This is a genomic window from Corynebacterium breve (genome assembly GCF_030252165.1).
GTDB classification, from domain to species: domain Bacteria; phylum Actinomycetota; class Actinomycetes; order Mycobacteriales; family Mycobacteriaceae; genus Corynebacterium; species Corynebacterium breve.
Genome location: NZ_CP126969.1, coordinates 1,144,523 through 1,202,193, shown reverse-complemented (window position 1 = coordinate 1,202,193; position 57,671 = coordinate 1,144,523). Strand labels below are relative to the sequence as shown.

52 protein-coding genes, 1 tRNA gene and 2 pseudogenes (2 of these 55 running past the window's edge) are annotated in these 57,671 nt (G+C 56.8%); 35 read left to right on the top strand and 20 right to left on the bottom strand.

The window, feature by feature from the left end:
• The 17 genes and pseudogenes from def to secG all read left to right on the top strand — a co-directional run.
• A protein-coding gene (gene def / locus QP027_RS05885; protein WP_284826760.1) for a peptide deformylase crosses the window boundary here: on the top strand, nt 1–362 show its 3' portion. It extends 151 nt beyond the left edge of the window; only the last 362 of its 513 coding nucleotides appear in the window; its start codon lies off the left edge, out of view; its stop codon occupies nt 360–362.
• Nucleotides 362–1,294, top strand: coding sequence for a methionyl-tRNA formyltransferase (gene fmt, locus QP027_RS05880; RefSeq protein ID WP_284826758.1), 933 nt, complete (start codon nt 362–364; stop codon nt 1,292–1,294). Before def ends, fmt begins: the two co-directional genes overlap by 1 nt.
• Nucleotides 1,291–2,706 (top strand): RsmB/NOP family class I SAM-dependent RNA methyltransferase, encoded by a 1,416-nt coding sequence (locus QP027_RS05875; protein ID WP_284826756.1) that lies wholly within the window; start codon nt 1,291–1,293, stop codon nt 2,704–2,706. Before fmt ends, QP027_RS05875 begins: the two co-directional genes overlap by 4 nt.
• A gap of 5 nt (nt 2,707–2,711) precedes the next feature.
• Nucleotides 2,712–3,368: a ribulose-phosphate 3-epimerase gene (gene rpe, locus QP027_RS05870; RefSeq protein ID WP_284826754.1), complete on the top strand. Its 657-nt coding sequence runs from the start codon at nt 2,712–2,714 to the stop codon at nt 3,366–3,368.
• Nucleotides 3,368–4,342: a bifunctional diaminohydroxyphosphoribosylaminopyrimidine deaminase/5-amino-6-(5-phosphoribosylamino)uracil reductase RibD gene (gene ribD, locus QP027_RS05865; protein WP_284826946.1), complete on the top strand. Its 975-nt coding sequence runs from the start codon at nt 3,368–3,370 to the stop codon at nt 4,340–4,342. The genes rpe and ribD overlap by 1 nt, the downstream gene beginning before the upstream one ends.
• A complete protein-coding gene (locus QP027_RS05860) occupies nt 4,324–4,911 on the top strand; it encodes a riboflavin synthase (RefSeq protein WP_284826753.1) in 588 nt (195 codons plus the stop codon). The genes ribD and QP027_RS05860 overlap by 19 nt, the downstream gene beginning before the upstream one ends.
• Before the next feature lie 11 nt (nt 4,912–4,922).
• Nucleotides 4,923–6,176 (top strand): bifunctional 3,4-dihydroxy-2-butanone-4-phosphate synthase/GTP cyclohydrolase II, encoded by a 1,254-nt coding sequence (locus tag QP027_RS05855; protein ID WP_284826751.1) that lies wholly within the window; start codon nt 4,923–4,925, stop codon nt 6,174–6,176.
• Between the two features lie 11 nt (nt 6,177–6,187).
• Nucleotides 6,188–6,673, top strand: a complete 486-nt coding sequence (gene ribH, locus QP027_RS05850; protein WP_284826750.1) for a 6,7-dimethyl-8-ribityllumazine synthase — start codon at nt 6,188–6,190, stop codon at nt 6,671–6,673.
• A 43-nt stretch (nt 6,674–6,716) separates the two neighbouring features.
• Nucleotides 6,717–7,259, top strand: a complete 543-nt coding sequence (locus tag QP027_RS05845) for a PH domain-containing protein (protein ID WP_284826748.1) — start codon at nt 6,717–6,719, stop codon at nt 7,257–7,259.
• Between the two features lie 2 nt (nt 7,260–7,261).
• Nucleotides 7,262–9,334, top strand: coding sequence for an excinuclease ABC subunit UvrC (uvrC, locus tag QP027_RS05840; RefSeq protein ID WP_284826747.1), 2,073 nt, complete (start codon nt 7,262–7,264; stop codon nt 9,332–9,334).
• A gap of 56 nt (nt 9,335–9,390) precedes the next feature.
• Entirely contained in the window at nt 9,391–10,278 is an 888-nt protein-coding gene (gene rapZ / locus QP027_RS05835; RefSeq protein WP_284826745.1) for an RNase adapter RapZ, read from the top strand.
• Nucleotides 10,279–10,338: 60 nt separating this feature from the next.
• Complete coding sequence (locus QP027_RS05830; RefSeq protein WP_284826743.1) at nt 10,339–11,313, top strand: gluconeogenesis factor YvcK family protein; 975 nt, start codon at nt 10,339–10,341, stop codon at nt 11,311–11,313.
• Between the two features lie 51 nt (nt 11,314–11,364).
• Entirely contained in the window at nt 11,365–12,348 is a 984-nt protein-coding gene (whiA, locus tag QP027_RS05825; RefSeq protein ID WP_284826741.1) for a DNA-binding protein WhiA, read from the top strand.
• Nucleotides 12,349–12,682: 334 nt separating this feature from the next.
• Nucleotides 12,683–13,692, top strand: a pseudogene (gene gap / locus QP027_RS05820) (type I glyceraldehyde-3-phosphate dehydrogenase).
• Nucleotides 13,693–13,823: 131 nt separating this feature from the next.
• Nucleotides 13,824–15,041, top strand: coding sequence for a phosphoglycerate kinase (locus QP027_RS05815; protein WP_284826740.1), 1,218 nt, complete (start codon nt 13,824–13,826; stop codon nt 15,039–15,041).
• 49 nt (nt 15,042–15,090) lie between these two features.
• The gene (gene tpiA / locus QP027_RS05810; RefSeq protein WP_284826739.1) at nt 15,091–15,873 is read left to right on the top strand and encodes a triose-phosphate isomerase; all 783 of its coding nucleotides are present in this window, start codon (nt 15,091–15,093) and stop codon (nt 15,871–15,873) included.
• Between the two features lie 165 nt (nt 15,874–16,038).
• Nucleotides 16,039–16,272, top strand: coding sequence for a preprotein translocase subunit SecG (secG, locus tag QP027_RS05805; protein WP_284826737.1), 234 nt, complete (start codon nt 16,039–16,041; stop codon nt 16,270–16,272).
• A gap of 64 nt (nt 16,273–16,336) precedes the next feature.
• Here the strand turns inward: secG and pgl are convergent, their stop codons facing one another.
• The 5 genes from pgl to tkt all read right to left on the bottom strand — a co-directional run bounded on the left by pgl (nt 16,337) and on the right by tkt (nt 22,909).
• Nucleotides 16,337–17,062, bottom strand: coding sequence for a 6-phosphogluconolactonase (gene pgl / locus QP027_RS05800; RefSeq protein WP_284826736.1), 726 nt, complete (start codon nt 17,060–17,062; stop codon nt 16,337–16,339).
• A 13-nt stretch (nt 17,063–17,075) separates the two neighbouring features.
• Nucleotides 17,076–18,014, bottom strand: coding sequence for a glucose-6-phosphate dehydrogenase assembly protein OpcA (locus QP027_RS05795; protein WP_284826734.1), 939 nt, complete (start codon nt 18,012–18,014; stop codon nt 17,076–17,078).
• Nucleotides 18,015–18,055: 41 nt separating this feature from the next.
• Complete coding sequence (gene zwf, locus QP027_RS05790; RefSeq protein ID WP_284826732.1) at nt 18,056–19,594, bottom strand: glucose-6-phosphate dehydrogenase; 1,539 nt, start codon at nt 19,592–19,594, stop codon at nt 18,056–18,058.
• 111 nt (nt 19,595–19,705) lie between these two features.
• A complete protein-coding gene (tal, locus tag QP027_RS05785) occupies nt 19,706–20,785 on the bottom strand; it encodes a transaldolase (RefSeq protein ID WP_284826731.1) in 1,080 nt (359 codons plus the stop codon).
• Between the two features lie 39 nt (nt 20,786–20,824).
• Nucleotides 20,825–22,909, bottom strand: a complete 2,085-nt coding sequence (gene tkt, locus QP027_RS05780) for a transketolase (RefSeq protein WP_284826730.1) — start codon at nt 22,907–22,909, stop codon at nt 20,825–20,827.
• Nucleotides 22,910–23,236: 327 nt separating this feature from the next.
• Between tkt and QP027_RS05775 the strand changes: the two genes are divergently transcribed.
• Entirely contained in the window at nt 23,237–24,238 is a 1,002-nt protein-coding gene (locus QP027_RS05775; RefSeq protein WP_284826727.1) for a heme o synthase, read from the top strand.
• A 3-nt stretch (nt 24,239–24,241) separates the two neighbouring features.
• Here the strand turns inward: QP027_RS05775 and QP027_RS05770 are convergent, their stop codons facing one another.
• From QP027_RS05770 to mptB, 5 genes are read right to left on the bottom strand one after another with little or no spacing between them, the layout of a single operon-like run.
• Nucleotides 24,242–25,207, bottom strand: a complete 966-nt coding sequence (locus tag QP027_RS05770; RefSeq protein WP_284826726.1) for a quinone oxidoreductase family protein — start codon at nt 25,205–25,207, stop codon at nt 24,242–24,244.
• 29 nt (nt 25,208–25,236) lie between these two features.
• Nucleotides 25,237–26,220, bottom strand: a complete 984-nt coding sequence (locus QP027_RS05765; protein ID WP_284826724.1) for a COX15/CtaA family protein — start codon at nt 26,218–26,220, stop codon at nt 25,237–25,239.
• Nucleotides 26,221–26,276: 56 nt separating this feature from the next.
• Nucleotides 26,277–27,044, bottom strand: a complete 768-nt coding sequence (locus QP027_RS05760; protein WP_284826722.1) for an ABC transporter permease — start codon at nt 27,042–27,044, stop codon at nt 26,277–26,279.
• Between the two features lie 4 nt (nt 27,045–27,048).
• Complete coding sequence (locus QP027_RS05755) at nt 27,049–27,975, bottom strand: ABC transporter ATP-binding protein (protein ID WP_284826720.1); 927 nt, start codon at nt 27,973–27,975, stop codon at nt 27,049–27,051.
• Between the two features lie 5 nt (nt 27,976–27,980).
• Nucleotides 27,981–29,636, bottom strand: coding sequence for a polyprenol phosphomannose-dependent alpha 1,6 mannosyltransferase MptB (gene mptB / locus QP027_RS05750; RefSeq protein ID WP_284826718.1), 1,656 nt, complete (start codon nt 29,634–29,636; stop codon nt 27,981–27,983).
• Between the two features lie 152 nt (nt 29,637–29,788).
• On the opposite strand from mptB, the gene QP027_RS05745 reads away from it, so the two are divergent.
• The 9 genes from QP027_RS05745 to QP027_RS05705 all read left to right on the top strand — a co-directional run bounded on the left by QP027_RS05745 (nt 29,789) and on the right by QP027_RS05705 (nt 38,820).
• Nucleotides 29,789–30,490, top strand: coding sequence for a helix-turn-helix transcriptional regulator (locus tag QP027_RS05745; protein WP_284826716.1), 702 nt, complete (start codon nt 29,789–29,791; stop codon nt 30,488–30,490).
• Complete coding sequence (sufB, locus tag QP027_RS05740) at nt 30,487–31,932, top strand: Fe-S cluster assembly protein SufB (protein WP_284826715.1); 1,446 nt, start codon at nt 30,487–30,489, stop codon at nt 31,930–31,932. Before QP027_RS05745 ends, sufB begins: the two co-directional genes overlap by 4 nt.
• Before the next feature lie 6 nt (nt 31,933–31,938).
• Nucleotides 31,939–33,105 (top strand): Fe-S cluster assembly protein SufD, encoded by a 1,167-nt coding sequence (gene sufD, locus QP027_RS05735; RefSeq protein WP_284826713.1) that lies wholly within the window; start codon nt 31,939–31,941, stop codon nt 33,103–33,105.
• Nucleotides 33,106–33,149: 44 nt separating this feature from the next.
• Nucleotides 33,150–33,908 carry a Fe-S cluster assembly ATPase SufC gene (gene sufC / locus QP027_RS05730; protein WP_284826712.1) on the top strand — a complete coding sequence of 253 codons (759 nt, stop codon included), beginning with the start codon at nt 33,150–33,152 and terminating at the stop codon, nt 33,906–33,908.
• A 2-nt stretch (nt 33,909–33,910) separates the two neighbouring features.
• On the top strand, nt 33,911–35,185 hold the full coding sequence (locus tag QP027_RS05725; RefSeq protein ID WP_284826711.1) for a cysteine desulfurase: 1,275 nt from the start codon (nt 33,911–33,913) through the stop codon (nt 35,183–35,185).
• 18 nt (nt 35,186–35,203) lie between these two features.
• Nucleotides 35,204–35,641: a Fe-S cluster assembly sulfur transfer protein SufU gene (gene sufU, locus QP027_RS05720; RefSeq protein WP_284826944.1), complete on the top strand. Its 438-nt coding sequence runs from the start codon at nt 35,204–35,206 to the stop codon at nt 35,639–35,641.
• Complete coding sequence (locus QP027_RS05715; RefSeq protein WP_284826710.1) at nt 35,641–36,045, top strand: metal-sulfur cluster assembly factor; 405 nt, start codon at nt 35,641–35,643, stop codon at nt 36,043–36,045. Before sufU ends, QP027_RS05715 begins: the two co-directional genes overlap by 1 nt.
• A 508-nt stretch (nt 36,046–36,553) precedes the next feature.
• A complete protein-coding gene (locus QP027_RS05710; RefSeq protein WP_284826709.1) occupies nt 36,554–38,182 on the top strand; it encodes an ABC-F family ATP-binding cassette domain-containing protein in 1,629 nt (542 codons plus the stop codon).
• Complete coding sequence (locus tag QP027_RS05705; protein ID WP_284826707.1) at nt 38,143–38,820, top strand: YczE/YyaS/YitT family protein; 678 nt, start codon at nt 38,143–38,145, stop codon at nt 38,818–38,820. Before QP027_RS05710 ends, QP027_RS05705 begins: the two co-directional genes overlap by 40 nt.
• Here QP027_RS05705 and QP027_RS05700 read toward each other — a convergent pair.
• The 3 genes and pseudogenes from QP027_RS05700 to QP027_RS05690 all read right to left on the bottom strand — a co-directional run bounded on the left by QP027_RS05700 (nt 38,789) and on the right by QP027_RS05690 (nt 43,216).
• A pseudogene (locus QP027_RS05700) lies at nt 38,789–41,487 on the bottom strand (HAD-IC family P-type ATPase). The gene QP027_RS05705 and the pseudogene QP027_RS05700 overlap by 32 nt on opposite strands.
• Before the next feature lie 80 nt (nt 41,488–41,567).
• A complete protein-coding gene (locus QP027_RS05695) occupies nt 41,568–42,932 on the bottom strand; it encodes a PFL family protein (RefSeq protein ID WP_284826705.1) in 1,365 nt (454 codons plus the stop codon).
• 14 nt (nt 42,933–42,946) lie between these two features.
• The gene (locus QP027_RS05690; RefSeq protein ID WP_284826703.1) at nt 42,947–43,216 is read right to left on the bottom strand and encodes an ACT domain-containing protein; all 270 of its coding nucleotides are present in this window, start codon (nt 43,214–43,216) and stop codon (nt 42,947–42,949) included.
• Nucleotides 43,217–43,340: 124 nt separating this feature from the next.
• Here QP027_RS05690 and QP027_RS05685 point away from each other — a divergent pair, with 124 nt between their 5' ends.
• Complete coding sequence (locus QP027_RS05685) at nt 43,341–44,012, top strand: NAD(P)H-binding protein (RefSeq protein ID WP_284826702.1); 672 nt, start codon at nt 43,341–43,343, stop codon at nt 44,010–44,012.
• Here QP027_RS05685 and QP027_RS05680 read toward each other — a convergent pair.
• The 3 genes from QP027_RS05680 to acnA all read right to left on the bottom strand — a co-directional run bounded on the left by QP027_RS05680 (nt 44,009) and on the right by acnA (nt 48,198).
• Nucleotides 44,009–44,731 carry a glutamine amidotransferase gene (locus QP027_RS05680; RefSeq protein ID WP_284826699.1) on the bottom strand — a complete coding sequence of 241 codons (723 nt, stop codon included), beginning with the start codon at nt 44,729–44,731 and terminating at the stop codon, nt 44,009–44,011. The genes QP027_RS05685 and QP027_RS05680 overlap by 4 nt on opposite strands.
• A 25-nt stretch (nt 44,732–44,756) precedes the next feature.
• Nucleotides 44,757–45,332, bottom strand: coding sequence for a TetR/AcrR family transcriptional regulator (locus QP027_RS05675; protein WP_284826698.1), 576 nt, complete (start codon nt 45,330–45,332; stop codon nt 44,757–44,759).
• Between the two features lie 88 nt (nt 45,333–45,420).
• A complete protein-coding gene (gene acnA / locus QP027_RS05670; protein ID WP_284826697.1) occupies nt 45,421–48,198 on the bottom strand; it encodes an aconitate hydratase AcnA in 2,778 nt (925 codons plus the stop codon).
• Nucleotides 48,199–48,504: 306 nt separating this feature from the next.
• Here acnA and QP027_RS05665 point away from each other — a divergent pair, with 306 nt between their 5' ends.
• The 3 genes from QP027_RS05665 to QP027_RS05655 all read left to right on the top strand — a co-directional run bounded on the left by QP027_RS05665 (nt 48,505) and on the right by QP027_RS05655 (nt 52,333).
• The gene (locus QP027_RS05665; RefSeq protein WP_284826695.1) at nt 48,505–48,975 is read left to right on the top strand and encodes an Rv1476 family membrane protein; all 471 of its coding nucleotides are present in this window, start codon (nt 48,505–48,507) and stop codon (nt 48,973–48,975) included.
• Nucleotides 48,976–49,423: 448 nt separating this feature from the next.
• Nucleotides 49,424–51,238 (top strand): DIP1281 family NlpC/P60 protein, encoded by a 1,815-nt coding sequence (locus tag QP027_RS05660; RefSeq protein WP_284826693.1) that lies wholly within the window; start codon nt 49,424–49,426, stop codon nt 51,236–51,238.
• A 63-nt stretch (nt 51,239–51,301) separates the two neighbouring features.
• Nucleotides 51,302–52,333 (top strand): ferrochelatase, encoded by a 1,032-nt coding sequence (locus QP027_RS05655; RefSeq protein ID WP_284826692.1) that lies wholly within the window; start codon nt 51,302–51,304, stop codon nt 52,331–52,333.
• On the opposite strand, the gene QP027_RS05650 is transcribed toward QP027_RS05655, so the two are convergent.
• Entirely contained in the window at nt 52,315–53,058 is a 744-nt protein-coding gene (locus QP027_RS05650) for an Rv1486c family protein (RefSeq protein WP_284826691.1), read from the bottom strand. The two genes, QP027_RS05655 and QP027_RS05650, sit on opposite strands and share 19 nt — an antisense overlap.
• Nucleotides 53,059–53,091: 33 nt before the next feature.
• On the opposite strand from QP027_RS05650, the gene QP027_RS05645 reads away from it, so the two are divergent.
• Genes QP027_RS05645 through QP027_RS05635 form a run of 3 tightly spaced genes read left to right on the top strand, consistent with a single transcriptional unit; the run spans nt 53,092 to nt 55,560 of the window.
• Nucleotides 53,092–53,931: a DUF3097 domain-containing protein gene (locus tag QP027_RS05645; RefSeq protein WP_284826689.1), complete on the top strand. Its 840-nt coding sequence runs from the start codon at nt 53,092–53,094 to the stop codon at nt 53,929–53,931.
• 10 nt (nt 53,932–53,941) lie between these two features.
• Nucleotides 53,942–54,370: an NfeD family protein gene (locus QP027_RS05640; RefSeq protein WP_284826687.1), complete on the top strand. Its 429-nt coding sequence runs from the start codon at nt 53,942–53,944 to the stop codon at nt 54,368–54,370.
• Nucleotides 54,371–54,372: 2 nt separating this feature from the next.
• On the top strand, nt 54,373–55,560 hold the full coding sequence (locus QP027_RS05635) for an SPFH domain-containing protein (protein WP_284826685.1): 1,188 nt from the start codon (nt 54,373–54,375) through the stop codon (nt 55,558–55,560).
• Here QP027_RS05635 and QP027_RS05630 read toward each other — a convergent pair.
• Complete coding sequence (locus tag QP027_RS05630; protein WP_284826683.1) at nt 55,532–56,089, bottom strand: MarR family transcriptional regulator; 558 nt, start codon at nt 56,087–56,089, stop codon at nt 55,532–55,534. The two genes, QP027_RS05635 and QP027_RS05630, sit on opposite strands and share 29 nt — an antisense overlap.
• A complete protein-coding gene (locus QP027_RS05625; RefSeq protein WP_284826682.1) occupies nt 56,086–56,748 on the bottom strand; it encodes a TVP38/TMEM64 family protein in 663 nt (220 codons plus the stop codon). Before QP027_RS05625 ends, QP027_RS05630 begins: the two co-directional genes overlap by 4 nt.
• A gap of 97 nt (nt 56,749–56,845) precedes the next feature.
• On the opposite strand from QP027_RS05625, the gene QP027_RS05620 reads away from it, so the two are divergent.
• On the top strand, nt 56,846–57,271 hold the full coding sequence (locus QP027_RS05620; protein WP_284826680.1) for a cupin domain-containing protein: 426 nt from the start codon (nt 56,846–56,848) through the stop codon (nt 57,269–57,271).
• Nucleotides 57,272–57,590: 319 nt separating this feature from the next.
• Here the strand turns inward: QP027_RS05620 and QP027_RS05615 are convergent.
• A tRNA-Leu gene (locus tag QP027_RS05615) sits at nt 57,591–57,671 on the bottom strand (it continues 5 nt past the right edge of the window).

Below are 57,671 nucleotides of genomic sequence, written 5' to 3'. Positions count from 1 at the left end.
AGATCGGACTGACCAAACGAGTTTTTGTTTATGATTGCTCCATGATCGAGTCCGGTTTGCGTGGACACATCATTAATCCCGTGTGGGAACCGATTGGTGATGAAACACAATTGGGGTCGGAGGGATGCTTGTCGATTCCCGACATCTCCGCTGACACTGAGCGTTTCTACTCTGTAGTCGTTCGCGGACAGGACGCGCAGGGTCGCCCGATCGCAATGCAGGCATCCGGGCTTTTGGCCCGCTGTATTCAGCACGAGACCGATCACCTTGATGGAGTGCTGTTCTTGAAGCGTTTGTCGCCCGAATTGCGCAAAGAAGCGATGAGCACGATCCGTGCCGCTGAATGGTTTAAGGAGAACTAATGCGTCTTGTTTTTGCGGGTACCCCTGAGCCCGCCGTCGCTGCGTTGGAAAAGCTGCTGGCTTCAAAACACGAAGTCGTAGCTGTAATTACCCGTCCCGATGCTCGTCGTGGCCGGGGGCGCACGCTCCACCCATCGCCTGTGCGCGCGCTTGCCGACGAACACGGGATTGAAGTGCTCACGCCCACGACCTTAAAGGCAGGTACCGAGGATGGCGACGCGGTGCGAGCTAGGCTCACCGAGCTTGCGCCGGAAGCGATACCAGTAGTTGCATATGGCAACTTGATTCCGAAGGATTTGTTGGAGGCAGCACCTCACGGCTGGGTGAATCTGCACTTTTCTCTGCTTCCTGCCTGGCGCGGAGCCGCACCGGTGCAAGCGGCGATTCGAGCCGGCGACGACATCACCGGAGCAACAACGTTTCGCATCGATGAGGGCTTGGATACAGGTGTGATTCTTGGAACGATGACCGAGGCGATCCGTCCAACTGATACGGCGGATGATCTTCTTACCCGTTTGGCGTATTCCGGCGCAGATTTGCTGGTAGCAACGATGGATCTGTTGGAAAGTGGCCAAGCAGATCCTCAACCACAACAGGGTGACCCAACGTATGCACCCAAGATTACAACCGAGGATGCTCGGATCAACTGGAACGAACCCGCGTTTGCCTTGGATCGTCATATCCGTGCGCACACTCCAGGCCCTGGTGCATGGACAACACTCGATGGTGAGCGCTTCAAAGTTGGACCCATTTCCGTCGAAGAGACCGAAGATCTGTCACCGGGAAACGTCAAGATCGCCAAAAACGCAGTGTATGTCGGAACGGGGTCCAAAGACATTTGTCTCGGGCGGGTACAGCCCCCGGGTAAGAAGATGATGGGCGCGGCCGACTGGGCTCGCGGTATCCAAGAAAAGGAAGTGGTGTTCGAATGAGTGGCGGATTCCGATCGCGTTCGGCTGGTCGTCGTCAAGCGGAGCCTGCGAAGAAGCGTCCGCAGAAGCCGCAGGTGAAAAGCGAACCATCTACCGTGGACCCAGCGCGAGTAGCCGCGTTCGACGTGTTGCAACGTGTAACTAATGACAACGCGTACGCGAATCTGACGCTGCCAAAGTTGCTGCGTGAGCGCAAGATTTCCGGGCGTGATGCTGCGTTTGCCACCGAAATCACCTACGGCACATTGCGAAACCTAGGTGTGCTTGATGCGGTGATCGGGGAGTGCTCGTCGCGCCCGCTTGACCAGATCGCCCCACCGGTACTTGATGCTTTGCGTCTCGGCGCGTATCAGATCTTGTATACGCGAGTGGAACCTCATGCTGCGGTAGATACCTCGGTGCGCTTGGTCAAGGAATCGGGCAATGAAAAAGCGTCGGGGTTTGCCAACGGAATCCTGCGCACCATCACGCGCACACCGTCCGAGCAGTGGATGGAACAGCTGACTCCTCAGGATGAACTGGAAGCAATCGCATTTCGCACGGCTCACCCGCAATGGATTGCTCAATCGTTTGAGAAAGTCCTGGGGCGAGATGACCTTGAAGCTGCGTTGCTCGCAGATTCCCAGCGGCCGATCGTTCACCTTGTTGCGCGACCAGGCGAGATGTCCGCGGAGGAGCTGGCAGCCATCACGGGTGGGGAAAAAGGGAAGTACTCGCCGTACGCCGTATACCTCGAAGAGGGCGATCCAGGTGAGCTTGATCCGGTGCGCGAAGGCCTCGCCGCCGTGCAAGATGAGGGAAGCCAGTTGATTGCGCGGGCTATCGCCGAGGTGCCTGTGGCCGATGACCAGGGTCGCTGGTTGGACTTGTGCGCAGGCCCCGGTGGCAAGGCCGCGCTGATGGGCTCATTGGCGCGCATCGACCAGGCACGGGTCGATGCAGTGGAAATCAGTGACCACCGTGCCGAGCTGATTCGCAAGACGGTTCGCGATCTGCCCGTGACGATCCACGTGGCCGATGGACGCAATCCCGGGCTGGAACCGGGCTATGACCGAGTGCTCGTCGACGCGCCGTGCTCTGGGCTGGGTGCTTTGCGACGACGCCCCGAGGCGCGCTGGCGCAAGCAGGAATCTGATATCGCCGAATTGAATACGCTGCAGGAAGAACTCCTGCGCAGCGCTTTGAACTTGGTCAAGCCCGGTGGAGTGGTGGTGTACTCGACCTGCTCGCCGGATTTGCGAGAGACGCGTGGGATAGTCGACAAGGTTCTCGGAGAAGGTGTTGAAGAACTCGAGGCCAGTCAGTTCGTCGGTGGCATGACTGGCACCGGAGACAATCTGAGCGTCCAGATGTGGCCACACCGCCACGGCACTGATGCCATGTTCTTCGCTGTATTACGGAAGGTAGGATAAAAATCATGCCTGCCCCTTATATTGCACCATCAATTCTTGCCGCTGATTACGCCAACTTGGGCGACGATGTGGAGAAGGTCGCCAACGCCGACTGGATCCACGTTGACATCATGGACGGCCACTTTGTCCCTAACCTGTCCTTTGGCCCGGATGTCACCGCCGCAGTCGATGGCGTGACCGATCAGGAGCTCGACGTGCACATCATGATCGAGGAGCCGGAAAAATGGATCGACGCCTACATCAAGGCCGGCGCTGACACGATCATTTTCCACGTTGAGGCCACCGACGACCATGTTGCACTGGCCAAGGAGTTGCGTGAAAAGGGCTGCAAAGCTGGTTTCGCAATCAAGCCTGGCACCCCAGTCGAGCCTTATCTTGCTGATCTTGAGCATTTTGACGAGGTCATTGTCATGAGTGTCGAGCCAGGTTTCGGCGGGCAGAAATTCATGCCCGAGATGCTGGACAAGGTACGCACACTGCGCAAAGCAATTGACGAAAAGGGCCTGCACACCATCATCGAAATTGACGGTGGCATTAACGAAGACACCATCACTCAAGCCGCTGAGGCTGGAGTTGATGCGTTTGTTGCAGGTTCCGCAGTGTTTGGTGCCGCTGACCCCGCTGCAGCCGTGGAAAAGCTGCGGGAGCTTGCTTCCAAGTGATCCACCACGCCCTGGAGGCTGGCGATCGCGTCCGTGGCACCACCAGCCCCAACCCGCCAGTGGGGTGTGCGATCGTCGATGACTCCGGCGTGCTGATTTCCACCGGCGGGACTTCGCCAGCCGGTGGGCCGCACGCGGAAGTAAACGCCTTGTCTGCAGCGGGTGACAAAGCGCGAGGTGCAACGGCCATTGTGACTCTGGAGCCATGCAACCACACGGGCCGCACCGGCCCTTGCAGTCATGTCTTGCTTGAGGCGGGAATCACCAAGGTTGTCTACCTCACGCGTGACACCAACCCTAACGCTGTTGGCGGCGCAGACTATCTCGCCGATCACGGAGTTGAAGTTGACTACCACCCAGTGCGAGTAGAGGCGCTGCAACCCTGGTTGCGCACGCTGTCCACCGGCCGACCGCACGTAACAGTGAAGTTCGCCGCCAGTATCGACGGATTTACCGCGGCTGCTGATGGCACTAGCCAATGGATCACGGGCAAGGCTGCCCGCGAACATGTGCACAAAGATCGTTTGCGCCGCGACGCGATCATCGTAGGAACCGGCACCGCGCTTGCCGACGACCCTTCCCTAACCGCCCGCCACGCCGAGGGAATCCCTGCAGAGCGTCAACCGCGGCGGGTGGTCGTCGGCAAGCGTGCGGTTCGCGAGGGCAACTTAACGCGATTAGGTTTTGAACAATACTCTTCGCCCGAGGAGGCGCTGAAAGTTCTCTGGGACACCGGGGCGCGGGACGTGCTGGTTGAAGGCGGCGCGTCATTAGCCACGAGTTTCATACAGCGTGGTCTAGTCGACCGAGTGCAGGCGTACCTCGCGCCCATGCTGATGGGAGCCGGTCGAGGAGTCCTGACCCAGGCGCTTGCGCCCACTTTGAGTGGACTAGAAAGAATGAAAACAGAAAAGATCACCCAGCTAGGTGACGATGTGCTTGTGGAGATGGTGAGATGTTTACCGGACTTGTAGAAGAAATCGGCGTCGTTGAAAAGACCGACAATATTGGCGATTCGGTGAGAATCGCAATCAATGCACCGAAAGTAACCAGTGATGCACAACCGGGCGATTCGATTGCAGTCGACGGTGTCTGTCTGACCGTTGTAGACAACGAAGCTGGCACGTTCACCGCCGACGTCATGCAGGAAACACTCGACCGGTCCCGGCTCGGGACGTACCAGAGCGGTAGCCGTGTCAACTTAGAGCGTGCGATGCAGGCCGGTGCTCGGTTCGGTGGGCACATCGTCCAGGGGCACGTTGATGGGGTGGCGCAGCTTATCTCACGTGAGGCATCGGAAAACTGGGAAGTGTTCCGGTTCTCGCTGCCGGCCGATCTAGTCACATACGTCGTCGAGAAGGGCTCTATTACGGTTAACGGCACCTCATTGACCGTTTCGGCTGTTGGGGCAGACTACTTCGAGGTCTCTTTGATCCCCACGACGCTCGCCGAGACAACGGCTGCAGAACTATCCCAGGGTGATGCAGTCAACATCGAGGTAGACATCGTGGCCAAATACGTTGAGAAAATGGTCAAGGGGTAAGGTTAACCGGCATGACTGACCAGCAAAGTATCCGATTGGATAGCGTTGAGGATGCGATTGCAGCCATTGGCCGCGGCGAAGCTGTCGTCGTGGTCGATGATGAGGGCCGCGAGAACGAAGGCGACTTGATCTTCGCCGCTGAGAAAGTGACCCCGGAACTCGTTTCCTTCATGGTTCGCTACACCTCCGGCTATATCTGCGTCGCCCTGTCTGACGAAACCGCAGACAAACTCAATCTTCCGCCAATGGTCGCGCACAATGAAGACGCGCGCTCCACGGCGTACACGATCACCGTGGACGCAAACACCGGTACTACTGGCATCTCTGCGCGTTCCCGTGCCGAGACGATTCGTCGTTTGGCAGATCCGAATTCGCTTATCGACGATTTCACCCGCCCCGGTCACATCGTGCCGCTTCGCGCTCGCCCCGGCGGGGTACTCCAGCGAGACGGCCACACGGAAGCATCCATCGACCTAGCGCAGCTCGCGGGCCTAGAACCCGTGGGAGTGCTTTGCGAAGTGGTGTCAGAGGAAGACCCGACCGACATGGCGCGATTCGAGGAGCTGCGCAAGTTCTCCGACGAACACGGTCTAAAGATGATCTCGATTGAGCAACTCATCGAGTATCGCCGGCGAAACGAGAGCCAAGTTGTCCGCGAAACCACGGCAGAACTTCCCACTGAATTTGGTAAGTTCACCGCCTACGGCTACAGCCACGCTATCGACGGCACCGAACATGTCGCGTTGGTCGTCGGTGACGTACAAGGTGCCAAGGACGTGCTTGTTCGAGTGCATTCCGAGTGCCTGACTGGAGATGTTTTCGCTTCGACGCGTTGTGACTGTGGACAGCAGCTTCATGAGTCCATGCGCCGTGTGCAGCAGGCCGGTGCTGGAGTAATCGTCTACGTCCGTGGGCACGAAGGCCGTGGCATCGGTCTTGTGTCGAAACTTAAGGCGTACCGATTGCAGGACAAGGGCCTAGATACCGTCGATGCAAACTTGGAACAAGGCCTGCCCGCAGATGCCCGAGAGTATTCGGTTGCAGGCCAGATTCTGAATGACCTGGGGGTTGAATCGTTCCAAGTCATGACGAATAATCCAATGAAGACAACGGCCTTGTCGGGATTTGGGCCAGAGGTATCCGGCCGCGTCCGCATTGAGGTCGTCCCCTCACACGACAACATCCGTTACCTGCGCACAAAGCGCGACCGCATGGGACACGACCTTCCCGCCGTGGAAGAGTGGGACAACACCCACCAACAATAAGGAGATCACCTGTGGCAACTACTGGACGCCCAGAACCGGCAAAGCTCAAGGCAGAAGGACTTTCCGTCGCTGTGGTGGCGACGGCTTGGAACGCGGGGATCGTCGATAAGTTGCGCGACCGTGCTCTTTCCGCCGGAAAGGAAGCAGGGGCGAGTGTCACCACCTTCGAGGTTGCTGGTGCCTTGGAATTACCGGTGATCGTGCAAGCCTGTGCGCAGCGTTTCGATGCAGTCGTTGCACTCGGCTGCGTTATTCGCGGGGCGACCGCGCACTTCGATTATGTGTGTGATTCTGTCACTGAGGGATTGACTCGTATTGCTCTTGATGAACAAACCCCGGTGGGCAATGGAGTGCTTACGGTCGATAGCGAGGCGCAGGCCGTCGAGCGTGCCGGAGGACCAGGCGCGATCGAGGACAAGGGTGCCGAGGCGATGTGGGCAGCACTTGGTGCAGCTCTTGAGCTGGAGAAAGTTCGCAATTTCTCCGTGAAGCTGTAGGATCAACGTGGATATACAGCGTGCAAAGATGGTGAAATTCTAAGTGGACGAGCAAACCCCAACCCCGAAGCAGTCAAAAAAGCTCTCGGACCGCGAGTTAGCGATTTTGAATGCGGCCGACCCGCACGCAGCGACTTCGACAAAGCCATGGGAATTTGAAGTGACCTCAGGTTTTATGAAGAAGGTCGCTGTCGGACTCATCGTCCTCATCATGGCATGGCACATTTTTATGGGCGCAGTTGTCGATGTTGAGTTCACCGGCGCGGCCGTCACGCCGGTAGACAAGATTGCATACCCAGGCGTCGGCGTAATCCTGTCGATCTTGGCGTGGATCATGTTCACCCGCCCACGTGTGCGCGCCAACGAAGATGGTGTCGAAGTACGCAACATCATCGGCACCCGTTTTTACCCATGGCTCGTTGTGTATGGCCTATCGTTCCCGCAGGGCTCCCGCATGGCACGCCTTGAACTGCCTGATTTTGAGTATGTTCCGCTCTGGGCAATTCAATCTGGCGATGGGGAAAAGGCGCTACAGGCCGTACGCGATTTCCGTGACCTAGAAGCGAAATACATGCCAGAAGACTAAGCATGGCCCACCCCAATACTTACCGCCCGGCCGCAGGATCAATCCCTACGGAGCCGGGTGTTTATAAATTCCGCGACGATTCCGAGCGCGTAGTCTATGTTGGCAAAGCCAAAAACCTCCGCTCACGTCTGTCGAATTACTTCCAGGACCCCGATCAGCTACACCCGCGGACGCGCCAAATGGTGTTTACCGCGTCTCAGGTCGAGTGGACAGTTGTCGCCAGTGAGGTCGAAGCGCTGCAGCTGGAATACACTTGGATCAAGAAGTTCGATCCGTGGTTCAACGTTATGTACCGCGACGACAAAACCTACCCGATGCTCGCGGTCAGCGTCGGTGAAAGGTTCCCGCGCGCGTTTTTCTATCGCGGCCCTCGTCGTAAAGGCGTGCGTTACTTTGGCCCGTACTCCCATGCGTGGGCTGTTCGCGAGACCCTCGACTTGCTTACGCGGGTTTATCCCATCCGTACGTGCTCGAAAGGCGTGTTCAACCGGCACGAAACGCTGGGCAGGCCATGCCTTTTGGGCTATATCGACAAATGCGCGGCACCTTGTGTTGGGCGGGTAGATGAAGCGGGGCACGATGAGATCGTTCAAGGCTTCATGGCGTTTTTGTCCGGACGCTCGGAGCCTGTGACCAGGGAACTCACCCGCCGAATGATGGAGGCAAGCGAAAACCTCGAATTTGAAAAGGCAGCGAAGCTTCGCGACGACCTCGAGGCCGTAAACAAGGTCATGGAACGTCAAACGGTGGTGTTGAGTATCGATATTGATGCCGACATTATCGCCTTTGCCACCGATGAGCTTGAGGCTGCCGTGCAGGTATTTAACGTCCGCGATGGGCGCATCCGTGCGCAACGGGGCTGGGTAGTGGAGAAAACAGGCGATGAACCTGGCAGCACCGAGCGAAGGGAAGCAGGAGAAGCTGATCCGGCAGTGCCACAATTGATGCTGAACTTCCTCGTCCAGTACTATTCGGACGCCGTCGAGCGCGCCGAGGCAGAACGCGAGGAAGACCAGAAGCTGACGCAGCAAAAGATACGTCGTAGGGGAGTGGACCAGCTTTCCCATCAAGCGCCGAAGACCTACAACCCAGTTCCGCGCGAAATCCTTGTCGATGTCCTACCCGCTGAAGTGGAAGAAGTAGAAACGCTCTTGGCAGAGCTGCGCGGAGCCCAAGTGAGCCTTCGTGTACCGCAGCGTGGCGACAAGGCATCGCTGCTTGAAACGGTGCAGCGCAACGCGAAAGAAGCACTGCACCAGCACAAGCTCAAGCGGGTAGGTGACCTCACTGCGCGTTCACAGGCATTACAGGACATCCAAGACGCTTTGGGACTTGACGAGGCCCCGCTGCGCATCGAATGCACCGATATCTCGCACATTCAAGGCACCGATGTTGTCGCGTCCCTCGTGGTGTTCGAGGATGGCTTACCGAAGAAGAACGACTACCGGCGCTACCGCATCAAGGAAGCTGCTGGCGACGGGCACAGCAACGATGTCGCGTCGATCGCAGAGATTACTTCTCGACGATTCAAGCGCTACCACGAGGACAAGCTAGCAAACCCAGAGGAAGATGGCACTGTGTTTTCCGACGAGGTTATCGAGGAAGAGACAACCGATAATCGGAGGTTTGCTTACCCTCCGAACCTGTTCATCGTTGATGGTGGCAAGCCCCAGGTCAATGCTGCACAGGGCGTCTTCGATGAGCTTGGAATCGTGGATGTGCAACTGATCGGGCTGGCTAAACGCTTGGAGGAAGTATGGCTGCCCGATGACGCCGAGCCTGTGATCCTACCTCGGAACTCGCAGGGGATGTATTTGCTGCAGCAGATCCGCGATGAGGCACACCGTTTCGCCATTGCCTACCACCGCCAGAAGCGTTCGAAGCGCATGCGAGCTACGGCGCTCGATGGGATTCCTGGTCTTGGTCCGACTCGTCGGAGCGATCTGGTGAAGCATTTCGGAAGCGTGAAGAAGATTAAAGAGGCTGAAGCATCGGAGATTGCCCAAGCACCCGGCATCGGACCAAAGCTCGCGGCGATTGTCTACGAGCACTTGCACCGAGCAGATTCCCGCTAGGCAGATTCCCGCTAGCGTGACGCCAAAACCAGCTGGTATTGGTTACGATGGACCCTATGACGCAGGACGCACAACTTGAACCTTCGGTTCCACCAGTCATCATCACCGGCATGTCAGGTGGCGGGCTTTCCTCCGCTGCAAAAGTTTTCGAAGATAAGGGATTTTTCGTCCCTCAGAACCTCCCACCTCAACTCATCGTTGAGTTGATCGAGCTGGCAACCGCTGAAGACTCACCTGTCGACCGCGTCGCGGTGGTGACGGATGTTCGCGCGCGGATGTTCAATGGCTCACTGCTCGGGACAATCGAAACTTTGAAGGAGAAAGGCTTCGATCCGACGATTCTCTTTCTGGAAGCCCGTGATGACGTGCTCATCAAGCGTTTCGACGGTGTTCGTCGCACCCATCCGCTGCAAGGAGATGACCCGCTTAACGTGGGTATCCAACGTGAACGTGAGTCGATCGCGCAAGTTCGCGATCTTGCCGATGTAATCATTGACACGTCTAACCTGTCGATTCACGACTTGCGCCGTGCAATCGAAGCCTCTTTTGGCACGATGACGAGCGATCAGCAGCACATCACCGTCCAGTCTTTCGGGTTCAAACACGGCGCACCTCGTGACGCTGACATCCTTCTCGATGTCCGTTTCCTTCCGAATCCATATTGGATCCCTGAGCTCCGTGAGTACCGAGGCACCGACGCCCCCGTTTCGGACTATGTGCTGGCCCAGGACGGTGCTTTGGATTTCGTCGAGAGTTTCGTCGCTCTGATTTCCTCCATGCTGGCGGGCTACCGCCACGAGGGCAAAAACTTTATCACCGTAGGAATTGGTTGCACAGGCGGGCATCACCGCTCGGTAGCTATCTCAGAGGAAGTGGGTCGCCGTCTGAAAGAACTAGGAGACATTGACGTAAGTGTTCTCCACCGCGACCTCTCCCGAGACTAATTTTTTGTTTGCCGCGTATCCCAATGAGGCGATGCGCGGACCGAAAGTGAGCACTCTCTTATGACTTCTTCTGATTTTTCCATCGCCTGTCTCGGCGGGGGACACGGCCTGTACCAGACACTTCTAGCTGCTCGCGAGCTGGAACCGTCACAGATCAATGCCGTCGTGACGGTTGCAGACGACGGTGGATCGTCGGGCCGGATCCGGCGCGAACTAGGGATTATTCCACCTGGTGATCTGCGCATGGCTCTAGCAGCTCTGGCCCACAACGACACTGATGGCGATCTGTGGCGCACGCTGCTGCAGCACAGGTTTGGCGGACACGGAGCAATGGCAGGCCACTCAGTGGGCAATATGATTATCGCCGGTCTCACCGAGGATCTCGGCAGCACTCAAGAGGCGCTGGACATCGTCGCAAAGTGGACGCGATCCGCAGGTCGTGTGATGCCAGCGTGTCTGCAACCGCTTGACCTTGAGGCAGACGTTGCAGGGCTTGACGACGACCCCCGTGTCGTTCGTTCGGTTCGAGGCCAGGTGGCGGTGGCGACGACTCCAGGATCGGTGCGTCGCGTGCGACTGATTCCTGAGCAACCCGAGGTTAACCCAGAGGCTGTCGATGCGATCATTAACGCCGACTTAGTAACGATCGGGCCTGGCTCTTGGTTTTCTTCGGTAATTCCGCACGTGTTGGTCCCAGAGGTCGTAGAGGCATTGAACAGGACGAGCGCCAAGGTGGTGGTGATTTTGAATCTCTCCCCAGAAGCGGGGGAGACTCATGGCTTCACCACAGAGCGCCATATCCATGTCTTGGGTCAGCACGCTTTAGATCTCCGTGTGGATGCCTTCATCGCGGACAATTACATTAGCCCCACTTCTGGCGAGAAGGCTCACCTTAGGCGTGCAGCGGAAAGTCTTGGAGCATCCATTGAGTACTATGATGTCCACGTAGCAGACGAATCAGGTGCGAGTCTGAACAAGCACGACCCAGAAAAATTAGCCGCAGCGCTTAGAGATCTTTACTCCAAGCGCAGCTAATGCCGATTCCTTAGCGGGACTGATTCAATTGATAGAAAAGGGAGATCATTCGTGGCGCTGACTGAAAAGGCCAAAAGCGAACTATTGGCTGCTCGATCATCCAGCCAGGATTCTCGAGCAGCGGAAGCGACGGCCATGATCCGGTATGCCGGAGAGATCAGTCAGGGTATCCAAGGGCTCGCAATCACTGCGGATTTTGATGATCGCCAGATCGCTGAGCATCTTGCGACGCTCTTAGAAGAAGTCCATCCCGCCAAGATCACGGTGACGACCTTGGCACCGGGAGCCACTAATCGTGAAACTCGCCATCAGGTGAAAGTGGTCGATGGCGCGGAGGAGCTCATTCGACGCCTCAAGCTCGTGACCTCGTCGGGGCATCCAGTAGTAGGCCTGCCACGCGAGGTTATTTCGGGCACGATCAGCGATGTTGAAGGAGCGTGGCGCGGAGCGTTTCTGGCTCGAGGGATTCTTTCGGAACCTGGTCGTACCACGACGCTAGAGGTCGTGTGTCCGCGGCAAGAAGCCGCACTTGCTCTCGTAGGCCTCGCGCGTCGTCTAGGAGTCACTGCAAAAACGAAGGAATCTCGAGGGATCGAGCGGGTGGTCGTCCGAGACGGTGATGCAATCGGAGTTCTTCTAACTCGCATCGGTGCGCAACGTACACGATTGGAATGGGACGAGAAGCGCCGCAAACGCGCTGCTAAAAATCAGGGCAGCAGGTCAATCGTGTTTGATGATGCGAACCTACGTCGATCCGCACAGGCGGCTGCGGCTGCCGCCGCACGCGTGAAGCGCGCCATGGAAATTCTCGGTGATGACGTGCCGGAGCACTTGGCGGAAGCCGGGTATCTTCGCGTGCAACACCGGCATGCTTCGCTAGAAGAGCTGGGGCGCCTGGCTGACCCTCAGATGACGAAAGATGCCGTGGCGGGAAGGATTCGCCGGCTGCTGTCGATGGCGGACAAGCGTGCCGCGGATCTTGGAATCCCGGATACACACGCCGCAGTCACAGACGACTCGGTTGACGAAGTGTGACACTCTCTGCAAGAAAGTGTGGCCAACGTCACTAATCACTTTAGGTGATAAGGCATCATTTTTAGATCCGCTCGCGGGGGTAGCGAAAATTTGGTGTGACCATAGTTTTAGCTGGAAATGGGGTTCAGAACTAACTTTTCCGAAAGTGGGAATGTGACTGTTTGTGCCCAAAAGATCATTGTTGACTTTGAACTGCACGTAGCCGGAAAAGAACTTCTGCACGGTCGCCTAAACATCGCTACACTGAAACACGTCGGACAAAGATCGCAGCTAGAACGGTGTTTTGGCGGCGAGCAAGTCCGGAGACAACCCCGACACAAGAGGAGAAAACTCAGTGACTACCCGCATTGGTATCAATGGCTTCGGCCGTATCGGCCGCAACTTCTTCCGCGCAGTTGAGAAGTACGGCTCTGACCTTGAGATCGTTGCAGTTAACGATCTAACCGACAACGCAACCCTGGCAACCCTGCTGAAGTACGACTCCATCTTGGGTCGCCTGGAAAAGGAAATCACTTCCGACGACGAGTCCATCACCGTCGATGGCAAGCGCATCGCTGTCTACGCTGAGCGCGATCCAAAGAACATTCCTTGGAACAAGCACGAAGTTGACATCGTCATCGAGTCCACCGGTATTTTCCGCGACGCAAAGGACGTTCAGGTTCACCTGGACAACGGAGCAAAGAAGGCAATCATCTCCGCGCCTGCAAAGAACGAAGACGCAACCTTCGTCTGGGGTGTGAACGACCAGGATTACGATCCTGAGAACCACAACATCATCTCCGCTGCATCTTGCACCACCAACTGCCTGGCTCCAATGGCAAGGTTCTGGACGACACCTTCGGTATCGAGTCCGGCCTGATGACCACCATCCACGCATACACCGGCGACCAGCGTCTGCACGACGCTCCTCACAAGGACCTGCGTCGCGCACGTGCAGCTGCACAGAACATCGTTCCAACCTCCACCGGTGCAGCTAAGGCTGTCGCGCTGGTTCTTCCACAGCTGAAGGGCAAGCTGGACGGCTTCGCAATGCGCGTACCAGTGATCACCGGCTCTGCAACCGACCTGACCTTCGTTTCCAAGAAGGAAACCACTGTTGAGGAAGTCAACGCAGCGATCAAGGCAGCTGCAGCTGACGAGCGCTTCGGCCAGGCACTTGCTTACACCGAGGACCCAATCGTTTCCACCGACATCGTCACCGACTCCCACGGCTCCATTTTCGACGCTGGCCTGACCAAGGTCATCGACGGCAAGGTAGTCAAGGTTGTTTCTTGGTACGACAACGAGTGGGGCTACACCTGCCAGATGCTTCGTCTGACCGAAGACGTTGCAGCGAAGCTCTAATCTCGCGTCCCCGAGCTGCCTCGTAGCAGCGTAAACAACCGGCGGCCCGGGGTGTGTTTGAAGCACACTTCGGGCCGCCGTTTCTCATCTAAACTAGTAACGAATCCCATTTAGCCAAGGAGAAAGTCAACATGACTGTTAAGAACCTGCAGGATCTGCTCGACGAAGGTGTCCAGGGCCGTCACGTACTGCTTCGCGCGGACTTCAACGTTCCGCTCAACGACGCAGGAGAGATCACCGACGAAGGTCGAATCGACGCATCCCTACCTACCATCAAGGCGCTGCTCGACGGTGGTGCAAAGGTCATCGCAATGGCACACCTCGGTCGTCCAAAGGGCGAGGTAAACCCAAAGTTCTCCCTGCAGCCCGTAGCTAACGCTCTGTCCGAGAAGCTCGGCCAGTTCGTCGCTCTTGCAGCTGACGTTGTCGGCGAAGATGCGCATGAGCGCGCTAACGGACTCACCGATGGTGAAATCCTCCTGCTGGAGAACGTGCGCTTCGACGCTCGCGAAACCTCCAAGGATGAGGCTGAGCGCGGCGAATTCGCTGACCAGCTGGTAGCACTTGCAGCAGACAACGGTGTTTTCGTCTCCGACGGATTCGGCGTAGTCCACCGCGCACAGACCTCCGTCTACGACGTCGCAAAGCGTCTTCCTGCATTTGCTGGCACCTTGGTGGAGAAGGAAGTTTCCACCTTGGGCCAGGTGAAGGAGAACCCAGAGTCCCCATACGTAGTTGTGCTTGGTGGCTCCAAGGTTTCCGACAAGCTCGGCGTAATTGAGGCCCTCGCTCAGAAGGCAGACAAGATCATCATCGGCGGCGGAATGTGCTACACCTTCCTCACCGCACAGGGATACAACACCCAGAACTCCCTGCTGCAAGAAGAGATGGTAGATACCTGCAAGGATCTCCTCGAGCGCTTCGGCGAGAAGATCGTTCTTCCGGTTGACTTGGTTGTTGCGTCCGAGTTCTCCAACGACGCAGAGCGCAAGGAAGTTGGGCTTGACGGTACACCTGAAGGCTGGATGTCTTTGGACATCGGACCTGAGTCCGTGAAGAAGTTCGCTGAGGTCATCGCTTCTTCCAAGACTGTTTTCTGGAACGGTCCGATGGGCGTTTTCGAATTGCCTAACTTCTCCCAGGGCACCGCTGGTGTCGCACAGGCAATGATCGATGCGACCGCAAACAATGGTTCCTTCACCGTCGTCGGTGGCGGCGACTCCGCAGCGTCCGTGCGAGTCCTCGGCCTGAACGAGGATGGCTTCTCCCACATTTCCACCGGCGGCGGCGCATCCCTCGAGTTCCTTGAGGGCAAGGAACTACCAGGCGTTGCAGTTCTGAACTCCTAGTTCTTGCCAACCATTGAATCTGAACCACGTTTCTACGAAAGGACCCGATATGGAGCGTAAGCCACTCATCGCCGGCAACTGGAAGATGAACCACGACCACCTGCAGGCAATCGCTGATGCACAGAAGCTTGCGTTTTCTTTCCCGAAGGAAGACTACGACAAGGTCGATGTTGCTCTCACTGTTTCCTTCACCAACCTGCGTTCACTACAGACGCTGGTTGAAGGAGATAGCCTGCAGATCACCTACGGCGCGCAAGACGTTTCGCAGCACGACTCCGGCGCATACACCGGTGAGGTCTCTGGTGAAATGCTTTCGAAGCTCGGCTGTTCTTGGGTTGTCGTGGGACACTCCGAGCGTCGCCAGTACCACAATGAGTCCGACGAGGTGGTCGCAGCTAAAGCTAAGGCTGCTCTGAAATGGGGCATGAGCCCAATCGTCTGTGTCGGTGAGCCGCTGGAGATTCGCGAGGCAGGCACTCACGTTGACTATGTCGTTGAGCAAACTCGCCAGTCACTCGCTGGTCTGTCCAACGAAGAGCTGGCAAAGACAGTCATCGCCTATGAGCCTGTTTGGGCTATCGGCACTGGCAAGGTTGCTAGCTCCTCTGACGCTCAGGAAGTCAACGCTGCGATCCGTGGACTTATCCAGGAAATCTCTACCCCAGAGATTGCCGCAGGAATGCGTATTCTTTACGGCGGTTCTGTAAAGACTGACACCATCGGCGAGATCATTTCCCAACCAGACGTGGACGGCGGCCTTGTTGGTGGCGCGTCTCTCGACGGCTACGAGTTTGCCAAGCTGTGCGCTGCAGCCGCAAACGCAACCAACTAGTGCTTTCCACATAGTTTCTCAGACTAAAGCCTCGGGGCCCGCGTGAATGCTAGGGCTCCGAGGCTTTAGTGTTTTCACCACACTGTCGCCTGATCAGCATCGTGACTTCTCGGTAGTGTAAACTGGCTAAAGTTCGTTTGTACATGAGAAGAGGATCAAACCACAATGACTATGGCACTGCAGATCACCCTGGTGATCGCCGCAATCTTAATGACGGTATTCGTGCTGCTCCACAAGGGCAAAGGTGGTGGCCTGTCTAGCTTGTTTGGCGGTGGCGTGCAATCCAATCTGTCCGGTTCCACTCTCGTTGAAAAGAACCTTGACCGAATCACGATCCTGATGGCCGTCATCTGGATCATCTGCATCGTCGGCCTCAACCTGATTCAGGCATACGCCTAAGATTCAGTCAACAGATTCAGGCAATAATGCCCCGAGGAGCAAATCCGCGGGGCATTTTGCATTGTTAAATCTCAGTGGCGGCGGTTTCAGAGACGAAAAGCACTGTCTCCACACGGCCCTCCGCGCCAGCAGCGGGCCAATCGATCGCCTGGCTACGACGTACAACGTGGCCGGTAGCTTCAGCTTTTTCAGCACCATCGACAAGCAGCCAGACGCGGTTCGCACGTCGCACCGCCGGAAGAGTCAACGTGACTCGCTCCGCTGGTGGCTTTGGGGAATCCTTTACTGGTAGCACTAGTCGCTCGGTCTCAGCAACGTGGGCCGTATGTGGGAAAAGCGAGTTGATATGCCCCTCGTGCCCCATACCTAAGAGATGCAGATCGAAACCCTGAGGAGCAGTCTTTGCCAATACCGATTCATAGTCGGCAGCGGCGTCGTCTAAATCGACCTTACCGAGCCCATAGCCATGAACATGCTCCTGTGGGATTGCGACCTTATCTAACAGCGCCGCGCGTGCTTGGCCTTCATTGGAGTCCGCGTGTGTTACCGGTACGTTGCGTTCGTCACCGAAATACACATGGACTTTTGTCCAGTCAATCCCTGATAGCTGGGCCACGCGTTCAAGCACTTTGATACCTGCAGTCCCACCAGTCAGCACCACGCGTGCACGACCGTCGCCATGAACACCCGAGCTTGACGACGACTGCGCTTGTGCCACAACTTCAATGAAACGGGTGGCGGCATCGTCGACAAGCGTTGCGAGATCAGCGACTTTCTTAACAACAACCATATGAAGTCCTTTGCTAGTGAATCATGACGTGTGTGAGCCCGTCGAGGGCTCGTTGATAGGCAAGATCCGGATCGAGGTGGCGCAGCTCTTCAGATAGACAGTCAGCGTCAGTGCGCATATTCGCGGCAACGAGGGCATCGGGCTGGTGCGGAATGCACAGTCGCATGGTGCGCTCGTCTTGAACCTCGACGATCACAGGGCCGGACTCACGATGGAGAGTAAGCGAGCGGATAGGGAAGAGCTCCTCATCAGAATGCTGCAACTCCGGTGGCGTGGTGTGACGAGTGACCCGGATACGGAGTCGGTCGGAAAGCCATCCGGCGGCAATATCAACACTGGGATTATCAGCAGGTCCCGAAATTTCGGCTGCGGTAATCTCATCATGCGGATAGCGGTCAAGAGCACTGGCGACGATGCCTCGCCACAGGGTGATGCGAGACCACATCATGTCGGAGTCCCCTGGGGCATACCCATTAGACAAGCGCAGCAGGGAATTGCCTGACACGTTGTGGCGCGCATTAGTGATGCGTCGCTGGGCGATTTTGCCCAAAGGGTGTTCGCTGGGGCGCGCTGGTGCGGTAGTTGGCCACCAGGCGACGATCGGAGTATCCGGCAGAAGCAATGGTGTAACGATAGATGCAAGCTGCTCAGTCAGCTCGCCGTAGAGGTGCATAAAGACCATTTCGGAGGCGCCGGCGTCTGCGGCTAGGATCGCCTCGGCATCAAGACGGTTCGGCTTGTCGCGGCCACCGTTGACTAAGACGAGCACGCGGGAGGGGTGCTCGTGCGAAGCATCGCGGACGGTGTCGAGGATTCCGTCAATGTCGTCTTCCTCATGCGCTACGACGATCAGGGTGAGGACACGTCCGGTGGCTAGTGAGTAGTGCTCTTGGGCCTGAAGAAGTGTCTTGGCGATTTTGCTGGTGCTGGTGTCCGGTAGAGAAACAATCATGTTCTTGGAATTATCCTTTCAACCTTTATTTCGCTGGTCCGTTAAGGACGTCGCCAAGTTCTTCCGTGGGCGGACATCATATCGTCAGCGGACTGAGGACCCCAGGTTCCCGCCTCGTACTCATCGGGGCGACCGCTATCTGCCCAGTACTCAATGATTGGATCAAGGATTTCCCAGCTGCGCTCGACTTCCTCGTTGGTGGGAAAGAGGCTGGAGTTTTCCAATAGGGCATCGAGGATGAGGCGCTCGTAGGCTTCGGGACTTTCCTCTGTGAATGCCTCGGAGTAGGAGAAGTCCATGTTCACGTCGCGGACTTCCATCGTCGATCCCGGGACCTTAGAACCGAATCGCATGAGAACACCCTCGTCAGGCTGAACACGGATGACAACCGCGTTGGCGCCCAAGAACGCCGCCTGGGAATCGCTAAATGGTTGATGAGGTGCTTCTTTGAAAACGAGGGCAATCTCCGTCACGCGACGGCCGAGTCGCTTTCCTGTGCGCAGGTAGAAGGGAACACCGGCCCAACGACGTGAGTTGATCTGCAGCGTACAAGCTGCGTAGGTTTCGGTTGTGGAGTTCGGATCGAACCCCTCTTCCTCGCGAAGTCCCACGACCTTCTCGGATCCTTGCCACCCCGCCGTGTACTGTCCACGTGCCGTGGTCTCGCTAAATGGCTCCACTGGGGTGGTGGCGCGCAGGATTTTGAGCTTCTCAGCGCGCAGGGCACGCGGTGAGAAACTTGTAGGTTCTTCCATGGCCACCAGCGCGAGCAGTTGAATCAAGTGATTCTGGATAACATCGCGGGCTGCGCCGATGCCGTCGTAATAGCCCGCGCGTCCGCCAAGGCCGATGTCTTCAGCCATGGTGATTTGAACATGGTCAATATAGTGCGAGTTCCACAGTGGCTCGAAGAGCTGATTAGCAAAACGCAGAGCGAGAATATTCTGCACTGTTTCTTTACCCAAGTAGTGGTCGATGCGGAACACCGACTTCTCGGGGAATACATGATTGACTACGGCGTTAAGGTCTTGGGCGGATTCGAGATCATCGCCAAAAGGTTTTTCAATGATCACGCGGCGCCACTGGTTGTCGGCACCCTGAGCCATGCCCGTGCGATCGAGCTGATGCACCACGTCTGAGAAGAAGGCAGGCGGAACAGAAAGGTAAAACGCCCAGTTGCCTGCCGTACCCCGCGTAGCGTCCATGTGGCCCAGTGTTGCAGCGAGATTATCAAAAGCTTCGTCATCGTTGAACGCACCGGACACAAAGTGCATACCTTCCGCTAGGCGTTCCCAGACGTGTTCGCGAATTTTGGTGCGCGCCCCTGACTCAACGGCTTGGCGTACGTAGTCTTCAAAGTCCTGCTTCGACCACTCACGACGGCCAAATCCAACGAGCGTGAAGCCCGCAGGTAGAAGGCCACGGTTGGCAAGGTCATAGACAGCTGGCAGGAGCTTGCGACGCGCCAGATCGCCCGTCACTCCGAAGATCACCATGCCTGATGGTCCAGCTATGCGCGGAAGGCGTTTATCTTCGGGTGCCCGGAGTGGGTTTACCCATGCAGTTTCGCTGCTTTTCACTGAAAACACCTTTCGCTTAGAACTATGTAGAGACAAAAATACCAATATCCCGGCTACCGACTAATGTAGTCGGGAACCGGGAATGGGGCGTAATTCAATCCGCAGGGCGGTTTACTTCAGGCGAGTCTCCATCGAATCAAGGAGATCCTGCCACGAAGAAACGAACTTTTCCACGCCTTCACGTTCGAGAACCTTTACCACGTCTTCAAGATCGATGCCGACTTGCTCAAGCTGGTCGAACACCTGCTGCGCCTCAGCGCCAGCGTGGGTCAAAGTATCGCCGTGGAGACCACCGTCCGCGATCGCAGCGTTGATGGTGTTCTCGGGCATGGTGTTAACGGTTTCTGGGCCTGCGAGTTCAGTAACGTACATTGCCGCTGGGTACTCGGGGTTCTTCACGCCGGTCGATGCCCAGAGTGGACGCTGCTTATTCGCACCCGTTGGAAGCTCGGCGGCGAATTCCTTAAGAAACAGCTGGTAAGCAAGCTGTGCGTTAGCGATGCCTGCCTTGCCTTTGAGCGCTTTAGCTTCTTCGGTACCAATCGCATCCAAGCGGTTGTCCACCTCGGTGTCCATTCGCGATACGAAGAAGGATGCCACGGAGTGAATGTTAGAAACGTCGATGCCTGCGTCATAGGCGCGCTGGATGCCTTCTTTGTATGCGTCGATGACCTGCTTGTAGCGGTCGACGGAGAAGATCAGGGTGACGTTCACGGAAATTCCCTCTGCCAATGCGTCAGCAATGGCAGGAAGAGACTCGTCGGTAGCTGGAATCTTGATCATCACATTCGGACGGTCAACCTTCTCCCACAGTTCACGTGCCTGGGCAATTGTCGCCGCGTGATCTGCGGAAATACGTGGGTCAACCTCGATGGAAACGCGGCCGTCTTTACCGCCGGTTGACTCGTAGACGTCGAGGAACAAGTCGCAGGCGTCCTGGACGTCCTTGATCGACATCGCGTAGACGGCCTCGTCTACGGATGAGCCGCCTACCTTGAGCTCTTCGATCTGCTCGTCGTAAGCGTTGCCCTTGGTCATGGCAGAGGAGAAAATCGCAGGGTTGGTGGTTACGCCAACGATGGACTTTTCCTTCTTCACCTCGGCGAGGTTGCCGGAAGTAATGCGTTCGCGGGACAGGTCATCCAGCCAAGTGGAGGTACCCAGTGTAGCAAGATCATCGATAGTGGTCATAGAATCTTCCTTTCAAAACGAACTGGTGGGGGCGTAGTACTACTGAACGTGGTGGCGGAGAACGGCGACAGATTCCTTCGCTGCATCGACGACCGCGTCAACGGTGAATCCAAAGCGTTCGAACAGTTCTTCGCCGGCAGCCGACGCACCGAAGTGCTCGAGAGAAACGTTGCGGCCGAAGGTTCCGGTGAACTGGTGCCAAGGCATGGCCACTGCAGCCTCGACGGAGACACGGGCACCAACCTCTGGAGGAAGGATTTCGTTGCGGTATGCGTCATCCTGCTCTAGGAACAGGTCGATGGATGGGACGGAGACTACGCGGGTCGCGGTGCCTTCTCCTTCGAGAACCTTTGCTGCCTCCACCGCAAGCTGTACCTCAGAACCTGATGCCATCAAGATGACGTCCGGGGTTTCCTTGGATGCCTCGACCAAAATGTAAGCACCGCGCGGTACTCCGTCAAACGCCTTTTCCTTGGTTCCTTCAAGGACTGGGAGGTTTTGGCGGGAAAGTGCCAATGCCTTCGGGCGACGAGCGCCTTCGACCGCAGCCTTCCATGCCGCCGAGGTCTCGTTGGCATCGGCTGGGCGCAGAACGGTCAGGCCAGGAATTGCGCGCAGGGCAGCGAGGGTTTCTACTGGCTGGTGAGTTGGGCCATCTTCGCCCAGTCCAATGGAGTCGTGAGTAAAGACGTAGTAGTTGTCGATGCCAGAAAGCGCGCCCACGCGGATCGCAGGGTAAAGGTACTCGGAGAAGATGAGGAAGGTACCGCCGTAAACACGGGTTGGGCCGTGCAAAGCGATGCCGTTCATGATTGCGCCCATGGCGTGCTCGCGAATACCGAAGTGCAGGTTGCGTCCGTACGGCTCTGCGGAAAACATCTCAGTGGAGATGGACTGTGGCCCAAAGGAAGGCTCGCCCTTGAGCAATGTGTTGTTGGAGCCTGCGAGGTCTGCAGAGCCGCCCCACAGCTCAGGAAGCACCTTGCCCATTTCTTGCAGAACTGCCTCGGAAGCCTTACGGGTCGCTAGACCCTTTGCGTCTGGCTCCCAAGTTGGGAAGTTTGCTGCCCAGTCAGCGGGGAGCTCGCCCGCCTGAAGGCGATCGAAAAGCTCCTTCTTCTCTGGGTTAGCTGCTGCCCACGCGTCAAACTTCTTCTGCCACTCGGCGTGCTTGTCCGCACCGCGGGTGCGAAGCTCACGGGTATGGGCCAGGATGTCTTCGTCTTCAGGAAAGGACACAGCTTCGTCGAAACCGAGGGCCTTCTTGGTCGCAGCAACCTCTTCGTCGCCAAGTGCTGCACCGTGCACTGCGCCGGTGTTCATCATGGTGGGAGCTGGGTAGCCAATGACCGTCTTCAGACGAATGATAGTTGGACGTGCAGTGTCCTTCTTGGCTTCTTCGACGGCCTCAAGAATTCCTGCGACATCTTCACCTGAACCGACCTCGAGGGTCTGCCAGCCATAGGCCTCGTAGCGCTTCATGACGTCCTCGGTGAAAGCGATCTGGGTGTCGTCTTCGATCGAGATGCGGTTGTCATCCCAGAAAAGGATCAAATTGCCCAGCTGCTGGGTGCCTGCGAGGGAGGAAGCTTCCGAGGTGATGCCTTCCTGGAGACATCCGTCGCCAGCGATGACATAGATAAAGTGGTCAAAAGGTGACTCGCCAGCTGCCGCCTCGGGATCGAACAAGCCGCGCTCACGACGAGCGGCCATCGCCATACCGACAGCGGAAGCAAGGCCCTGGCCGAGCGGACCGGTGGTGATCTCTACGTGGTCCGTGTGGTTGTACTCAGGGTGGCCGGGGGTCTTGGCACCCCAGGTGCGAAGCGCTTTGAGGTCTTCCATCTCTAGGCCGAGGCCGCCAAGGTATAGCTGGACGTACTGAGTCAAGGAAGAGTGACCGTTGGACAAAACGAACCGGTCGCGACCTACCCAATCCTTATCGTTTGGGTCAATGTCCATGATCTTCTGGTACAGGGTGTAAGCCAGTGGTGCCAATGACATTGCTGTACCAGGGTGACCGGAACCAACGTTCTGAACGGCGTCTGCCGCCAGGATGCGGGCGGTGTCGATTGCTCGAGTATCCTTCTCCGACCAGTCTTCTGGGTAGCGACGTTCAGTCATTGCTTGAAGTTCGGGGGACAGAGTCACAATTTCCTCACTTTGTACGTTGGGTAGCTAGAAATCCTTGTTCCTACCGGCTGTAATCTACAGCAAGCAGGGGACGGGAGAATGTATTAGATCACGTCAGTACCTAGCTTAGTGATTTTTGTCGTCGAAATGGTCATATCTGATAAATAGTTCTCTGGAACTCGAATGCCAAGAGAAACTGCCAGAACACCGGGGTGGGATTAGGGGCGTGTTAGTAGGTACGGGTACGATCGTGCAGGAGATTGCACAGATTTTGGCGTGAGGGAACTTTCTTTCTGTTTTGTCCGACTAAGTCTGTAGATGTGTCCGCAACGTGGACCCCGCGCTCGAGAGGTTCTGGGCGTAGAACGAGGTAAGAGGAGTTATTCTTTGGAGACAATCAAGGCCTATTTCGCGCTGACGAAACCAAGGGTCATTGAACTCCTTTTAGTAGCCGCTATCCCGGCCATGCTGCAGGCAAACCGTGGAGACATCGACGTGCTGCTCATTCTGGGCACCCTCGTCGGAGGTTGGATGGGTGCTGGCGCGGCCAATACCTTTAATATGGTTGCGGATTATGACATCGACCAGAAGATGGGCCGAACCCGCGCGCGACCACTCGTTCGACATAAGATCACCAAGGCAAAAGCAGCTATTTTCGCGTGGGTGCTATTAGTAATCAGCGTGCTTTGGCTAGGCCTGCTGTGTCACTCGTGGCTCGCGGCTTTCTTCATCCTGCTGACCAACTGGTTCTATATCTACGTTTACACCAAATGGCTCAAGCGGAGGACGTGGCAAAACGTTATCTGGGGCGGAGCAGCAGGATGCATGCCTGTCTTGGTTGGTTGGGCAGTAATCCGCGATAACGTCCAGGATGAGTCGCCTGATCAGTGGTGGCAGGCTGTAGTTTTGTTCTTGATCATCTTCTTCTGGACGCCACCGCACACGTGGGCTCTTGCGATGAAGTACCGGGACGATTACGCCAAGGCCGGCGTGCCTATGCTTCCGGTTATTGCATCACCGGTGAAGACCACCCAGCAGATTCTGCTGTATTCGTGGCTGACCGTCTTGACTTCGTTCCTGCTTATCCCAGCTGCCTCCTGGATCTACCTAGTCGCGGCACTGGGTACCGGCCTCGTGTTCCTTGTGATGGCAACACGCCTGCACAACGGAGTTAAAGCTGGTGAGAACGTGAAACCGCTCAAGCTTTTCATTCTGTCGAACAACTACCTGGCAGTATTATTTATCGGCCTGTCGGTCGATGCGGTCCTCGGCTGGACCAGCATCGGCGACATGCTTGGCTGGAACTTGACTCTTTTCTAGTTCCTAGTCCTGGATACGCAGCACGATCGATCCTGTGGTTTTGCGGCTCTGGAGATCTTCGTGAGCTTTACGCGCATCCGCAAGCGCATAGTGCGCGCCAACACGGAAGTTCAAACTTCCTTCTTCAATCGCTCGAGTCACTGCTTGTGCGCGCATCCGGAACTCGTCATCTGTCGCGGTATACGCGCCTAGCGACGGGCGAGTGAGAAAGATTGAACCGTGAGTATTCAGAATCTGCGGGTCGATGGGGTCTACAGGGCCGGACGCAGCTCCAAAGAGACACACGAGACCGCGCGGGCGGACAGCTTCCAGCGACTCACCGAAAGTTTCCTTACCTACGCCGTCATACACAACGTCGACACCACGGCCGCCGTTGCGGCGACGCACGATCTCAGCCAAGTTGTCGCTGTAGCGAAATACTTCAGTGGCACCTGCTTCGTAAGCCAGCTTCTCTTTCTCGTCGGAGGAGACCACTGAATAGACCGTCGCGCCTGCAGTACGTGCCATTTGTGTCGCTAATAGGCCGACGCCACCTGCTCCAGCGGTCAGCAGAATTGAGTCGCCTTCTTGAGTGTCTCTGACACCGTGGATTAAATAGTGCGCGGTCATTCCCTGGAGCAGCATCGACGCTGCAACGTCATGAGAAATTCCCTCCGGCACAGCGACTAGGCGATTGCGCGGGACAGCAGCAATCTCTGCGTATGATCCTGCCGTACCAGTCCACGCCACCACGGTTCCTTCCGCGATCTCGCCTTTCGGATCCTCAATGACGCGACCGCAGCCCTCTTGGCCCGGGATAAAAGGCAGCTCGTAATGGTAGATGCCCTCGCGGTAGTAGGTGTCGATATAGTTAATGCCGGCCACGGTGACCTCAACGAGGACCTGGTCGGCATTGGGAACTGGCTCAGGTACGTCAGTGTAAGTGAGTACCTCGGGCCCACCTGTTTTAGTGATCTGGATAGCTTTCATACTTCCAGGCTACAGAATTACTTCTCTGTTTAAGCAGAAATTGATTCTCTACTGGCCTCGGCGCTGGGCGCTTGTCGACGAACGCCGTGCGCGAAGAGGAATGCGCTAAACGCGACGACGACACCGGACATAGCGATGTGTAATGGCACGGTCCAGCGTGGTACGCCAAGGTAGAACTGCGATAGACCGATAGCCCATTGGATGATGATCATGCCGATGAGCACCAGTGCGGTATTTTTCGCGGCCTTGGACGCGTGCTGGCGCCACAGCATCCACACAACGACAATCGTTGCTGCGAGGTACATGTACATGCAGGCTGCGTGTACGAATGCGAGCAACTCGGTATCTATTTGAAGACGACCATCCATACCAACTCCGTCGTCGCCTGAGTGTGGGCCAGAACCGGTGACCATGGTGCCGGTCATCAGAACGGCGGAAAGAGCGATAGCGGAAATCACTGTCAGAGTGCGGATACCCGTAGAGAAAAAGCGCGTTGGAACGCCGGAATCGGGCTCCGCAATGCGCATATAGAGGATCGCGGCAATCCAGACGAGGATCATAGAGGGCAGGAAGTGGATAGCAACGGCCCACCATTTCAGGTCGAGAAGAACCGAGATTCCCCCAATTACAGCCTGAAGGATTATGCCTAATCCGGAAACAAATGCCAGCGTCATGATCTCTCGACGCCGCTTCGCCTTATAAACTGCGATAAACAAGGCCAAAGCGATAGCGGCTACCACAAAAGCAAGCAGGCGGTTGCCGAACTCGATAGCTTGGTGAATCCAAGGCGCAGCACCCGCGACAGGAACGAGAGAACCTTCGTGACATAGTGGCCAGGTGTCACAGCCCAGTCCAGAGCCGGTGACGCGAACCAGAGAGCCCGTGACGGTGATTCCGCCTTGGGCGATGAGCAAGACCATCGCCAGGATTCGTTGGGTGCGAAGCGTTGGACCTTGGGAGGACGTCTGCTCACCGGAGGTGGCGGATGAGTCGGTGGATGTAGTGGTACTCACTGTGCAAATTTTCCTTGCTGCAATCAAACTTTGGTATGACTGAAATACTAGCTGGTTTACCCGTCAAAACGGAACCATTTGACTGCAGCGGTCGTCGCTAATGCAGTCCAGATAAACAGCGATGCCCATGCGGCTAGGTGAATTGAGCCCTGAAAGGCGGCGATGAGCGCAGTGGTCAAAGCGACCGAGGGGACAATAATCCATGCTCCTGGCGAAGTGATATCGCCGGTAGAAACCACATAGCCCGCAATGCCGACAAGGACCAGCCATAAAAGGTTGCCAAGTGCAAGCACGACTTCCGAGCTCAATGTGCCGCCCATCAGCAGCCCCAGCGACGTAAATGCAATCACGCCAACTATGAGGGCTATCACTCCGAGAACAAACTCGAGAGGCGAAACGCGCCAGCCAAGTACAAACGCTATGAGAGATATCAATACCACTTGGACAATAGCCATCGCGAGTACGCCAAGGATCTTTCCCACGATCGTCGTCCAGCGAGGGACCCCAGACGCTCCATTTCGTTTGAGCGCACCATAGCGTCGATCGAAGGCGAGGGAAATGCCTTGCCCCGTGAAGCCTGCGCTGGTCGCAGCAATCGCAAGCACCATCGGGACGATATCGTCCAAGGTTACCTCGCCCAGCAGAGGCAATTTGGTGGTGGCGATGAGCGCAGCGATCGGGATGAACAAGCTCAGGAGTATCTGTTCACCATTGCGAAACAGCAGCTTACTTTCGATGGCGCCCTGCGCGAGCGACATGCTCAAAGCCGACGCGCGCTGCGGTGCGGGGGTAAATGTGCCTGCCGGGATATCTTTTACGTTCATCTACTTAACTCCTCAATTCACGACCGGTGAGATCAAGGAAAACCTCTTCCAAGTTCCGATGCGTAATTCCCAGCTCACGGATTTGCACGCCTTGTCGCGCGGCCTCGACGGTGAGCTGCGCAATGAGCTCAGGAGAAGGATCCCCATCCACCCGGTAGTGCAGGGGGCGCACCGCTTGCACGCTTAACGACGACCCTCTCGCCTGATCCACATCAAACGTTGTCTCGGTGTTAAACAAGAGCCAATCCTGCTGCGTTCCGGATGTGAGTTCAGCCGGGGTACCTTGAGCCACAATTTTTCCGTGGTCGATGATGATGACGTTGTCGGCGAGCGCTTCCGCCTCGTCCATCAAGTGGGTGGTCAAAACTACGGTTGTCCCGTCGTCACGGATGCGAGAGACAAGGTCCCACACCATCAGGCGAGATTGGGCGTCCATGCCCGCGGTGGGCTCATCGAGGAAGACCAGCTCCGGTTTGCCAATCAGGGAAAGAGCGAGGGACAGGCGTTGCTTTTGTCCGCCAGAGAGACGTCGATAAGTGGTGTTTGCGGCATCCTGCAGACCAACGAGCTCAAGCAACCAGTCGGGATCGTGCGGGTCGGCGTTGTAGCTAGCGGAGAGTTTGAGCATTTCGCGCACTTTGATCGCGTTATACGAACCGCCTCCTTGGAGCATGATCCCGATGCGCGATCGCACCTGCTCGCCCTGGGTCACGGGATCACATCCCAGAACCGAGATATCACCAGCGGATGGTTTTTGAAACCCTTCACACATTTCGATGGTGGTGGTCTTACCGGCACCGTTGGGGCCGAGAAGTGCCAACACGGTGCCCTGGGAGACCTCGAAGCTCAGACCGTCTACTGCGGTTACCTCACCAAAGGATTTGGACACATTGTCCAGTAAGAGGGCTGGTCCATCAAAGGTTGTACTCACGGGTCTTAGGTTAGCTGATGCACCCGATTAGTCCGAAGCCAGAGTATGGCCAGCGTTGCAAGAACAATGCCGGCGACGATCGCTGAACTATAGATTGTCAAAACCGTCGATGCCGGTAGGGCAAGTCCGCGGGGGAGAACGAGAAAACTGAAAACTGCAGAGTATGCCACTACGGCCTGTCGGAAAAACGGCCGGTTAGCCCACGCCGCCAGTGGGAGGATAGCCCAAAGCATGTACCACGGGTGAACAACGGGGAAAAGAATCACCAGTACAAACGTGGCAACCCCCAAACCACCGACTGGGTGAATAGAGCCTTTGTAGGTGGCCCAGAGCATGCGGAGCAGAAACGCGATGGCAATGAGCACGCCGACTAAGCGTGTGACTGCAAGCAAGGCATCGGTGTGGTCGCCAAGACCCAAAAGCATGCCTATGAATCCGAAAATGACCCCGATGTCTGTGCTGACGGACAGCCAGCTCCGAATTGTCGCAGCACCACCTTGCCCGGTGACCCACCCCAATCCGATTCCAGTGATCCAGGAAACAACGGCGGTTGTGCTAACCAAGAGGGAGACCTGAACGAGTACGGCCTGGATGAGGCCTTTCCATCCACCGATGGCTCGGGCTACTGCCATACCTGTAAAGCCGAGCGCCATAAACCCTGTGACCTTGACAAGGCCTGCGCAGGTGATCAGTACACCAGAAAAAATTATGAAACTCCACGCCGGTATCTTGCTCGCCGTTTCAAGCTTGTCGATCCCTCGCAGGCCAACTTCGACGCCGATGAGCATAAAGCCCAGCAAGATGGACTCGTTGTGAATGCCGCCGACGAGGTGCAGGATCGTCAATGGATTGAGAATGCCCAGCCACAGTGCGGTGGCGGGTGCAACGTCACAGCGCCGAGCAAGGGCTGCGATGGCCCAAGACGCGCCAAGTAGACAGACCAGTGAGACGAAGCGGTGCGCCAACACGCCGAGAATGATGGAGTCTTGCGTGATCACCGAGATGGCGGCGGCAATTCCTAGAGCCACGGGACCGTAAGGGCTGGGGGAGTGCGCCCAAATGAACGGCACCGATCGTGCCAAGTGATGCTCCGTGCCCAAAATATTCACCGGACCGGCGGAATACGGATCAAGACCCTGGGCAACAATTGAGCCTTGCGCCAAGTAGGAGTAAATGTCTTGGGTGAATAGCGGAGCGGTGAACAGAAGAGGTAAAGACCACGCGAGGAATGTGCGCATAATCGTGGAATCTGTCACGCCAGAGTTCAACTTCTTCGCGCCCACAAATGGAGCCATCAACACCCAGGCGACGACCATCAGGGCAACACCGATCAACACGACAGCAGAAGAAGCCTGAAGCATACGTGCCATCAACGATCCGCCGGGAAGCAGGCCGAATGGATTGTGCACTACTGGGAGTGCACCGGCGCCAAGGCCGCCTAAGCCGATCAAGAGTGCACCGACGGTGCCCAAGAGCCTGAGAACGCTGAAGCGGTTCATCTCCCGGACAGAGATCCGCTTGACCTGCTTCGGATCTACTCCGGTGCCCCCAACTTGCTCGTGGAGTTGCGCAGAACGAGAACCGGCAGAGCCTAAACGAGGGAGCTCGTCGACAATGCGCGGTTTTTCTGGCTGCCCATCGGGCTGGCGTTTGGTGGTCACAACGGTTCAGTCTACAAAGCTTGGGCAGGTTCCCGGATAGCAAACCGGTGGGTGGACGAATGGAATGAATTAAGGCACAGTAGTGTTGTCTAAAGATAGCGACCTAATTTTACTGACAACGTGTGAATGCACGAGAACGAGGAGGTGACGACATGAACGCACAATCGCGATCTATTGATGGCGATACTCGTCGTGAAGTCATGTTGCTACTGCTCAAACTCGGCCCTTCCACCGCGGGGGAACTTGGGGAGCATCTGGGCCTTTCGGCCGCAGGTGTCCGCCGACACCTAGACATTTTGGTGGAAGAACACCTTGCTGAAAACTGTGAGCCTCCAGCGATTACTGGGCAGGCGCCCTCGCGTGGTCGCCCAGCTAAGACCTACAGGTTGACAGAACACGGCAGGGAAGAATTTGGCCACAACTACGACCATCTGGCTTTACAAGCGCTGGAATCCTTGCGTCAGTTCGGTGGTGATGAGGCGGTACGAGCTTTGGCAAAGAGCCGCATCGAAACCATTTTGGAAGGCGTAGAACCAGCAGGAGAGTCCGATGACTCAGTCGAGGAAACTACGCGTGAACTAGCGGAAGTGCTCGACCGGCACGGATACGCTGCCACGGTCACTCGTGCAGGCATGGGTATCCAAATCTGTCAGCACCACTGTCCAGTTGCCTCCGTAGCCGCGGAGCATCCGGAGCTGTGCGAGGCAGAGCACGAAGCAATTTCGGAAATTGTTGGAGTGCATGTGCAACCATTGGCGTCCATTGCTGATGGAAATGGCATCTGTACGACGAACATTCCACTCGTCGAAAAGCATCTTTCGGCGCAACCACAGACGGAAAGGAGCGGTTCATGACTAAGGCAAATTCAGCACCTGGTCTTGAGACCCCGATGAACGATGACCAGATCATCGAGTCGATTGGTCCGTACAACTACGGCTGGCACGACTCTGACGAGGCTGGCGCATCTGCACGACGCGGATTGAGCGAAGATGTTGTCCGCGACATCTCGGGTAAGAAGGAAGAGCCGGAATGGATGCTGAACCAGCGTCTGAAGGCACTGAGCATTTTTGATAAGCAGCCTATGCCGAAGTGGGGTGCTGACCTTTCTGGAATCGATTTTGACACGATCAAGTACTACGTCAGTTCCACAGAGGGCCAGGTACAGTCCTGGGAAGACCTGCCAGAGGACATCAAGAATACCTATGACCGCTTGGGCATCCCAGAGGCTGAGAAGCAGCGCCTCGTCGCGGGTGTTGCTGCTCAATACGAGTCCGAGGTTGTTTACCACCAGATCCGTGAGGACCTGGAAGAAAAGGGTGTCATCTTCGTCGATACCGACACCGCTCTGCGCGAGCACGAAGATATCTTCAAAGAGTACTTCGGCACCGTTATCCCAGCTGGTGACAACAAATTCTCTGCCCTGAACTCTGCCGTCTGGTCTGGTGGCTCCTTCATCTACGTTCCACCGGGAGTCCACGTGGACATCCCACTACAGGCGTACTTCCGAATCAACACCGAAAACATGGGCCAGTTCGAGCGCACCCTGATCATCGTTGACGAAGACGCGTACGTCCACTACGTAGAGGGCTGTACTGCGCCAATCTACAAGTCTGACTCCTTGCACTCCGCGGTTGTTGAGATCATCGTGAAAAAGGGCGGCCGCTGTCGCTACACCACGATCCAGAACTGGTCGAACAACGTCTACAACCTTGTGACCAAGCGTGCAAAAGCCGAAGAAGGCGCAACCATGGAATGGGTCGATGGCAACATTGGCTCAAAGGTCACCATGAAGTACCCAGCAGTGTGGATGACAGGGCCACACGCTAAGGGCGAGGTTCTTTCCGTCGCTTTCGCCGGCGAGGGCCAGTTCCAGGACACCGGCGCAAAGATGACCCACATGGCTCCGTACACCTCTTCCAACATCGTGTCTAAGTCCGTGGCACGTGGCGGTGGACGCGCCGCATACCGTGGATTGATCCAGGTCAACGCGAATGCACACCACTCGTATTCCAACGTCGAATGTGACGCATTGCTGGTGGACAATATTTCGCGCTCCGACACCTATCCGTACAACGACATCCGCAACGACCACGTGACCTTGGGCCACGAAGCGACCGTCTCGCAGGTGTCCGAGGAACAGCTCTTCTACCTCATGAGCCGTGGCCTCGCGGAAGAAGAAGCGATGGCGATGATCGTTCGCGGCTTTGTTGAGCCAATCGCCAAGGAGCTCCCAATGGAATACGCGCTGGAGCTGAACCGTCTCATCGAGCTGCAAATGGAAGGATCGGTGGGTTAAAACACCATGACCAACGAAACAGTGCAATCTGGTACTTCTCACCAGACGAAGGGCGACTTGTTCGCTTCCTTTAACGTCGAAGACTTCGAGGTACCAGGTGGACGCGACGAAGTATGGCGTTTTATCGCTTTGAGACGACTCCGTGGCCTACACAACGGCACCTTCACCGAGCAGGCGAAGCCGACCGTTGAAGTCAACGCATCGGACGCAGTCCAGGTCGAGGTCGTTGCAGCCGATGACGAGCGACTAAAGGTTGCTGGTGGTGCGGTAGATCGCGTAGCTGCTCAGGCATGGACCTCGCTACAGGAAGCAACGATCGTCACCATTCCTGCAAATGAGCAGATCGACGAGCCAGTGCGTATCACCATTACCGGAGCTGGCGAGAACGTCACCTCGTTTGGTGGCGTTCTGGTGCAGTCTGAAACTGGTGCGAAGGCCACCGTCGTCGTGCAGTACCAAGGCACAGGAACCCACGCGGACAACGTTAACTTTGTCCTCGGGGATAACTCCCGCCTTGATGTCGTCGTTGACGCTGACTGGGATGAAACCGCTGTCCACCTGGGGCAACAGAATATCGTTCTGGGGCGCGATGCAACGATCCGCCACACGGTTGCTACCTTCGGCGGCGAAATCGTCCGCATCGTGCCGCGAGTGAAATTCACCGCGCCCGGTGGTGACGCAGAGCTTCTCGGCATCTACTTCGCCGATGATGGCCAGTACATTGAGAACCGTCTTCTCGTAGACCACGCAGTTCCACACTGCCGCTCAAACGTCATGTACAAGGGCGCTCTCCAAGCTGACAAGCAGTCCAAGAAGCCTGAGGCACGTACATGCTGGGTCGGTGACGTACTGATTCGTGCCAACGCTCAGAACACCGACACTTACGAGGTCAACCGCAACCTCGTTCTCACCGAAGGTGCTCGCGCCGACTCGATCCCTAACTTGGAAATTGAGACTGGTGAGATCGCAGGTGCAGGTCACGCCGCCACCGTTGGTCGCTTCGACGACGAGCAGGTGTACTACTTGATGAGCCGCGGTATTCCCGAAGGTCAGGCGCGCCGCCTGATCATCCGTGGATTCTTCAACGAAGTCATCCGCCAGGTCCCTGTCGAATCTGTCCGCGACACACTGGCAGAGCGCGTCGAAGAAGAACTTGGCCGCGTCAATCTCTAAGCACGCACCTGACTCAACATACGAAAAGAAAGAAACGAGCATAAATGTCTACTCTTGAAATCAAGAACCTCCACGCTCAGGTGCTTCCTAGTGAAGAAGGCCAGGAGCCAACCCCGATTCTGAAGGGCGTTAACCTCACCATCAACTCCGGTGAAACCCACGCGATCATGGGCCCGAACGGCTCCGGCAAGTCGACGTTGGCGTACACCCTGTCGGGACACCCTCGCTACGAGGTCACCGAGGGCGAAGTTCTCCTCGACGGGGAGAACATTCTGGAGATGGAAGTGGACGAGCGCGCACGTGCAGGTCTGTTCCTCGCAATGCAGTACCCAACAGAAGTTCCAGGAGTATCGTCCTCCAATTTCATGCGTTCTGCAGTTACCGCGGTTCGCGGCGAAGCTCCCAAGCTCCGTGAATGGGTCAAGGAGCTTAACGAGAACCGCGACGCACTCCAGATCGACAAGTCTTTCAGCGAGCGTTCCATCAACGAGGGCTTCTCTGGTGGAGAAAAGAAGCGCCACGAGGTTTTGCAGCTCGGCCTGTTGAAGCCAAAGTTCGCAGTAATGGATGAGACCGACTCCGGTCTCGACGTGGACGCTTTGCGCATTGTCTCGGAAGGTATCAACCGCTACCAGGACGAGACCAACGGCGGAATCCTTATGGTCACCCACTACAAGCGCATCCTCAACTATGTGAAGCCTGATTTTGTGCACGTCTTCGCAGACGGAAAGATTGTCACCACCGGCGGAGCAGAGCTTGCTGACAAGCTTGAGGCTGACGGCTACGACCAGTTCATCGGATAGTTATGACCCAAGAAAACATCTTCACAAACGCTGACGGCACTCTCAACGTCGACGCCATCAGAGCTGAGTTTCCAATCCTTGGCCGCACCGTGCGCGACGATAAGTCACTGATCTACCTGGATTCAGGGGCTACCTCGCAGCGCCCGCAGCGTGTGTGGGATGCCGAGCAAGAGTTTGTCCTCAACACGTTCGCACCGGTCCATCGCGGTGCCTACCAGCTGGCCGAAGAAGCGACCGATGCCTACGAAACCGCTCGCGACAGGATCGCCTCATTTGTTGGTGCTGCAGGCCACGAGATCGCGTTTACCAAAAACGCCACCGAGGCTTTGAACCTCGTTGCCTTTACGCTTGGCGACGATCGGGCGGGCAAGTACCGCGTGCAAGAGGGCGATACGATCGTCGTCACGCAGCTTGAACACCACGCAAACCTGGTTCCGTGGCAGGAGCTTGCTCGTCGCACCGGTGCGACGTTGAAGTGGTACCAGTCCACTGCAGACGGTCGCATCGACCTCGACTCACTGCAGCTTGACGATTCTGTCAAGGTTGTTGCCTTTACCCATCAGTCAAATGTGACTGGTGCAGTGGCTGATGTCGAAGAGATCGTCCGCCGAGCTCGGGCTGTAGGTGCGTTGACAGTAGTTGACGCTTGCCAATCAGTCCCTCACATGCCAGTGGACTTTCACGCGCTCGACGTCGATTTCGCCGCCTTTTCCGGACACAAAATGTGTGGTCCTTCTGGCGTAGGTGTCGTCTACGGCAAGGGCAATATCTTGAATGAGCTGCCTCCGTTTCTCACTGGTGGTTCGATGATCGAGGTGGTCACGATGGAGAAGACCACCTTTGCTGACGCTCCGCAGCGTTTTGAGGCGGGTACTCAAATGACTAGCCAGGTCGTGGCTCTTGGCGCGGCGGTAGAGTTCTTGCAGCAAGTGGGCATGGAAAATATTCAAGCCCACGAGCACACGCTGACCGCATATGCCCTGGAGAAACTTGGTGGGATCGACGGATTGAGCATTGTAGGTCCGCTGACGGCCGATCAACGTGGCGGTGCTGTTGCCTTCAACCTAGAGGGCGTACACCCACACGACCTAGGCCAGGTACTGGATTCGGAAGGAATCTGCATCCGCGTAGGCCACCACTGCGCATGGCCGATTCACCGCGCGCTTGATGCACAGTCGACAGCACGTGCAAGTTTCTACATGTATAACACCATCGATGAGATCGATGCGTTGGTCGCTGGTATTGATAAAGCACGTGAATTCTTTGGGGTGAACTAAGTGAATGAACTAGAAGCGATGTATCAGGAAGTTATTCTTGATCACTACAAGAACCCGCAACACTCTGGACTACGCGATCCTTATGAGGCGGAGGTTCATCACGTCAACCCATCGTGCGGCGATGAGCTTACGCTGCGTGTTCAGCTATCAGAAGACGCCAAGAAGGTGGAAGATGTCTCTTACGAGGCAACTGGCTGCTCGATCTCGCAAGCATCCACTAGCGTGATGGCGGAAGAGGTCATCGGCCTGCCAGTTGACAAAGCAATGGAAAAACTAGCTTCGTTCGACGAGATGATCACCTCACGTGGCACGATAGAAGGCGACCCTGAGCTCATCGGTGACGGTGTGGCTTTCTCCGGTGTTGCAAAGTTCCCAGCACGCGTGAAGTGTGCACTGCTGGGATGGAAGGCATTTCAAGCTGCAACCGCTGACGCGCTGAATGAAAGGGAAAAATAATGACTGAACCAAACAACGAACAGACTTCGGAGTCTCGCTTCGACGGTCCAGGCACCCGCCCTGCACAGACCGACGAGCAAATCGCTAAGGCCGCCGACGCTGAAGAGTACATGCGCGATGTAATTGACCCAGAGCTGGGCATCAACGTGGTTGACCTCGGTCTGGTCTACGACATCTGGATGGAAGAAGAGGAAGGTCAGACGGAGTGTGTGATCAACATGACGCTTACTTCACCGGCATGCCCGCTAACCGACGTGATTGAGGATCAAGCCGAGCAGGCAATCGTGGGCAATAGTGTCGCTGACAAAATGACTCTCAACTGGGTATGGATGCCGCCGTGGGGTCCACAAATGATCACTGAGGAAGGCCGCGAACAGCTGCGAGCGCTCGGATTTGCTGTCTAACCAGCGATAATGGTGACTATTACGTAGGCGATTAATCCTACGATGATCATGAAGAACGTCCCGATACTCTTCGTCCCAGTCGAGGATGTCGGTGGCTTCTTGCTGTTAGTCTCCGGGCGAGGGGGTGGCCCAGACGTTATCGCCTGATGCGGGCTCATGGACGAGGTGTGGAGTGGTGAACGGGGGACCGGCACTCGGTGCGATCCGACGATTGATCGGGCAGGAGTGGCGGTAACCGACTCGATTGCAGTGGGAGAAATGCTGTAATCAGCAAGGAGCTTCCGCATTTGGAGATTGCTTGGTTCGCCGTGGAAGCGTGCCACAAGTGAACCGCGTTGGTAGTCGTTCAGAGTATAGGAGATAACGTATTCGTCGCCCATCGGCTGATTCTGGTTCTGCACTTGTCGGCTCCAGTCGTTGTGACACCCTTGTGCCATTGAGTTTAGCCAGTTTCGCCGTGTGGAGCGCCATTACGCCTGTTGGTTCCCCAGATGTAAACTAGCCCTTTGTGATTGTCACCAATGATCTTGAAGTACGTGTCGGCGCCCGCACTCTCCTCGAAGCTCCAGGGCAGCATCTCCGCGTACAACCAGGGGACCGCATTGGTCTAGTAGGACGCAATGGCGCCGGCAAGACCACGACGATGCGCATCCTATCGGGCGAAACCGAGCCGTACGGCGGCTCTGTGATCCGCTCAGGCGAGATCGGCTACCTGCCGCAGGATTCACGCGAAGGCAATATCGACCAGACTGCCCGCGATCGCGTCCTTTCTGCTCGTGGCTTGGACCAGATTCGCGCGTCTATGGATCGCCAGCAGGAGATCATGGAGACCGAGGAAGGTTCCAAACGTGATACCGCTATTAGCAAGTACTCCCGCTTGGAAGAGCGCTACCACGCACTCGGCGGCTATGAGGCTGACGCAGAGGCAGCCCAGATTTGTGACAACCTAGGACTGCCGGAGCGCATTCTCGACCAGCCGCTGAAAACCCTCTCGGGTGGACAACGCCGTCGCGTGGAGCTGGCACAGATTCTTTTCGCCGCCAATAGTGGCGCGGGCAAGTCAACGACGACGCTGCTTCTCGACGAGCCGACCAACCACCTCGACGCCGATTCGATTTCGTGGTTGCGTACTTTCTTGTCCAAGCATGAAGGTGGCTTGATCATGATTTCACACGATGTCGACTTGCTCGAAGCCGTGTGCAATAAGATCTGGTTCCTCGATGCGGTGCGCACAGAGGCCGACGTCTACAACATGGGCTTTGCCAAATACAAGGACGCACGTGCTTTGGACGAGGCACGTCGACGTCGCGAACGTGCGAACGCAGAAAAGAAGGCTTCCGCCTTGAAAAAGCAGGCAGCGAAGCTGGGTGCCAAGGCAACGAAGGCGGCCGCATCGAAGCAGATGCTTGCCCGCGCCGAGCGCATGTTGGACGAGGTTGATGACGTTCGTTTGGCAGATCGCGTCGCAAGCATCTCATTCCCGGAGCCAGCTCCGTGTGGCAAGACCCCCATGAACGCCAAGGGCCTGACCAAGATGTACGGGTCGCTTGAAGTGTTTGCGGGTGTTGACTTAGCAATCGATAAAGGTTCTCGTGTCGTGGTTCTAGGAACAAACGGTGCGGGCAAGACGACGCTGCTCAAACTACTGGCAGGTGTCGAGCGCACAGACGGTGAGGGAGGAATCGTCTCGGGCCACGGCTTGAAGATCGGCTACTTCGCCCAGGAGCACGACACCATTGACCCCGACAAGTCCGTATGGCAAAACACCATCGAAGCGTGTCCAGATGCGGGTCAGCAAGATCTGCGCGGTCTGTTGGGTGCGTTCATGTTTTCCGGCGATAAGTTGGATCAGCCCGCGGGTACCCTTTCGGGCGGTGAGAAAACCCGACTAGCCCTAGCAACTTTGGTGTCTTCGAGGGCGAATGTTTTGCTTCTCGACGAGCCCACCAACAACCTTGATCCACAGTCTCGCGAACAAGTCCTAAATGCCCTGCGCACCTATACTGGCGCGGTAGTACTAGTTACGCACGATCCCGGTGCTGTGCAAGCGCTGGAACCAGAACGTGTCATCATCATGCCAGAAGGAGACGAGGATCTTTGGAGCGACGAGTACATGGAAATCGTGGAGCTGGCCTAGCAGTCCGATTCCTGATCTCGATCGTCGGTGTGTCATTTGTGATGCTCGGGGTCGCGTTCATCACTTTGGCTGGTCTTGGTACCTCGCCAGTGTCCGCACCAGTCTGGGTTGCAACGCTGGCCGGTGGGCTTTCCTTCGGTGGTTGGACAGCAGTGTGGAACATGATTCTGATCGGTGTCCAGCTTCTCTTGCTACGTAGGGAGTTTCCCCTCCACGCCTGGTGGCAAATCCCGGCGATTTTCGTCGCGTCCGTCACCCTAGATTTGTGGATGGCCTTGTTTTCCGGCTTTGACCCGCAGAACTACATGCTCAAAATTGCGTCGGTTTTGCTTGGCACATTCATTCTCGGTCTTGGTGTTTCTCTGACCGTGGTTCCCAATCTGCTGTTCTTGCCTGGTGAGGGTGTGGTATCAGCGGTCAGCGTAGTCACGGGGTGGAAATTCCATCACGTCAAGCAAGGCAACGACATCATCCTTGTCACGATCGCCGTCATCGCATCTTTTATCTTGTTCGGTGAACTTCGCGGTCTGCGCGAGGGCACTGTCATTTCTGCGCTGCTGATCGGTGTGGTGGTGGGGTGGGTGAGCCCGACAGTTAAGAAGTTCGTTACCGCCGTGACTCCTGGGCGCGCCGAATAGCCTTATCAATTTCCACCGCGAAGAACACGATCAGTCCGACAACGAGCGGAATACCCCAGGAAGCGGGACCTACCGCAGTAGTTCCAAACGCGAACTGCATAAACGGTGTGTAGACGAAAAGCGCTTGCAGCACCAACATGATCCCCACGCACATCCACGAGACTGGGTTCGTCGTAAAGAGCTCTTTTCGCAACGAACTGACGCGGCTAAAGCGTGCGGCGAAGAGATAGAAGATTTGCGCCACCACCAGGGTATTGACTGCGACGGTGCGCGAAACTTGCACATCTCCATGCATCCACATCTCCAGCGAGAAAACTCCGATCGTTGCCCCACCAATCAACAATGAAACGTAGGCAATCTTCGTGATCGCTTCGGAATCAAGGAAAGACGCGTGCGGGTCACGTGGCTTTCGCTGCATAATGCCGGGCTCCGACGGCTCGAAGGATAATGCTAAAGCCAAGGTCACGGCAGTAATTAAGTTGACCCAAAGAATCTGCAGGGGAGTGACCGGCAAGACCATACCTAGCAGCATCGCAACGAAGATGACCAATCCCTGTGCGCCGTTAGTCGGCAGCATGAAGACAATCGCCTTCTTCAAGTTGTCGTAGATCGTGCGCCCCATTTTTACAGCAGCCGCAATGGTGGCGAAGTTGTCGTCGGCAAGCACAATATCTGCTGCGTCTTTGGTCGCCTCGGTGCCTTTGTTGCCCATGGCCACGCCGACATCAGCTTGTTTCAGCGAAGGCGCATCGTTCACGCCGTCGCCCGTCATTGAGACCACTTCTCCGTTGGATTGGAGTGCTTGCACCAGTCGCAGCTTGTGCTCCGGGGAGGTACGCGCGAAGACGGTGGCATCGCGGACGATGTCACGAAGCTCTTCGTCACTTGCGGCTTCTAGTTCAGCGCCGGTCACCGTGCGCGTGCCTTCGATGCCAATCTCCCTAGCTATGGCAGAGGCTGTGGAAGCATGATCGCCTGTAATCATGCGAACGCGAATGCCGGCTTGCTGGACGGTCTTGACTGCTTCAATCGCTTCTTCCCGAGGCGGATCGATGATGCCGTAAAGGCCCAGGAAGATGAATCCGCCATCGTCGACAGTTGCAGGGCTGATGTGCTCGTCGCCTTCGTTCGCCATGCGGTAAGCAGCTGCAAGGACGCGTTCGCCGGAAGCACCGAGGTTGTCGATGCGCTGTTCCCACAATTCTCGGTCAAGAGGTTCAGGATCCCCGTGAGGGTTGAGCTGCAGGTCGCATCGATCCAGTAGTCTGTCGGGTGCGCCTTTGAGGTGAACGCGGGTTTGACCGTCGATGCGATCAAGCGTGGCCATGTACTTATACGCGGAATCGAAAGGGACGGCCGCTACACGAATGTCATCGTCGGGCTCTTCGAAACCAGCCTTCAAAGCGAAGGTCCGAATTCCGCCGTCGGTGGGTTCGCCGTTAAGCATCCACGAGCCATCCTCGCTTTGTACAACCGAGGAGTCGTTGGTAAGCGCTGCGACACGTGCGATGCGTAGTAGACCAGGGAAATCAGTGACAGTGACCGGTGTGTCGTCGAGAAGCACTTGGCCCTCTGGGGCATACCCGGTCCCAGTGACAGTGAAGGTGTGGTCATTGGTCACCACATGACGAACCGTCATCTCGTTCTTGGTGAGCGTGCCAGTTTTGTCGGAGCAAATCGTAGTGACAGAACCGAGTGTTTCCACAGAGTTCATACGACGGGTAATCGCGTGCCGGTTCGCCATCTTCTGCACACCCAGCGCCAAGGTGATCGCCATCGCCGCAGGAAGACCTTCTGGGATCGCAGCGACCGCAAAACCGATGGCGGACATAAGCAGCTCGACAAGTGTGTAGTCATATAACGCCCATGCCACAGCAATCATTACGATGGCTAGAACCACCGCGACAGCCGCGAGCAGGGAGGAGAGCTTGCCCATCGCCTTGGTCAGGGAGTTTGCACCTGCTCGACATCTTCCAGCATCGTCGTAATGTGGCCAATCTCGGTGTCTTGGCCAGTGCCGGTGACTACCGCGTTGCCAGAGCCCGCCGCCACGGTAGTTCCCGAATACACCATGCATGATCGATCGCCCAACGCAGCGTCGCCCGGCACTGCGTCGAGTGATTTGTCTGCTGGCACGGACTCGCCTGTCAGCGCGGCCTCCTCAACTCTGAGGCCTGTTGCTTCGCAGAGCCGGGCGTCAGCGGGAATGCGATCACCAGCTCGAAGCTTCACTAGATCGCCGGGCACCACATCTTCCGCGGGGACCCTGCGCCACATTCCATCCCGACGCACCTCGGTTTCGGGGGAGAGCATCCCGCGGATCGCTTCCAAAGCATCAGCGGCTTTGCCCTCTTGGACAAAACCAACCAGTGCATTGATCAACACGACCGCAGCAATAACTACCGTGTCGATCACTTGCCCCAGCAGAGCAGTTATGACTCCAGCGGCGATCAGCACGAAGATCATGGGGTCATTGAACTGCCGTAACAGGCGCTGCCACCAGGTTTCCTTCTTGGCTTTCGGCAGCGCATTTGGGCCGTATGTCTCTAGGCGGCTGCTCGCATCGTGTACAGAAAGCCCGCTTAACGACGAATCCCACGCCGCTATGACCTGATTAGTCTCTAGGGCGTGGGGAGGTGTCTGTTGTTCGATTGAGCGCTGGCTCATGTAGTCTCCTGTTCACAAACGCGGGGTGTACTACCCACGTTAGTGAAGCAGGAGGATCCTGCGCTAAGAACTTTCCGCGACTAGTTGCGGAAACCGTGCACTGGCGACGGAATAAATCCGCCACGCTGAATGAACATCGTGTTCTCTACTGTGTTGACTGGGATCACAGGTGCATAACCAAGTAGGCCACCGAAGTTGACCTCGTCGCCTGGCACGGTGCCAGGAACTGGGATCAAGCGAGCGGCTGTGGTCTTATGGTTCATCACACCGATCGCCGCCTCGTCAGCGATCATGCCGGCAATGGTAGTTGCCGAGGTATCACCCGGGATGGCGATCATGTCGAATCCGACCGAACAGATGGAGGTCATCGCTTCGAGTTTATCCATGGAAATGGAACCGGCGCGTACGGCGTCGATCATCCCCTTGTCCTCAGATACTGGAATGAACGAACCAGAAAGGCCACCGACGCGGGAACAAGCCATCATGCCGCCCTTCTTTACCGCGTCATTGAGCAGCGCGAGGGCAGCCGTAGTGCCGTGTGTGCCTACTTGGCCCAAGCCCATGTGCTCCAAAATGTGTGCCACGGAGTCTCCAACCTCGGCGGTTGGAGCGAGGGAGAGATCGACGATGCCAAATGGAACACCGAGACGTTCCGCAGCCATGGTGCCGACCAGCTCACCGGTGCGAGTGATCTTGAAGGCCGCCTTCTTAATCTCCTCGGCCACCTGATTGAGGCTTGCGCCTTCCAAACCGTCGAGCGCACGATCGACCACGCCGGGACCGGAAACGCCGACCGAGACTACGCAGTCAGGTTCGCCAACACCGTGGAAAGCGCCTGCCATGAATGGGTTGTCACCTACCGCGTTGGCAAAGACCACCAACTTTGCACATGCGATGGAGTTTTGATTCTTGGTCAGCTCCGCTGCTTCCTTGACCACTTCACCCATACGGGCGACAGCATTCATGTTGATGCCAGCACGGGAGGAGGCAATGTTTACGGAACCGCAGACGAGATTGGTCGTCGATAATGCTTCTGGGATCGAGTCAATGAGCTTCTTCTCAGACGTTGTCGCCCCCTTCTCTACGAGCGCGGAGTAGCCTCCGATGAAGTTGACACCAATCTCTTCCGCAGCACGGTCGAGTGCCTTGGCGACGATTGTCGGGTTGCCATCACAACCTGCTGTGACTAGCGAGATCGGGGTGACGGAAACACGCTTGTTGACGATGGGGATGCCAAGCTCGGCTTCGATGCCTTCGCAGACTTCAACAAGGCGGGCTGCCTGGGTGGTGACGCGATCGTAGACCGCCTCAGCAGTGGCCTCCATCGTGTCGCGGGAGCACTCCAACAGAGAAATTCCCATGGTCACAGTGCGGATGTCGAGGCGGTACTTCTCGATCATCTCGATCGTGTCGAGGATGTTGTGGCTGGCAAACTGCAGGTCCATTGAGACAGCTACTCCTAGATCTCGTTGACTGCGGTGAAAAGCGCTTCAGACTGAATGCGGATGACCAGCGCTTCGCGGGTTCCGACCTCGTCCATCTTCTTCTGCAAGGTGGCAATATCCTGGGCTGCCTCGTCAAACTCGACGCGGAGGATCATGGTGAACCACTTGTCCATCAGGGTCTGGGAGACGTCGAGGATGTTGACGTCGTTGTGGGCGAGGGCAGTGGTGACCGCGGCGATAATTCCGGTGTGGTCAGCGCCGGTTACGGTGATGATGGCATACATGGCCAACATCTTAACGATAGCCGTGGCGGAAACTAACACTGGGATCCAAGTTTGAACGGCCGGTGCGGAATGAAATGACTTTGTATTGGCTGCCAACGGTTCGCCAGTCGGTTAGCCTTGGAATATGGACAACCATTCAAAGAAAGTACTTATCATTGGTGGACGTGGAAAGGTTGCCAGGCTTGCCACGGAGATGTTGGTCGAGGCCAATGCGTCGGTGACATCGTTGGTGCGTACGGTCGAGAGCGTGGCTGAAGTGGAAGTCCTTGGCGCTTCGGCGCTGGTTCGCGACCTCACCGAGATTTCTTTGGACGAGTGGACTGAGATCCTCGCTGACTACGACGCAGTCGTGTGGGCTGCGGGCAATGGCGGCCGTGGAGGGGCAGATGTGACCTACGCAGTTGACCGCGACGGTGCCATTGAAGTCATCGATGCCCTTGCAACCCTTGAATTCCCACCACGTTTCATCATGGTGTCGTACATCGGCTCGCTTGAAACCACCGCAACAGATGACGGCGGTACCTGGTACGCCTACGTGGAAGCCAAGAAGGCGGCGGATCAGCACCTGCTGGCCACCGAGATTGAGTACATCATTTTGGCCCCGTCAGCGCTTACCGACGACCCCGCGCGCGGAATTGCGCTAGTGGAAAACACGCCCGCCGGCGCCGACGGGGTGAAGACCTCGCGTGAACTCGTCGCTGAAATGGTAGCTGAGATGGTGCTGCGCGCGACTCTACCGGAGGAAGACTTCATCGCCTTCGTAGACGGCGACGAGGAAATTCTCGCAGTACTCTAACCGAGGCAGTATTGGGTGAATCGTTTGAGCAAGAGGTTTGGCCACTGGGTGTCTATGGCAGGTAGCCCGCTCACGATGCTGTCGTAGTCCTCGGGGGAAAAGTAGCCGTAGTCGTAAAAGAAATCCATGCGGGTCTTCATCGCTTGGGCATCCATTTCGGCGTGGAATTGACTTGCCCAAACGTGATCCTTATAGCGCACGAGTTGAACTGGGCAGTCGGGTCCTGTGGCCAGAACCGTAAGCTTCTCTGTCACCTGTTCGGCGTTTTCGGTGTGCCCGGTAAGCGAGGAAAACTCGTCGGGAAAGCCTTGGAGCAACGTATCGTCGCGGCCAGCAGCTGTGAGGGTTACCGTTGTCGGGCCAGAGTCCTCGGAGTGCTCACGACTGACTACGCCTCCGGTGTGGTGGGTGAGCCAGCTATTTCCGTAGCAGACGAGGAAGACCGGCAGTGGGCCGTCGATAAGACGCGCAAGTTCAGCATGCACCTGGTGTTGCCACGGGGACCACCGTTCATTGGTGATGTTGAGCGAGCTGCCACCGACGATAACTCCGCTAATGCCGTCGAGCTCCCCAATCACATGATCTGCAGTCGAAAGGATGCGGTGGACGAGGGTGTCGTTGTCAAGCCCAGTGGAAGTGATAATATCGCGAGCCTCTGCGGCGGCGACGCTATTGCCTAATGGGCCATCGCGAAGGGACAACAACAAAATTTTGGACATAACCCAATAGTCTATATGGGTTGGGCTAGGATCCCTTCAACGGTTCGCGGACTGAGTTTTCAACAAAGTCGAGGACCATTTCTAGATTCTCGGTCGAACCACCCGACGCGAGGCGAGTAATGAAACCATCCATCACTGTCTCCAGATACGTGTGGAGGACTTCGATCGGCACGTCAGTGCGCATCCGGTGCGCATCCTTATTTTGCAGCAGGCGCTTCCGAACTGCCTCATCAAGCACCTTTTGATGCTCCTGCCAGCGACTGCGGAAATCTTGGTCCGAGCGCAGCTTGCGGGTGATTTCCAATCGGGTGGCCAGCCAGTCATAGCGCTCGGGGTGGCTCACCATGTCGCGCATAACTTCAACCAAGCCGCCCTCGGCGACGACATCCGCTTGGCGCTGGGCATCGTCGCGGGCGATCTCGAGGAAGAGCGACTCTTTGTCACCGTAATGGTGGAAGATTGCCCCACGGGATTTTCCCGTGGCTTCTTCGAGGAGTCTGACCGTGGCCCCTTCATATCCGTGTTCAGCAAAGCAGCGACGGGCACCGTCGAGGATTTCTTGGCGGCGGCGCTGGAGTTCTTCATCGCTAATAATCGGCATGAAAAGTGGGCTCCTTGGTCAGTGAACAATAAGGAAGGGTCGGCTCGGACGAACCGAGCCGACCCTTAAGAGATGGAGTAGAACCTAACTACTTGACCATCTGACGCAGGACGTACTGCAGAATACCACCGTGGCGGTAGTAATCTGCCTCACCTGGTGTATCGATGCGAACCTTGGCATCGAACTCAACGGTCGAACCGTCTGCCTTAGTTGCAGTAACCTTGACGGTCTCAGGGATTGCGTCGCCCTCGTTGAGAGCGGTGATTCCGGAAATGTCGAAGGTCTCGGTGCCGTCCAGTCCGAGGGACTCGTGGGACTGGCCCTCTGGGAACTGCAGTGGGATAACGCCCATGCCGATCAGGTTGGAGCGGTGGATACGCTCGAAGGACTCGGTGATAACTGCCTTGACACCAAGAAGGTTGGTGCCCTTTGCAGCCCAGTCACGGGAAGAACCGGTGCCGTATTCCTTACCAGCAAGAACTACCAGTGGGATGTTCTGCTCAGCGTAGTTCTGCGCAGCATCGTAGATGAATGCCTGTGGAGCGCCTTCCTGGGTGAAGTCCAGGGTGTAGCCACCAGCAATGTCAACGAGCTGGTTGCGCAGGCGGATGTTCGCGAAGGTACCGCGAACCATGACCTCGTGGTTACCACGACGGGAGCCGAAGGAGTTGTAGTCCTGGCGCTCTACGCCGTTCTCGTCAAGGTAGTTAGCTGCTGGGGTGCCAGGCTTGATCGAGGAAGCAGGGGAGATGTGGTCAGTGGTGACCGAATCGCCCAGCTTTGCCAGAACCCGTGCGCCCTTGATGTCCTCAACTGGGTTTGGCTCGGTTGGCATGCCGTCGAAGTAAGGAGCCTTACGGATGTAGGTGGAGTCGTCCTTCCAAGCGAAGGTCTTGCCCTGTGGCACATCCAGGTTCTGCCATGCTTCGTCGCCCTTGAAGACGTCTGCGTAGTCCGCCTCGTACATTTCACGAGAGATCGCGCCTGCAATGGTGGACTCGATCTCCTCGGAGGATGGCCAAACATCCTTCAGGAAGACATCGTTGCCGTCCTGATCCTGGCCCAGTGGCTGGGTTTCGAAGTCGAAGTCCATGGTGCCTGCGATTGCGTAAGCAATTACGAGCAGTGGGGACGCCAGGTAGTTCATCTTGACGTCAGGGGAGATGCGGCCCTCGAAGTTACGGTTACCGGACAGAACAGCGGTTGCAGTCAGGTCGTATTCGTTGATTGCCTCGGATACCTCGGTTGGCAGTGGGCCGGAGTTACCGATACAGGAAGCACAGCCGAATCCGGTGAGGTAGAAGCCGACAGCCTCAAGGTCCTTCCAGAGGTCTGCACGGTTGTAGTAACCGTCGACAACCTGGGAGCCTGGAGCCATGATGGTCTTGACCCATGGCTTGGACTTCAAACCACGCTCTGCAGCCTTGCGTGCAAGAAGCGCAGCGCCGACCATGACAGATGGGTTCGAGGTGTTGGTGCAAGAGGTGATCGCAGCAATTGCAACTGCACCGTGATCGAGGGTGTACTCGCCGCCCTGTGGGGACTCGATGACGACTGGCTTGGACGCGCGGCCCTCGGCACCAGCTGCTGCGGACTCACCGTTTGCAGGCCAGGAGACGTTGTACTCGACGGTTTCGGTCTTCTCTGCGCGAACTGGCTCAGAGGTCTCGTTGCCGGCGGTGTTGTAATCAGGCAACTGCGCGCGGAAGGTGTTCTTCGACTCGGAGAGCAGGATACGGTCCTGTGGACGCTTTGGACCTGCGATGGAAGGAACAACGGTGGACAGGTCCAGCTCAAGGTACTCGGAGTACTCGGCTTCTGGAGCATCCTGCTCGAGCCACATACCCTGGGCCTTAGCGTATGCCTCGACGCGAGCAATGTCGTCCTCTGCGCGGCCGGTCAAACGAAGGTAGTTGATGGTCTCTTCGTCGATAGGGAACATCGCACAGGTGGAGCCGAACTCAGGCGACATGTTGCCGATGGTTGCGCGGTTAGCCAGTGGAATGGACTTCACGCCGTTGCCGTAGAACTCTACGAACTTCTGAACCACACCGTGCTGGCGCAGCATGTCGGTGATGGTCAGCACGACGTCGGTAGCGGTAACGCCGACTGGGATTTCGCCGGTGAGCTTGAAGCCCACCACGCGAGGGATCAGCATGGAGACAGGCTGGCCGAGCATTGCTGCCTCAGCCTCGATGCCGCCAACGCCCCAGCCAAGAATGCCGAGACCGTTTTCCATGGTGGTGTGGGAGTCGGTACCGATACAGGTATCAGGGTACGCAAGACCCTCGTTGTCGAAGACGACGCGGGACAGGTACTCAATGTTGACCTGGTGGACGATGCCGGTTCCTGGAGGAACCACGCGGAAGTTAGAGAAGTTCTCTGCTCCCCAGCGCAGGAACTGGTAGCGCTCTTCGTTGCGCTCGTATTCGATGGCTACGTTCGTGTTCATCGCGTCGGAGGAACCGAATGCCTCGATGATGACGGAGTGGTCGATGACCATCTCAGCTGGAGCGAGCGGGTTCACGTCATCTGGGTTACCACCAAGGGTGGAAACTGCCTCGCGCATGGTTGCAAGGTCGACAACACAAGGAACGCCAGTGAAGTCCTGCATCAGGACACGGGCTGGAGTGAACTGGATCTCGATTGAAGGCTCAGCCTTTGGATCCCAGTTAGCAATTGCGTTGATGTGGTCTGCGGTGACGTTCTTGCCGTCTTCGGTACGCAGAAGGTTTTCGCCGAGAACCTTCAGCGAGTATGGCAGCTTCTCCATGCCCTCGACTGCATCAAGTGCGAAGTAGTCGTAGGACTTTGCGCCGACCTCGAGGGTCTTCTTGGCGTTGAAGGAGTTCTTACTTTCAGTCACAGGGAGCTCCGTTTCTCAAGTGGTGATCCGTAATTTTGTGTGTTGACCCAATGTAGGGCGCTTAGAAAAGCACAGCGGTCATCCGCCAATTGTAGGGCAGTAACTGCAGTCAATGTCCCAGATTAACAGTACGCTTGTTCTGTTGGTATTAATCTGGATAAGAAGCCGTGAACTTGCGCGGCAACTACCCCCATTCAGGCTAGTCTGGACTCAGTTCGTTCATTGCCGGTCAAGGCAATCTTGAAACTAGAATTGCCGACAATTCAAGGCTACCCGCATTGGTAGCTTGCCTGTGAAGGAGTTTTCGTGGCGCAGTATGACATCGACCTCACCCCTCTTGCCGATCAGTTGCAGCAGGATGGAGTTGCTTTTGGTTCGGACAATCCGGCCAACTGGCAGCTAGAGGAGACTCTGTTGGAGGCACTCGAACAGGCATCGGGTGAGGGATTGCCCCAATTCGGGGTTGTCGTGCTCGAAGAAACTCCGCCGGGGGCGGGTGTAAGGGATGTGGCGCAGGACCTTAGCCTCATGACTGAAATCGACACGGTAATTGTACGGACGCCACATACCGGAGCCGCCGTGAGTGAAACGCTCACTCGGTCGGAAATTGAGCGGGCGCAAGATGCAATGTTGGCGCAAGTTGATTACGCCCAGGGTTTGAAGGTCTTTGCAGAGTCAGCGATGCAACAGCACACTTCGTGGGGGATTGTGCTTGGGACGATCGCGCTTCTTGGCGTAATCGTTGTGGTGGCGACCGCATTTTGCGTCAAGCGTTAGGACTTGACCTAACTCTAAAGTCCCTGCAAATTACGTGAATGTGATCCTCGGTGTGGCGAGGATCACATTCTTTTTGTGCCTATAGAAAAGTGCAGGAAGTGAAGCATCGCAAGTCATGTTGCTCGCCTTGACTAGTGTGAAAATAGGTAAAGGTTGTGCAACGGATCGATAAAGTGCCTTATGGTACTAGTGTCGGCTCATGAGTCGTTGTTCAGCTGTACGCATCACTTCTGTTTCAGTTTTCCGTTTCGGGCATGTGGGGAAGCACGCCAAGTATCGGGGAGATTCACGAAGGGGTCGTCGCCAAGCGACGCTCTCATGCGCCTACTTCCGTAGTCGATCTATGTCTTTCGCGCGTCAAGTGTTTTCACTTGACTGGTTCTTCGTCCCCGCCCAGGTTCGTTCCGGGTGGTGGCTGGATTCAACGTGCGATGTGAGGAGAACCTTCGTGGGTTACCTGTCCCGTCACAGGCGCCTTTCGCATACCCGTAACTGGCTTGCGGCATTCGCCTGCACTACATCTCTGTCCGTTTTGAGTTTGACCACACCGGCTGATGCGCAGACCGATGGCTCATCGGCGCGTGATCTTGTAACTGTCATTTCAACGACGCAATCCGAAATCGATCAGCTGAATCTTGAGTTGGGAGATCTGCGCGAAGCAGTAAACAAGGCGCTTGTTGATCTTGGCGACGCTCAAGCGGCTGCTGAACAAGCCCGTCTTGGTGTCGAATCAGCCAAGGAGGCACTGGGCACTTCGCAAACCGAAGTAGAGACGGCGCAAGAGGGAGTCAACGAGCTCGCTCGTTCGGCGTTCCGCGGATCCGGAAGTTCTCCGATTACTCACGCAAGCGATGGGGATGCCCAGAAAGATGCCCTCGATCGGGGAACGTTCATCTCGCAACAGCAGGCGGAGAAGCAAGGCACCCTCGAAGCGCTGGAACAAAAACGCACTGCAAATGCCAACACGGAGTCCACACTCCGAGCCGCCAGCCAGCTTGCCGACGACCGCGCCGACGAGGCCGAGACCGCTCAAACGGATGCGCAGACGCTTCTCGACGACACTCTCGAACTGCTTTCGGACAAGACTGAACAACGCGATACAGCCCAGCAGTCACTTGAAGACGCTCAGGCGCAACTCGAGGAGATTCGTCCTGGTAGTCAGGGTACGCAAGACGATTGGCTGCAACCTCCAGTAGCCGCGCCAGAGGCTCTCGCAGAGGAGACCGCCGACACGAACAATGTGGCGACGGTTGAGTCCGTGGCAGAACAGGCATCGACAGCACCGGTTGCCACCGAAGAGTCCACCACCGAAGAGTCCACTACCGATGAAGCAGTATCCGGGGAAGGTACTGCTTCCAGCGAGAGTGAACTGTCTTCCACAGCGGTCAGCGTGATTGCTCAAGAGGTCGTCGACAAGGCACAGGGCATCGACATCCCGATGCCTACGACGAGCCAGATCGAACAGGCCGTGGAGACCCTAGAGGCCACACAAGGTGCATTTGACGAGACTGACCCGAATGACTTGGCGTCGGTCGCCGGGATGGTCGCTGCCACTTTGGTAGTGCTGGCTAGCGGAGTAGATACCGCGGAGTTGGCGCAGAGTTCTTCGGCAGTGGAAGAAGGAGAACAGGAATCTACCACCAGCGCGGTCGAGCCATCTGCTACGGACATTGCTCTTGACGACGAATCGGCTGCCACCGAGGACGGCCACGCGCAGCCAATTCCCGCTGTCAACATCGCACCGTCTACTGACGACGGCGTGCTGTCGGCAATTCTTCCTTCGGTCTCCACCGTTGATCAGGTGTCAACGGAGGCAACTGGCTTGTTGTCTGACTCTTCGCGGGAGGCAACGATCGAAACAGTCATTGCCCGTGCGGAGTCGCAAATCGGCGTGCCATATGCCTGGGGGGGCGGCAATGCCAACGGCCCAACCCAAGGTATCCGTGACGGTGGTGTCGCTGATCGTCATGGAGACTACAACAAGGTCGGATTCGACTGCTCTGGTCTTACTCTGTACGCGTTCGCGGGCGCCGGCATTTCGCTACCTCACTACACCGGATATCAGTATCAGCGCGGCACGCAGATCGATCCGAGCCAGGCAGAGCGTGGCGATCTTCTTTTCTGGGGCCCGACCGGCAATCACCACGTGGCTATCTATCTCGGTGACGGAATGATGATCGAGGCGCCTCAGTCTGGTGATGTAGTCAAGAAGTCCCCAGTGCGCTGGTCGAGCATGTCTCAGTACGCGGTTCGCCTACTCTAGTGGCACTGGCAACAGCTTAGTTGGAAATCTAATCACCAACGAAAGTTTGATAGGCTCAGTTTCATGTCTTTGAATGATTTTGACGCACTCCTCGTTCTTTCCTTTGGTGGCCCCGAAGGCGTGGACGAGGTTGTGCCTTTTCTGGAGAATGTCACCCGTGGCCGCGGCATTCCTCGCGAACGTCTTGAGGTAGTGGGCGAGCACTACTTCCACTTTGACGGAATCAGCCCGATCAATGGTCAAAACCGCGAAATCATCGCGAACATTGAAGCTGAGCTGGCTCGCAAGGGCTACGACCTGCCGGTCTACTTTGGTAATCGAAACTGGCATCCACTGGCCGCTGATACCGCACGCCAAATCGCAGCCGACGGGCACAAGACTGTGCTAGTTTTCGCCACGAGTGCATGGGGTGGTTACTCGGCGTGTCGTCAGTACGACGAAGACATCCAGGCGATGCGCGAGATCGTTCCCGAACTTGAATTCACCAAGCTATGGCAGTTTTACTCGCACCCGACGTTTATCCAGCTCAACGCAGCGCCGCTGCGCCACGCGTGGGTCAACGCGAACCAACAGGACACAAAAGTGCTGTTCACCGCACACTCCGTACCAACCGCTGCCGATAAAGTAGCCGGGGGTCCTGATGATTCCCACCTTTACTCGCGCCAAGTGGCGGAAGCCGCGCGCCTGATCGCGGAGGCAGCCGAAATTCCCGACTACGAAGTCGTCTGGCAGTCGCGCTCTGGAAACCCGGCAACACCCTGGCTCGAACCCGATGTAGTAGACCGCACTGAAGAGCTTGCCCGCGAAGGTTTCAACGCGATTATCTGTGTACCAGTAGGTTTCATTACCGACCACATGGAAGTCATCTGGGATCTGGATACCGAGCTGCAGCAAGCGTGCGACGAGCGAGGCGTGACCCTGACACGTACGCCTACCGTGGGACTCACTCCAGAATTTGCTTCCATGATCGTCGAGATTGCGGAAAACATCGCTGATGAAACCGTGCCACCGAGCTTGTCGACGATCACCGTGTCCGGTTGCACCGTCAATGGTGCACCCTGTGCGCCTGCGTGCTGTCAGATCTCGCGCCAGTAGTCATGCACTGCATCCGCAACGCCGGCCATCCTGGCTGTGCGGATGTGCCTCCATAGTGCGAAGAGCTGCGGATCCAAGCTGTGATCGCCTAGGTGCTCGGTGACGGTTTCGATGATCGCGGCTACACGGTCCGCTCGCGCGAAAAGTTTGGCGGCCCGTGGGGTGACGCTGCTCGGAAGTCCCGGGGTGTCGTAGAAATCCGCTAGGGAACCTACCGTCAGCCTGGGGTTTGTTAGCTCGCTTGTCCGGTAGCCCGTGAGTTTGACCAAGCGAGCAGCTTCGTCGGTTGCTTGCGAGAGTAGCTGGTCCGCCTCTCCCGGAGATAGCCATGAGGGCTCCGGGAGTCGTTCAGCTTCTTCAAACCAACGCCACACCACCTCGTCGTCGTACTGTGGCACCAATACATGGGAGGCACCGCTGCCTCTGACGACGAGGGCACCTGCCTGGGTGAGTGCCTTGCTTGCTTCTGAGCCAGCCGGCAGACCGGGTGCTTGGCCTGGTCCCCATAGGATCAGGCGCACGACAGGTTCCTCTTCAGCGGTGAGCGCTACACGACGAATCTCTTTGAGCATGTCGGCAATCGGGGCGCCATCCCAGGTGTGTGCGCCTCCCAAGGACTTCAGTGCGTCGAGTAGCGAGTCGGTGGGCTCGTAGCCATACAGCCACGCGGCAATCCACACGGCGGTGTTTTGAAGAGGCGAGTAGACCTCGGCGCGCATATCCACCTACAAGAGTCTAACGGATAGAATCCTGGACTTATGAGTTCAGATGATCGTTATAGCGGTGACATTTTCTCGGGCCACAAACGCCAGGCTGCAAGGACATTTCCAGAAGTACCTGCCAAACCAGGAATTGTGGTGGAAGTATTCGGCGAAGACTTTGTCGGTGCCGTAATTAACTTTGAGAAAACATATGACGGCCATTTCCTGCGCCTTGAGGATCGCAAAGGCACGCAGCGTCTTTTCCCGATGATCACTGGAGGATTTCTCTATGAAGGGCAACGAGTCACCCTGACGCGCTTCGTCGAGAAGCAAGCTCCACGACGCTCTAACTCCGGCTCTCGGCGAGTGGAGAACGTCAAGGCGAAAGTCGCGGCACCATCGCGCATCTGGGTTGAGGGTATCCATGACGCAGCAATCGTCGAGAAGGTGTGGGGACATGACTTGCGCGTCGAGGGCGTAGTCGTGGAATACCTTGAAGGCCTGGATAACCTTCCCGAACGGCTCGCCGAGTTCCGGCCAGGGCCGGGGCGGCGCATTGGCGTGCTGGCTGATCATCTGGTCAAAGGATCGAAAGAGACGCGACTGGTAGAAAACGTCGGCCCACACGTACTGGTAACGGGCCATCCTTATATTGATATTTGGGCGGCGGTAAAGCCGGAACGTCTCGGCTTGCGTGCATGGCCCGACGTTCCCTTCGGCGAAGACTGGAAGACCGGGATCTGCAATCGCGTGGGGTGGAGTGATCCCAAAGAGGGCTGGCACCGCGTGTACAACGCTGTCAATTCCTTCCGCGATCTTGATTCCACCTTGATTGGTGCCGTGGAGCGGTTGGTTGATTTCGTAACAATTCCTGTGCTAACCAAGGAAGATATGTAGTGTTTGTGGCGTGGGAGTAATTATTTGGTTTATCGCAGCGCTTGTGTTGGCGGGCCTTGAGCTTGCAGTGGGCGAATTCACGCTTCTCATGCTCGCAGGCGGTGCCTTAGCGACGACCGGTGTCGCACTTTTCGGCGTCCCAATTTGGGTTGAACTCATTGTCTTTGGCCTTTCATCAGCAGCCCTGATTGGCTTTTTACGTCCAGTGCTCAAGCGCAGAGTGACGCAACCAAAGGCGCTGGATACCTCTCCAAAGGCGCTCGTCGGCAAGCGTGCAGAAGTGATTGAGGAAATCACTCCACACAGCGGACAAGTTCGACTCGATGGAACATTTTGGTCGGCTCGTGCACTTAACCCCATGGAAACCATTTCCGCCGGTGATCATGTAACTGTGGCCGAAATCGACGGCCCTACCGCGATTGTTTGGAAGGAGCTCTAAACATGACAGCAACCATTGTTGTCGTTCTTGTTCTTATTTTTATCGCTGCGGTTGTATTCAAATCGATTGCGCTGATTCCGCAGGGCGAGGCAGCCGTGATCGAACGCCTCGGGTCCTATACCCGCACCGTTTCTGGAGGACTAACGCTCTTGGTTCCGTTTATCGATCGTGTTCGCGCACGCATCGATACGCGTGAGCGAGTTGTATCCTTCCCGCCACAGGCCGTGATTACGCAAGACAACCTGACCGTGGCTATCGATATTGTCGTGACATTCCAGATCAACGACCCCGCTCGCGCTATCTATGGCGTGGACAACTACTTGGTCGGTGTGGAGCAGATTTCTGTGGCTACGTTGCGTGACGTTGTTGGCGGAATGACTCTGGAAGAGACGCTGACGTCGCGTGAAACCATTAACCGCCGCCTTCGCGGTGAGCTAGATGCGGCAACCGCAAAGTGGGGCCTGCGTATCAGCCGAGTAGAGCTGAAGGCCATTGACCCGCCACCGTCGATTCAGCAGTCGATGGAGATGCAAATGAAGGCCGACCGCGAAAAGCGTGCGATGATTCTGACTGCTGAAGGCCAGCGCGAGTCCGATATTAAGACCGCTGAGGGTGAAAAGCAGGCACGAATCCTGTCCGCTGAGGGTGAAAAGCACGCGGCTATTCTGGCTGCCGAAGCAGAACGCCAGGCGACAATCCTGCGCGCCGAAGGCGAGCGGGCAGCGAAGTACCTCAACGCCCAGGGTGAAGCTCGCGCGATCCAGAAGGTTAACGCTGCGATCAAGTCCTCCGAGGTTACTCCAGAGGTGCTGACATACCAGTACCTGGACAAACTGCCGCAAATGGCGCAGGGTCAGGGCTCGACGATGTGGATGATCCCTTCACAGTTCGGCGATTCGCTGGAGCAGTTTGCCAAGGCGTTCGCGAAGAAGGACGATGACGGCGTCTTCCGTTATGAGCCTTCCAAGGTGGACCCAGAGACCAAGGAAATGGCGGGGCAAGACGATACCGATGCTTGGTTTGATACGAGCTCGGATCCTGAGATCGCCCGAGCGGTGGCCGAGGCTCGCGCCGTGGCAAACAAGCCTGCAGATTCACCACTAGCCACTGAATTGGAAAAGAATTCGGCCCTTCCGGTGCAGCCACCGGTGGCGCCGCAGCCTACTCCGCTGCAGCAGTCGCTTGAGTAATTAAGTTCACTGCAAGGTGCCATCCGGCTTTCTCTGCCTGCCATCCAGCCGCCTGAAGACGCTGGCTCATCGCCTGTTTGGAGATGCCCAGCTCTTCGGCGGCTTCGTTTTGATTCAGGCCGCGGCGGACAAGTGAGGTAGCCTCACGGCCTTCTACCGTGCGCTTTGCGAATACGTGAGCAATGAGCAGGAAAGTTGCAGCGATGTCGGAGGCGTAAGTCGCAGGCTCAGGGGTGTCAACGATTACCCCGACCTGTGCAGGCCGAGTACCCACAGCATCGGTGGCAGTGAAAACCGCAGGTCCATGCTGAGTGACTCCAAGCCCGATGGCCCAATTCCCATCGGAGAGTAGCGCCATGATGAGGTCACACGTCTCGACAGGCCCCATAACGTGGGCGCGAATGTCCTCGACTCCGACCATCTCAAAGGTGCCCACGCCTGGCAACGTAGCCAAGGCTTCGGCGGAGCGTCGCACAAGTTCAGCACGGCGTGTCTCGCGACCCCGGTAGCGCGCATGTACTGCAATCACAGTGCCGAGTCTACCTTGTGGGCTTGACGGCGCGCCCTCTGGGTATCAATGATCACGCCGCCGATCCCAATCAGCGCTAGCGCCACGGTGGCGATCACCGCGATGGGATTGGCTTCGCCGGTCAGAGTGTCGCCGAAGAGGACAATCAAGATGGTTCCTGGGGCGGATCCAATCATCGTCGCAAAAGTAAAAGGCACCAGCCGCACTCGGGTGAGCGCAGACACGTAATTCATGATGGAAAACGGCACACCTGCGATCATTCGCAGGCTGATCACTGCGAGCCATCCTTTTTGCTCCAGGTGGTCGTTAATTAGCTGCACCGATGGGTGAGTGAGTTTCGGGGCGATCCAATCCCGCAAGAGGCTGCGGACAATGGTGAGCGACAGTGCCGCCGCGGCGGTGGTCGCCGTAATCGAGATCAGGATGCCCCACAGAGGACCGAACAAGATACCTGCGGAAAGCGTAAAGATCGTTCGCGGGATGGGGAACTGAGTAATCACCACGTACAGCAACCAGAAAAGTACGGGAAACCAAGGACCCGTGCTATCTGCCCATTCGCGCAGTACAGACATGGGTGGGACATCGACAAGCGCCCAGAGTACGACGAATGCGATAGCCGCTACAACGATCACACTCACCTGAGCGCGCTTATGGGTCATGGTGCCCAATTCTAGGTGATGATGGATGCCCAACACGCTGACAGGCCCGTACACTGGGTGGTGTACCTACGACTCACGATGAAAGAGGAGAAGAGTTATGAGTGATTTGCGTACCGATCACGGCCCGAACCCATACGTGTTGGATATTGAGGACGTTACCAAGCAGAACGATGCTTTCCGTGACACCCTCTGGACCGGACAGTTCCTTCAGATGACTGTCATGTCGATCCCGGCCGGCGGCGAGATTGGCGCAGAGGTGCACGACGACCACGATCAGTTCCTGCGCCTCGAAGACGGCAAGGGCCGCATCATGATCGGCGATTCCAAGGACAACCTCGACGTTGATCAGATCGTGGAGGACGACTTTGCCATCTTCGTTCCTGCAGGCAAGTGGCACAACTTGGTCAATGAGGGCGACGAGCCAATCAAGCTTTACTCGATCTACGCGGCCCCTGACCACGTCAAGGGCACCTTCCACCAGACCAAGGAAGACGCAGACAACGATCCGAACGAGCAACACTAGCTCGCTTATCGACGATCCGATGAGCCCGAATGGCCCTGCAGGTGGTTGTTCGGGCTTTTGTCGGTTGGTGTGAGATGCTTGCTGATCCCTTACTGCCTATCTAGGGCGTTCGGGTTCTTCTGTTTGGGATTTGCGCGCAGCCCCAAAACTTGCCACGGAATCATGCCAGGTAGCGAGGGTATGCGCCGTTTTGCATGTTCCATATCCCGAACGCCCTGGATAGCCTAGCGCCTACACATGTGCCTGCAGCCACGCGCATGACCTGCCTAAAGAAAAAACTCGCGACACCACCGGAGCGATATCGCGAGACTTCACATTGTGCCCGGAGGGGGACTTGAACCCCCACGTCCGTTAATAGGACACTAGCACCTCAAGCTAGCGCGTCTGCCATTCCGCCACC

What these genes read in the sequence shown, in the direction of transcription:
- QP027_RS05715 (WP_284826710.1), top strand. Translation starts at nt 35,641, where the DNA reads ATGACTGAACCAAACAACGAACAGACTTCGGAGTCTCGCTTCGACGGT.
- sufC (WP_284826712.1), top strand. Translation starts at nt 33,150, where the DNA reads ATGTCTACTCTTGAAATCAAGAACCTCCACGCTCAGGTGCTTCCTAGT.
- QP027_RS05620 (WP_284826680.1), top strand. Translation starts at nt 56,846, where the DNA reads ATGAGTGATTTGCGTACCGATCACGGCCCGAACCCATACGTGTTGGAT.
- tal (WP_284826731.1), bottom strand. Translation starts at nt 20,785, where the DNA reads ATGACCACTATCGATGATCTTGCTACACTGGGTACCTCCACTTGGCTG.
- sufU (WP_284826944.1), top strand. Translation starts at nt 35,204, where the DNA reads ATGTATCAGGAAGTTATTCTTGATCACTACAAGAACCCGCAACACTCT.
- QP027_RS05770 (WP_284826726.1), bottom strand. Translation starts at nt 25,207, where the DNA reads ATGAAAGCTATCCAGATCACTAAAACAGGTGGGCCCGAGGTACTCACT.
- QP027_RS05635 (WP_284826685.1), top strand. Translation starts at nt 54,373, where the DNA reads ATGACAGCAACCATTGTTGTCGTTCTTGTTCTTATTTTTATCGCTGCG.
- pgl (WP_284826736.1), bottom strand. Translation starts at nt 17,062, where the DNA reads ATGGTTGTTGTTAAGAAAGTCGCTGATCTCGCAACGCTTGTCGACGAT.
- QP027_RS05855 (WP_284826751.1), top strand. Translation starts at nt 4,923, where the DNA reads ATGACTGACCAGCAAAGTATCCGATTGGATAGCGTTGAGGATGCGATT.
- QP027_RS05760 (WP_284826722.1), bottom strand. Translation starts at nt 27,044, where the DNA reads ATGAACGTAAAAGATATCCCGGCAGGCACATTTACCCCCGCACCGCAG.
- secG (WP_284826737.1), top strand. Translation starts at nt 16,039, where the DNA reads ATGACTATGGCACTGCAGATCACCCTGGTGATCGCCGCAATCTTAATG.
- QP027_RS05690 (WP_284826703.1), bottom strand. Translation starts at nt 43,216, where the DNA reads ATGTATGCCATCATCACCGTAACCGGCGCTGACCACACCGGAATTATC.
- QP027_RS05725 (WP_284826711.1), top strand. Translation starts at nt 33,911, where the DNA reads ATGACCCAAGAAAACATCTTCACAAACGCTGACGGCACTCTCAACGTC.
- QP027_RS05830 (WP_284826743.1), top strand. Translation starts at nt 10,339, where the DNA reads ATGACTTCTTCTGATTTTTCCATCGCCTGTCTCGGCGGGGGACACGGC.
- tpiA (WP_284826739.1), top strand. Translation starts at nt 15,091, where the DNA reads ATGGAGCGTAAGCCACTCATCGCCGGCAACTGGAAGATGAACCACGAC.
- QP027_RS05625 (WP_284826682.1), bottom strand. Translation starts at nt 56,748, where the DNA reads ATGACCCATAAGCGCGCTCAGGTGAGTGTGATCGTTGTAGCGGCTATC.
- QP027_RS05815 (WP_284826740.1), top strand. Translation starts at nt 13,824, where the DNA reads ATGACTGTTAAGAACCTGCAGGATCTGCTCGACGAAGGTGTCCAGGGC.
- QP027_RS05680 (WP_284826699.1), bottom strand. Translation starts at nt 44,731, where the DNA reads ATGTCCAAAATTTTGTTGTTGTCCCTTCGCGATGGCCCATTAGGCAAT.
- rpe (WP_284826754.1), top strand. Translation starts at nt 2,712, where the DNA reads ATGCCTGCCCCTTATATTGCACCATCAATTCTTGCCGCTGATTACGCC.
- rapZ (WP_284826745.1), top strand. Translation starts at nt 9,391, where the DNA reads ATGACGCAGGACGCACAACTTGAACCTTCGGTTCCACCAGTCATCATC.
- uvrC (WP_284826747.1), top strand. Translation starts at nt 7,262, where the DNA reads ATGGCCCACCCCAATACTTACCGCCCGGCCGCAGGATCAATCCCTACG.
- QP027_RS05695 (WP_284826705.1), bottom strand. Translation starts at nt 42,932, where the DNA reads ATGGACCTGCAGTTTGCCAGCCACAACATCCTCGACACGATCGAGATG.
- QP027_RS05745 (WP_284826716.1), top strand. Translation starts at nt 29,789, where the DNA reads ATGAACGCACAATCGCGATCTATTGATGGCGATACTCGTCGTGAAGTC.
- QP027_RS05875 (WP_284826756.1), top strand. Translation starts at nt 1,291, where the DNA reads ATGAGTGGCGGATTCCGATCGCGTTCGGCTGGTCGTCGTCAAGCGGAG.
- QP027_RS05655 (WP_284826692.1), top strand. Translation starts at nt 51,302, where the DNA reads ATGTCTTTGAATGATTTTGACGCACTCCTCGTTCTTTCCTTTGGTGGC.
- QP027_RS05775 (WP_284826727.1), top strand. Translation starts at nt 23,237, where the DNA reads ATGTGTCCGCAACGTGGACCCCGCGCTCGAGAGGTTCTGGGCGTAGAA.
- QP027_RS05675 (WP_284826698.1), bottom strand. Translation starts at nt 45,332, where the DNA reads ATGCCGATTATTAGCGATGAAGAACTCCAGCGCCGCCGCCAAGAAATC.
- QP027_RS05645 (WP_284826689.1), top strand. Translation starts at nt 53,092, where the DNA reads ATGAGTTCAGATGATCGTTATAGCGGTGACATTTTCTCGGGCCACAAA.
- QP027_RS05860 (WP_284826753.1), top strand. Translation starts at nt 4,324, where the DNA reads ATGTTTACCGGACTTGTAGAAGAAATCGGCGTCGTTGAAAAGACCGAC.
- QP027_RS05685 (WP_284826702.1), top strand. Translation starts at nt 43,341, where the DNA reads ATGGACAACCATTCAAAGAAAGTACTTATCATTGGTGGACGTGGAAAG.
- sufB (WP_284826715.1), top strand. Translation starts at nt 30,487, where the DNA reads ATGACTAAGGCAAATTCAGCACCTGGTCTTGAGACCCCGATGAACGAT.
- sufD (WP_284826713.1), top strand. Translation starts at nt 31,939, where the DNA reads ATGACCAACGAAACAGTGCAATCTGGTACTTCTCACCAGACGAAGGGC.
- fmt (WP_284826758.1), top strand. Translation starts at nt 362, where the DNA reads ATGCGTCTTGTTTTTGCGGGTACCCCTGAGCCCGCCGTCGCTGCGTTG.
- tkt (WP_284826730.1), bottom strand. Translation starts at nt 22,909, where the DNA reads ATGACTGAACGTCGCTACCCAGAAGACTGGTCGGAGAAGGATACTCGA.
- QP027_RS05795 (WP_284826734.1), bottom strand. Translation starts at nt 18,014, where the DNA reads ATGATTGTTTCTCTACCGGACACCAGCACCAGCAAAATCGCCAAGACA.